56 protein-coding genes, 2 tRNA genes and 3 pseudogenes (2 of these 61 only partly in view) are annotated in these 55,595 nt (G+C 72.0%); 26 read left to right on the top strand and 35 right to left on the bottom strand.

Annotation, left to right across the window (positions count from 1 at the left end; genetic code table 11):
- The 4 genes from KBX00_RS14395 to KBX00_RS14410 all read left to right on the top strand — a co-directional run.
- A protein-coding gene (locus KBX00_RS14395) for a multifunctional oxoglutarate decarboxylase/oxoglutarate dehydrogenase thiamine pyrophosphate-binding subunit/dihydrolipoyllysine-residue succinyltransferase subunit (RefSeq protein ID WP_210827058.1) crosses the window boundary here: on the top strand, positions 1 to 298 show its 3' end. The gene continues 3,494 nt to the left of window position 1, outside the view; the window shows 298 of its 3,792 coding nt (coding positions 3,495-3,792); its start codon lies off the left edge, out of view; its stop codon occupies positions 296 to 298.
- An 89-nt stretch (positions 299 to 387) separates the two neighbouring features.
- Complete coding sequence (locus tag KBX00_RS14400) at positions 388 to 567, top strand: DUF6104 family protein (RefSeq protein WP_210827060.1); 180 nt, start codon at positions 388 to 390, stop codon at positions 565 to 567.
- 59 nt (positions 568 to 626) lie between these two features.
- Positions 627 to 2,702 carry a phosphate acetyltransferase gene (gene pta / locus KBX00_RS14405; RefSeq protein WP_210827062.1) on the top strand — a complete coding sequence of 692 codons (2,076 nt, stop codon included), beginning with the start codon at positions 627 to 629 and terminating at the stop codon, positions 2,700 to 2,702.
- Complete coding sequence (locus KBX00_RS14410; protein WP_210827064.1) at positions 2,699 to 3,820, top strand: acetate/propionate family kinase; 1,122 nt, start codon at positions 2,699 to 2,701, stop codon at positions 3,818 to 3,820. The genes pta and KBX00_RS14410 overlap by 4 nt, the downstream gene beginning before the upstream one ends.
- Before the next feature lie 30 nt (positions 3,821 to 3,850).
- Here KBX00_RS14410 and KBX00_RS14415 read toward each other — a convergent pair whose 3' ends face one another.
- Positions 3,851 to 4,018: a hypothetical protein gene (locus KBX00_RS14415; RefSeq protein ID WP_210827066.1), complete on the bottom strand. Its 168-nt coding sequence runs from the start codon at positions 4,016 to 4,018 to the stop codon at positions 3,851 to 3,853.
- Positions 4,019 to 4,189: 171 nt separating this feature from the next.
- Between KBX00_RS14415 and KBX00_RS14420 the strand changes: the two genes are divergently transcribed.
- Complete coding sequence (locus tag KBX00_RS14420) at positions 4,190 to 5,170, top strand: chlorophyllase (RefSeq protein ID WP_210827068.1); 981 nt, start codon at positions 4,190 to 4,192, stop codon at positions 5,168 to 5,170.
- An 86-nt stretch (positions 5,171 to 5,256) separates the two neighbouring features.
- Here KBX00_RS14420 and KBX00_RS14425 read toward each other — a convergent pair whose 3' ends face one another.
- From KBX00_RS14425 to KBX00_RS14435, 3 genes are all read right to left on the bottom strand, one after another.
- On the bottom strand, positions 5,257 to 6,219 hold the full coding sequence (locus KBX00_RS14425; RefSeq protein ID WP_210827070.1) for a zinc-binding dehydrogenase: 963 nt from the start codon (positions 6,217 to 6,219) through the stop codon (positions 5,257 to 5,259).
- A 65-nt stretch (positions 6,220 to 6,284) separates the two neighbouring features.
- Complete coding sequence (locus KBX00_RS14430; protein WP_210827073.1) at positions 6,285 to 7,463, bottom strand: NADP-dependent malic enzyme; 1,179 nt, start codon at positions 7,461 to 7,463, stop codon at positions 6,285 to 6,287.
- A 134-nt stretch (positions 7,464 to 7,597) separates the two neighbouring features.
- The gene (locus KBX00_RS14435) at positions 7,598 to 7,990 is read right to left on the bottom strand and encodes a S24/S26 family peptidase (RefSeq protein WP_210827075.1); all 393 of its coding nucleotides are present in this window, start codon (positions 7,988 to 7,990) and stop codon (positions 7,598 to 7,600) included.
- 25 nt (positions 7,991 to 8,015) lie between these two features.
- Between KBX00_RS14435 and sodN the strand changes: the two genes are divergently transcribed.
- Positions 8,016 to 8,420 carry a superoxide dismutase, Ni gene (gene sodN / locus KBX00_RS14440; RefSeq protein ID WP_210827077.1) on the top strand — a complete coding sequence of 135 codons (405 nt, stop codon included), beginning with the start codon at positions 8,016 to 8,018 and terminating at the stop codon, positions 8,418 to 8,420.
- A gap of 213 nt (positions 8,421 to 8,633) precedes the next feature.
- Entirely contained in the window at positions 8,634 to 9,041 is a 408-nt protein-coding gene (locus tag KBX00_RS14445; RefSeq protein ID WP_210827079.1) for an anti-sigma regulatory factor, read from the top strand.
- 17 nt (positions 9,042 to 9,058) lie between these two features.
- On the opposite strand, the gene KBX00_RS14450 is transcribed toward KBX00_RS14445, so the two are convergent.
- Positions 9,059 to 9,448, bottom strand: coding sequence for a hypothetical protein (locus KBX00_RS14450; RefSeq protein ID WP_210827081.1), 390 nt, complete (start codon positions 9,446 to 9,448; stop codon positions 9,059 to 9,061).
- Positions 9,449 to 9,490: 42 nt separating this feature from the next.
- Between KBX00_RS14450 and KBX00_RS14455 the strand changes: the two genes are divergently transcribed.
- Positions 9,491 to 10,435 carry a diacylglycerol kinase family protein gene (locus tag KBX00_RS14455; protein WP_210827083.1) on the top strand — a complete coding sequence of 315 codons (945 nt, stop codon included), beginning with the start codon at positions 9,491 to 9,493 and terminating at the stop codon, positions 10,433 to 10,435.
- 444 nt (positions 10,436 to 10,879) lie between these two features.
- Positions 10,880 to 11,137, top strand: a complete 258-nt coding sequence (locus tag KBX00_RS14460; RefSeq protein ID WP_007072794.1) for a WhiB family transcriptional regulator — start codon at positions 10,880 to 10,882, stop codon at positions 11,135 to 11,137.
- A gap of 160 nt (positions 11,138 to 11,297) precedes the next feature.
- On the opposite strand, the gene KBX00_RS14465 is transcribed toward KBX00_RS14460, so the two are convergent.
- The 4 genes from KBX00_RS14465 to KBX00_RS14480 all read right to left on the bottom strand — a co-directional run bounded on the left by KBX00_RS14465 (position 11,298) and on the right by KBX00_RS14480 (position 14,708).
- Complete coding sequence (locus tag KBX00_RS14465) at positions 11,298 to 12,008, bottom strand: sirohydrochlorin chelatase (RefSeq protein ID WP_210827340.1); 711 nt, start codon at positions 12,006 to 12,008, stop codon at positions 11,298 to 11,300.
- Between the two features lie 89 nt (positions 12,009 to 12,097).
- Complete coding sequence (locus KBX00_RS14470; protein WP_210827092.1) at positions 12,098 to 12,862, bottom strand: phosphoadenylyl-sulfate reductase; 765 nt, start codon at positions 12,860 to 12,862, stop codon at positions 12,098 to 12,100.
- Complete coding sequence (locus tag KBX00_RS14475; protein ID WP_210827097.1) at positions 12,859 to 13,020, bottom strand: hypothetical protein; 162 nt, start codon at positions 13,018 to 13,020, stop codon at positions 12,859 to 12,861. Before KBX00_RS14475 ends, KBX00_RS14470 begins: the two co-directional genes overlap by 4 nt.
- A complete protein-coding gene (locus tag KBX00_RS14480; RefSeq protein WP_210827098.1) occupies positions 13,017 to 14,708 on the bottom strand; it encodes a nitrite/sulfite reductase in 1,692 nt (563 codons plus the stop codon). The genes KBX00_RS14475 and KBX00_RS14480 overlap by 4 nt, the downstream gene beginning before the upstream one ends.
- Before the next feature lie 388 nt (positions 14,709 to 15,096).
- On the opposite strand from KBX00_RS14480, the gene KBX00_RS14485 reads away from it, so the two are divergent.
- Positions 15,097 to 16,596: a glycosyltransferase family 39 protein gene (locus tag KBX00_RS14485; protein WP_301547962.1), complete on the top strand. Its 1,500-nt coding sequence runs from the start codon at positions 15,097 to 15,099 to the stop codon at positions 16,594 to 16,596.
- 57 nt (positions 16,597 to 16,653) lie between these two features.
- Here KBX00_RS14485 and KBX00_RS14490 read toward each other — a convergent pair whose 3' ends face one another.
- The gene (locus KBX00_RS14490) at positions 16,654 to 18,204 is read right to left on the bottom strand and encodes a PAS domain-containing sensor histidine kinase (protein WP_210827101.1); all 1,551 of its coding nucleotides are present in this window, start codon (positions 18,202 to 18,204) and stop codon (positions 16,654 to 16,656) included.
- Between the two features lie 25 nt (positions 18,205 to 18,229).
- A pseudogene (locus KBX00_RS14495) lies at positions 18,230 to 18,880 on the bottom strand (SIS domain-containing protein).
- 194 nt (positions 18,881 to 19,074) lie between these two features.
- Here KBX00_RS14495 and KBX00_RS14500 point away from each other — a divergent pair.
- Positions 19,075 to 20,760, top strand: a complete 1,686-nt coding sequence (locus KBX00_RS14500; RefSeq protein WP_307868643.1) for a tetratricopeptide repeat protein — start codon at positions 19,075 to 19,077, stop codon at positions 20,758 to 20,760.
- Positions 20,761 to 20,836: 76 nt separating this feature from the next.
- On the opposite strand, the gene KBX00_RS14505 is transcribed toward KBX00_RS14500, so the two are convergent.
- The gene (locus tag KBX00_RS14505) at positions 20,837 to 22,423 is read right to left on the bottom strand and encodes an MDR family MFS transporter (RefSeq protein ID WP_210827105.1); all 1,587 of its coding nucleotides are present in this window, start codon (positions 22,421 to 22,423) and stop codon (positions 20,837 to 20,839) included.
- 114 nt (positions 22,424 to 22,537) lie between these two features.
- Here KBX00_RS14505 and KBX00_RS14510 point away from each other — a divergent pair, with 114 nt between their 5' ends.
- Positions 22,538 to 23,137 (top strand): TetR/AcrR family transcriptional regulator, encoded by a 600-nt coding sequence (locus KBX00_RS14510; RefSeq protein ID WP_210827107.1) that lies wholly within the window; start codon positions 22,538 to 22,540, stop codon positions 23,135 to 23,137.
- Between the two features lie 51 nt (positions 23,138 to 23,188).
- Here KBX00_RS14510 and KBX00_RS14515 read toward each other — a convergent pair whose 3' ends face one another.
- Together KBX00_RS14515 and KBX00_RS14520 are read right to left on the bottom strand one after the other, a co-directional pair.
- Positions 23,189 to 23,692: a GNAT family N-acetyltransferase gene (locus KBX00_RS14515; protein WP_210827109.1), complete on the bottom strand. Its 504-nt coding sequence runs from the start codon at positions 23,690 to 23,692 to the stop codon at positions 23,189 to 23,191.
- Positions 23,689 to 23,904: a biotin/lipoyl-binding carrier protein gene (locus KBX00_RS14520; protein ID WP_093405215.1), complete on the bottom strand. Its 216-nt coding sequence runs from the start codon at positions 23,902 to 23,904 to the stop codon at positions 23,689 to 23,691. The genes KBX00_RS14515 and KBX00_RS14520 overlap by 4 nt, the downstream gene beginning before the upstream one ends.
- Before the next feature lie 200 nt (positions 23,905 to 24,104).
- Between KBX00_RS14520 and KBX00_RS29825 the strand changes: the two genes are divergently transcribed.
- The gene (locus KBX00_RS29825) at positions 24,105 to 24,179 is read left to right on the top strand and encodes a 50S ribosomal protein bL37 (protein WP_370461611.1); all 75 of its coding nucleotides are present in this window, start codon (positions 24,105 to 24,107) and stop codon (positions 24,177 to 24,179) included.
- Positions 24,180 to 24,260: 81 nt separating this feature from the next.
- Here KBX00_RS29825 and rsrA read toward each other — a convergent pair whose 3' ends face one another.
- The 5 genes from rsrA to KBX00_RS14545 form a co-directional block, all read right to left on the bottom strand.
- Positions 24,261 to 24,548, bottom strand: coding sequence for a mycothiol system anti-sigma-R factor (gene rsrA, locus KBX00_RS14525; RefSeq protein WP_164447727.1), 288 nt, complete (start codon positions 24,546 to 24,548; stop codon positions 24,261 to 24,263).
- Position 24,549: 1 nt separating this feature from the next.
- Entirely contained in the window at positions 24,550 to 25,365 is an 816-nt protein-coding gene (locus tag KBX00_RS14530) for a sigma-70 family RNA polymerase sigma factor (RefSeq protein ID WP_210827111.1), read from the bottom strand.
- 248 nt (positions 25,366 to 25,613) lie between these two features.
- Positions 25,614 to 26,225, bottom strand: a complete 612-nt coding sequence (locus tag KBX00_RS14535) for an alpha/beta family hydrolase (RefSeq protein WP_210827113.1) — start codon at positions 26,223 to 26,225, stop codon at positions 25,614 to 25,616.
- A gap of 41 nt (positions 26,226 to 26,266) precedes the next feature.
- On the bottom strand, positions 26,267 to 26,659 hold the full coding sequence (locus KBX00_RS14540) for a WhiB family transcriptional regulator (RefSeq protein ID WP_204001477.1): 393 nt from the start codon (positions 26,657 to 26,659) through the stop codon (positions 26,267 to 26,269).
- Between the two features lie 197 nt (positions 26,660 to 26,856).
- Positions 26,857 to 27,567, bottom strand: coding sequence for an SOS response-associated peptidase (locus KBX00_RS14545; RefSeq protein ID WP_210827115.1), 711 nt, complete (start codon positions 27,565 to 27,567; stop codon positions 26,857 to 26,859).
- Between the two features lie 102 nt (positions 27,568 to 27,669).
- Here KBX00_RS14545 and aroA point away from each other — a divergent pair, with 102 nt between their 5' ends.
- The 4 genes from aroA (at position 27,670) to KBX00_RS14565 (ending at position 31,963) form a co-directional block, all read left to right on the top strand.
- The gene (gene aroA / locus KBX00_RS14550; RefSeq protein ID WP_210827118.1) at positions 27,670 to 28,974 is read left to right on the top strand and encodes a 3-phosphoshikimate 1-carboxyvinyltransferase; all 1,305 of its coding nucleotides are present in this window, start codon (positions 27,670 to 27,672) and stop codon (positions 28,972 to 28,974) included.
- A 165-nt stretch (positions 28,975 to 29,139) separates the two neighbouring features.
- Positions 29,140 to 30,066 carry a ribosome small subunit-dependent GTPase A gene (gene rsgA / locus KBX00_RS14555; protein WP_307868674.1) on the top strand — a complete coding sequence of 309 codons (927 nt, stop codon included), beginning with the start codon at positions 29,140 to 29,142 and terminating at the stop codon, positions 30,064 to 30,066.
- A gap of 84 nt (positions 30,067 to 30,150) precedes the next feature.
- Positions 30,151 to 30,963, top strand: coding sequence for a histidinol-phosphatase (gene hisN / locus KBX00_RS14560; protein ID WP_210827125.1), 813 nt, complete (start codon positions 30,151 to 30,153; stop codon positions 30,961 to 30,963).
- Positions 30,964 to 31,012: 49 nt separating this feature from the next.
- The gene (locus KBX00_RS14565) at positions 31,013 to 31,963 is read left to right on the top strand and encodes a hypothetical protein (protein ID WP_210827357.1); all 951 of its coding nucleotides are present in this window, start codon (positions 31,013 to 31,015) and stop codon (positions 31,961 to 31,963) included.
- Here the strand turns inward: KBX00_RS14565 and KBX00_RS14570 are convergent.
- Positions 31,918 to 33,120, bottom strand: coding sequence for a glycosyltransferase (locus tag KBX00_RS14570; protein WP_210827126.1), 1,203 nt, complete (start codon positions 33,118 to 33,120; stop codon positions 31,918 to 31,920). The two genes, KBX00_RS14565 and KBX00_RS14570, sit on opposite strands and share 46 nt — an antisense overlap.
- A 135-nt stretch (positions 33,121 to 33,255) precedes the next feature.
- On the opposite strand from KBX00_RS14570, the gene KBX00_RS14575 reads away from it, so the two are divergent.
- Entirely contained in the window at positions 33,256 to 34,236 is a 981-nt protein-coding gene (locus tag KBX00_RS14575) for an SDR family oxidoreductase (RefSeq protein WP_210827128.1), read from the top strand.
- A gap of 68 nt (positions 34,237 to 34,304) precedes the next feature.
- Positions 34,305 to 34,877: a DUF5709 domain-containing protein gene (locus tag KBX00_RS14580; RefSeq protein WP_210827129.1), complete on the top strand. Its 573-nt coding sequence runs from the start codon at positions 34,305 to 34,307 to the stop codon at positions 34,875 to 34,877.
- 18 nt (positions 34,878 to 34,895) lie between these two features.
- On the opposite strand, the gene KBX00_RS14585 is transcribed toward KBX00_RS14580, so the two are convergent.
- The gene (locus KBX00_RS14585; protein ID WP_210827368.1) at positions 34,896 to 35,540 is read right to left on the bottom strand and encodes a response regulator transcription factor; all 645 of its coding nucleotides are present in this window, start codon (positions 35,538 to 35,540) and stop codon (positions 34,896 to 34,898) included.
- Between the two features lie 14 nt (positions 35,541 to 35,554).
- The gene (gene macS / locus KBX00_RS14590) at positions 35,555 to 36,679 is read right to left on the bottom strand and encodes a MacS family sensor histidine kinase (protein ID WP_210827130.1); all 1,125 of its coding nucleotides are present in this window, start codon (positions 36,677 to 36,679) and stop codon (positions 35,555 to 35,557) included.
- A gap of 116 nt (positions 36,680 to 36,795) precedes the next feature.
- Between macS and KBX00_RS14595 the strand changes: the two genes are divergently transcribed.
- Complete coding sequence (locus KBX00_RS14595; RefSeq protein ID WP_210827140.1) at positions 36,796 to 37,269, top strand: ATP-binding protein; 474 nt, start codon at positions 36,796 to 36,798, stop codon at positions 37,267 to 37,269.
- A 12-nt stretch (positions 37,270 to 37,281) separates the two neighbouring features.
- Here KBX00_RS14595 and KBX00_RS14600 read toward each other — a convergent pair whose 3' ends face one another.
- The 6 genes from KBX00_RS14600 to KBX00_RS14625 form a co-directional block, all read right to left on the bottom strand.
- Positions 37,282 to 38,112, bottom strand: coding sequence for a phosphoribosylaminoimidazolesuccinocarboxamide synthase (locus KBX00_RS14600; RefSeq protein ID WP_210827142.1), 831 nt, complete (start codon positions 38,110 to 38,112; stop codon positions 37,282 to 37,284).
- 86 nt (positions 38,113 to 38,198) lie between these two features.
- Positions 38,199 to 38,438, bottom strand: a complete 240-nt coding sequence (locus KBX00_RS14605) for a hypothetical protein (protein WP_210827144.1) — start codon at positions 38,436 to 38,438, stop codon at positions 38,199 to 38,201.
- A 126-nt stretch (positions 38,439 to 38,564) separates the two neighbouring features.
- Positions 38,565 to 38,638, bottom strand: a tRNA-Met gene (locus KBX00_RS14610).
- Positions 38,639 to 38,882: 244 nt separating this feature from the next.
- Positions 38,883 to 38,956, bottom strand: a tRNA-Met gene (locus KBX00_RS14615).
- Between the two features lie 181 nt (positions 38,957 to 39,137).
- Positions 39,138 to 42,155, bottom strand: a complete 3,018-nt coding sequence (locus KBX00_RS14620; protein ID WP_210827146.1) for a UPF0182 family protein — start codon at positions 42,153 to 42,155, stop codon at positions 39,138 to 39,140.
- Between the two features lie 101 nt (positions 42,156 to 42,256).
- The gene (locus KBX00_RS14625) at positions 42,257 to 43,270 is read right to left on the bottom strand and encodes a PDZ domain-containing protein (RefSeq protein ID WP_210827148.1); all 1,014 of its coding nucleotides are present in this window, start codon (positions 43,268 to 43,270) and stop codon (positions 42,257 to 42,259) included.
- A gap of 115 nt (positions 43,271 to 43,385) precedes the next feature.
- Here KBX00_RS14625 and KBX00_RS14630 point away from each other — a divergent pair, with 115 nt between their 5' ends.
- A complete protein-coding gene (locus KBX00_RS14630) occupies positions 43,386 to 44,684 on the top strand; it encodes a zinc-dependent metalloprotease (protein WP_210827150.1) in 1,299 nt (432 codons plus the stop codon).
- A 42-nt stretch (positions 44,685 to 44,726) separates the two neighbouring features.
- Here the strand turns inward: KBX00_RS14630 and KBX00_RS29830 are convergent.
- The 3 genes and pseudogenes from KBX00_RS29830 to KBX00_RS14640 form a co-directional block, all read right to left on the bottom strand.
- Positions 44,727 to 45,083 (bottom strand): annotated as a pseudogene (locus KBX00_RS29830) (hypothetical protein); the annotation flags it as partial.
- Between the two features lie 104 nt (positions 45,084 to 45,187).
- Positions 45,188 to 45,407: pseudogene (locus KBX00_RS29835) on the bottom strand (hypothetical protein); the annotation flags it as partial.
- 32 nt (positions 45,408 to 45,439) lie between these two features.
- On the bottom strand, positions 45,440 to 45,961 hold the full coding sequence (locus tag KBX00_RS14640; RefSeq protein WP_210827154.1) for a M48 family metallopeptidase: 522 nt from the start codon (positions 45,959 to 45,961) through the stop codon (positions 45,440 to 45,442).
- Between the two features lie 534 nt (positions 45,962 to 46,495).
- On the opposite strand from KBX00_RS14640, the gene KBX00_RS14645 reads away from it, so the two are divergent.
- From KBX00_RS14645 to KBX00_RS14655, 3 genes are all read left to right on the top strand, one after another.
- Entirely contained in the window at positions 46,496 to 46,663 is a 168-nt protein-coding gene (locus KBX00_RS14645; RefSeq protein WP_012014940.1) for a DUF5679 domain-containing protein, read from the top strand.
- Between the two features lie 191 nt (positions 46,664 to 46,854).
- Entirely contained in the window at positions 46,855 to 47,898 is a 1,044-nt protein-coding gene (locus KBX00_RS14650) for a hypothetical protein (RefSeq protein ID WP_210827156.1), read from the top strand.
- Between the two features lie 71 nt (positions 47,899 to 47,969).
- Positions 47,970 to 49,298, top strand: a complete 1,329-nt coding sequence (locus tag KBX00_RS14655) for an AarF/ABC1/UbiB kinase family protein (protein WP_210827159.1) — start codon at positions 47,970 to 47,972, stop codon at positions 49,296 to 49,298.
- Positions 49,299 to 49,599: 301 nt separating this feature from the next.
- On the opposite strand, the gene KBX00_RS14660 is transcribed toward KBX00_RS14655, so the two are convergent.
- The 3 genes from KBX00_RS14660 to KBX00_RS14670 form a co-directional block, all read right to left on the bottom strand.
- Positions 49,600 to 49,965 (bottom strand): WhiB family transcriptional regulator, encoded by a 366-nt coding sequence (locus KBX00_RS14660; protein ID WP_210827161.1) that lies wholly within the window; start codon positions 49,963 to 49,965, stop codon positions 49,600 to 49,602.
- Positions 49,966 to 50,099: 134 nt separating this feature from the next.
- Entirely contained in the window at positions 50,100 to 50,384 is a 285-nt protein-coding gene (locus KBX00_RS14665) for a hypothetical protein (RefSeq protein WP_210827163.1), read from the bottom strand.
- 139 nt (positions 50,385 to 50,523) lie between these two features.
- Complete coding sequence (locus KBX00_RS14670) at positions 50,524 to 52,677, bottom strand: ATP-dependent DNA helicase UvrD2 (RefSeq protein ID WP_210827165.1); 2,154 nt, start codon at positions 52,675 to 52,677, stop codon at positions 50,524 to 50,526.
- 92 nt (positions 52,678 to 52,769) lie between these two features.
- Here KBX00_RS14670 and KBX00_RS14675 point away from each other — a divergent pair, with 92 nt between their 5' ends.
- Positions 52,770 to 53,012 carry a mycoredoxin gene (locus KBX00_RS14675; protein WP_164447927.1) on the top strand — a complete coding sequence of 81 codons (243 nt, stop codon included), beginning with the start codon at positions 52,770 to 52,772 and terminating at the stop codon, positions 53,010 to 53,012.
- A gap of 140 nt (positions 53,013 to 53,152) precedes the next feature.
- On the opposite strand, the gene KBX00_RS14680 is transcribed toward KBX00_RS14675, so the two are convergent.
- Complete coding sequence (locus KBX00_RS14680) at positions 53,153 to 54,523, bottom strand: MFS transporter (RefSeq protein ID WP_210827167.1); 1,371 nt, start codon at positions 54,521 to 54,523, stop codon at positions 53,153 to 53,155.
- A 217-nt stretch (positions 54,524 to 54,740) separates the two neighbouring features.
- On the opposite strand from KBX00_RS14680, the gene KBX00_RS14685 reads away from it, so the two are divergent.
- Positions 54,741 to 55,595, top strand: the 5' portion of a protein-coding gene (locus tag KBX00_RS14685; protein WP_210827169.1) for a helix-turn-helix transcriptional regulator. The gene runs 126 nt beyond the window's last position; only the first 855 of its 981 coding nucleotides appear in the window; the start codon lies at positions 54,741 to 54,743; its stop codon lies off the right edge, out of view.

Below are 55,595 nucleotides of genomic sequence, written 5' to 3' on the forward strand. Positions count from 1 at the left end.
GCGCGGCATCAGCAACACGGCGATCATCCGGCTGGAGCAGCTCTACCCGATGCCGGTGGAGGAGATCCGGGCCGCGCTCGCGCAGTTCCCGAACGCGGAGGACTTCGCCTGGGTGCAGGAGGAGCCGGCCAACCAGGGTGCCTGGTCGTTCGTCGCGCTCAACCTGCTGGAGCACCTCGACGGTGTCCGGCTGCGCCGCATCTCCCGCCCGGCCGCTGCGGCGCCGGCCGTCGGCTCGGCGAAGATGCACGAGGTCGAGCAGGCCGCGCTGATCGAGGCGGCCCTGCCCCGCCCCTGACGAGAAACTGACCCGGTCCCGTCCCGCCCCAAGGTGGGGCGGGACCGGCCGGCTTCACCGGAAACGCCGGTGAGGAAGCGAGTAGAGCCATGTACTTCACCGACCGGGGCATCGAGGAACTTGTCGAGCGGCGCGGCGAGGAGCAGGTCAGCCTGGAGTGGCTGGGCGCGCGGCTGCGTGACTTCGTCGACCTGAACCCGGAGTTCGAGACCCCGATCGAACGGTTCGCCACCTGGCTGGCCCGGCTCGACGACGAAGACGACGACTGATGAGCCGGCCCGGTCCGAGGACCCACGCGGGAACAACCCTGATCTTGTAGCGTGAGAGCGTGGCCCGGAGCGTTTACCTGACCAGTGTCGGCTCGGGCGGGGGTAAGTCGACGATCGCCCTCGGCCTCGCCGAGCTGCTGTCCCGACAGGTCGGCGGGATCGGCGTGTTCCGGCCGCTGGTCGCGCAGGATCGCCCCGACCCGATCCTCACCCTGCTCAGCGAGCGTTACCGGGTGGGGCTACCGGTGGCGGACCTGCACGGCACCACGTACGCCGAGGCCACCGCCCTGGTCGCCGACGGTCGTCGGGAGGAGTTGATCTCCCGGATCGTCGAGCGCTACCGGGAGGTGGAGCGGCGGTTCGCGGCGATGGTCGTGGTGGGCAGTGACTTCGCCACCGCCGGTGACACCGCCGGCCCGCGCGAGCTGGCCTTCAACGCCCGGCTGGCAACGGAGTTCGGCAGCGTCGTGGTCCCGGTGGTCGACGGCTACGGGCAGCAGCCGTCGGCGATCGCCGCCGCCGCCCGGGGCGCCTACCACGATCTCGCGGACCTCGGCGCGACCGTGCTCGCGGTGCTGGCCAACCGGGTTCCCGGGGCGATGGCGCTGCCCCGGCTGCCGGTCCCCGCGTACGCCATCCCGGAGGTGCCGAGCGTGTCCGCACCGACGGTGGCGGAGGTGGCGGGCGCCCTGGGTGCCACGCTGCTGGCCGGTGACGAGACCGCCCTCGCCCGCGACGTGCTCGATTACGTCGTCGGTGCGGCGCACGTGCCGACCCTGCTGGAGCACCTGACCGAGGGCGCGCTGCTGATCATGCCCGGTGACCGGGACGATCTACTGGTGGCGGCGAGCGCCGCGCACGTCGCCGGTCAGGTGTCGCTGGCCGGGTTGGTGCTCACCCTCGGGGTGCCGCCCGATCCTCGGGCGATGCGTCTGGTGGAGGCACTGAACGCCCGACTCGCGGTGCTCTCGGTGACCAGCGACAGCTATCACACGGTGGCCGCGTCGAGCCGGATCGAGGGCCGGCCCAGCACCGGTAACCCCCGGAAGGTGGAGGCCGCGCTGGGTGCCTTCGAGGCGCATGTGGACACCGTCGAGCTGGCCGGCCGACTCCGGGTCAGCCGGTCCGCCCGGGTCACCCCGTTGATGTTCGAGTACGACCTGATCGACCGGGCCCGCGCCGGACGGCGGCATCTGGTGCTGCCGGAGGGCACCGAGGAACGGATCCTGCGCGCCGCCGAGATCCTGCTGCGCCGGGGAGTGGCCGACCTGACCCTGCTCGGCCGGTCGGAGGAGGTCGCCCGGCGGGCCCGGGAGCTGGGGCTGGACATCGCCGAGGCCCGGGTGGTGGACCCGGCGAGCAGCCCGTGGCGCGACGAGTTCGCCGAGGCGTACGCGAAGCTGCGCGCGCATCGGGGCATGACCGCCGAGCTGGCACACGACATCGTCGCTCAACCGAACTACTTCGGCACCATGATGGTGTGGGCGGGCCACGCCGACGGCATGGTCTCCGGTGCCACGCACACCACGGCAGCGACCATCCGGCCGGCCTTCGAGATCGTCAAGACCATGCCGGAGGTCTCCGTCGCCTCAAGCGTGTTCTTCATGCTGCTCGCCGACCGGGTGCTGGTCTACGGCGACTGCGCGGTCAACCGCGACCCGGACGCCGCCCAGCTCGCCGACATCGCCATCTCCTCGGCGGACACCGCGGCCCGGTTCGGCATCGAACCCCGGGTGGCGATGCTGTCCTATTCGACCGGCGCCTCGGGCGCCGGCGAGGACGTGGAGAAGGTCGCGGCGGCCACCGAGTTGGTTCGGCAACGCCGACCCGAACTGGCCATCGAGGGCCCGATCCAGTACGACGCGGCCATCGACCCGGCCGTGGCCGCCACCAAGCTGCCCGGCAGCGCGGTCGCCGGCCGCGCGACGGTCTTCATCTTTCCCGACCTGAACACCGGCAACAACACCTACAAGGCGGTGCAGCGCTCGGCCGGAGCGGTGGCCGTCGGGCCGGTCATGCAGGGCCTGCGCCGGCCGGTCAACGATCTCTCCCGGGGAGCCACCGTGCCGGACATCGTCAACACGGTGGCGATCACCGCCATCCAGGCCGCCGCACTCGCCGAGGTGCCCCGGTGAGCAAGGTGCTGGTGCTCAACAGCGGGTCGTCGTCGATCAAGTACCGGCTGTACGACGGCGACCGCGTGCTGGACAAGGGCACCGTGGAACGGATCGGTGAGCCCGGCGGCGGACCGGACGACCACACCGGAGCGATCCGGCAGATCCTGGCCGGGCTGGACCTGAGCGGCCTTACCGTCGTGGGTCACCGGGTGGTGCACGGCGGCCGCCGGTTCACCGCACCGACACTCGTCGACGACGCGGTGCTGGCCGCCATCGCCGAACTGGTGCCGCTGGCACCGCTGCACAACCCGGCGAACCTAGCCGGCATCGAGGTGGCCCGCCAGGCCCTGCCGGAGGTGCCGCAGGTCGCCGTCTTCGACACCGCGTTCCACCACACGCTGCCCGACTCCGCCGCCACGTACGCGATCGACCGCGAGGTCGCCCAGCGGTACGCGATCCGGCGGTACGGTTTCCACGGCACCTCCCACGCGTACGTGTCTCGGCGCACCGCGGACCTGCTGGACCGGCCCTACGAGGAGATCAACACGATCACGCTGCACCTGGGCAACGGCGCCAGCGCGTGCGCGGTGGCCGGCGGCCGGAGCGTCGCCACCTCGATGGGCATGTCGCCGCTGGAGGGTCTGGTGATGGGCACCCGCAGTGGTGACCTCGATCCGACGATCGTGTTCCACCTGCGCCGCGAGGGCGGCCTGGGCGTCGACGAGATCGACGACCTGCTCAACCACCGCAGCGGCCTGCTCGGGCTCAGCGGGGTCAACGACATGCGCGAGCTGCTCGCCCATCGGGCGGCCGGCGACGAGGCCGCGGCGCTCGCCTTCGACGTCTACTGCCGCCGGATCACCGGCTACGTGGGTGCGTACTACGCGCTGCTCGGTCGGGTGGACGCGGTCACCTTCACCGCCGGGGTCGGCGAGCACGCGGCACCGGTACGCACGGCGGCGCTGGCCGGGCTCGACCGGCTCGGCATCACGGTCGACCCGGACCGTAACGCGGGCAGCGGCGACCGGCTCATCTCGCCGGAGGGCGCGGAGGTCGCCGTCTGCGTCATCGGCACCGACGAGGAGCGGGAGATCGCCCGTGCCGCCCGAGCCGTGGTCACAGCCGGCGGCCACTGACCCCCGCCGGGCGCGCGGCACGCCGGACGGTCAGCCGAAGGCGAGCCAGGTGGCAAGGGCGAGCAGTACCGCGGCGACCACGGCCGCTCCGATGATCAGACCGGTTCGCGACGCCGCCTCCGCCGGAGCGGCCTCCGGGTTGGCAAAGGCGCGGAACGCCTCGGTGTTGCCGCTCGGGTCGGTGTAGTTCTCAGCCATGCCGGGAACCTTAGCGAAGCCGATCCAGCCCTCCGCGCCCTGAACCACTCGCGATCTTGCACTTTCCGTCTCGACAATCATCAGCAAAACCGACATTCATCCGACCAGAAGTGCAAGATCCGTGCGACCGGACCGGTGGTGCCGGAGATCGGGCCGGGCACAATCGGAGTCATGTCACGTCGTGCTGCCGCTGCTCTGGTCGCCACTGCCCTCGTCGCCAGCGCTCTGGTCGGGTGTTCCACCGATCGTGAGCCCACCGAAGGTGCGGGTGCGCCCACACCAGAGGCAACCGCGGCTGCCACGCCGTCAGCACCGGCGATCCCCGCCGGCAGCGCCCCGGACGGCACCTTCGCACTCGGCGTACGGCAGCTCAAGCTGAACCGCGACGGCGACCGGCCGCTGCCGGTGACGCTCTGGTATCCAGCGGCCGGCCGGGCCGGGGGAAAGCCGACAAGTGGCGCCGACGCCGCCGACGGGAAGTTTCCGGTGATCATGTTCAGCCACGGCCTCGGTGGCCGTCCCGACGACTACGAGTCACTGCTGACCCGGTGGGCCTCGGCGGGCTTCGTGGTCGCCGCACCGACCTTTCCGAAGACCTCCCGTGGTGGCGGCGAGAACAACGTGCTCGACGTGCTCAACCAGCCGGCCGACGTGTCGTACGCACTGACCAGGGTGCTCGCCCTCGACGCCCGGGACGGTGACCCGCTACGCGGGCGGTTGGCCACCGACCGGGTGGCCGCCGCCGGCCACTCGGCGGGCGGGGTCACCACCATCGGGCTGTTCACCGCCGGCCGCGACGAGCGGCTGGCCGCCGGAATCGTCTTCGCCGGTACCGGCCTGGGGGTGGGCACCGCATTCGCCGGTGCCGCCGCCCCACAGCTGTTCGTGCACGGCGAGGCCGACGAGGTGGTGCAGTACGCCGCCGGCAAGGCCGTGTACGACAAGGTGCCGTGGCCGAAGGCGATGCTGAGCCTGCCCGACGGCGACCACGGCCGCGCCCTGCTGCGCGGCGAGGGTGCCGCACTGCGGGTGGTAGCCGACACCACCACCGAGTTCCTGCGCTGGACGCTCTACGGCGACGCCGAAGCCCGCAAGCGCATCCCCACCGCCGCCTCCCGCGACGACATCGCCACCCTCGACGACAACCTGTAACCCACGCAAACCACCGGGTCGAGGCCGCAAAATCAGGGATGTTGCGGCCTCAGCAGGCGCAGCAGGCTTGTTGGCCCCGGGGTGACTCAGGCGGTGTGGTCGACGACGACCTTGCCGAAGACGTCGCCGGAATGCAGGCGGGCGAAGGCGTCGCCGACGCGGCTGAACGGCACCACGCTGTCGATCACCGGACGCACCCCCCGCTCGGCGCAGAACGTCAGCAGGGTGGCCAGTTCGTCCGGCGTGCCCATCGAGGTGCCGAGGATCTCCAGTTGCATGGCGAAGACCCGGCGCAGGTTGACAGTCGGCTCGTGGCCGGCGGTCGCGCCGGAGACCACGATCCGGGCGCCCAGGGCGGCCGATTTCAACGAGTGGTCGAAGGTGGCCGCGCCGACCGTCTCGATCACCACGTCCACCCGTTCGGGCAGCCGGGCGCCCGGTTCCACGGCGGTCGCGCCCAGCTCGGTGATGCGCTCGCGTTTGGCGGCGTCGCGGCTGGTCGCGTACACCCGCTTGCCCATCGCGGCGGCCAGCGCGACGGCCGCGGTGGCCACGCCACCCCCGGCGCCCTGGACCAGGACCGCGTCGGCGTCGTCGACCCGGCCCTTGGTGGTGAGCATCCGCCAGGCCGTCAGCCAGGCCGTCGGCAGGCACGCGGCGTCGGTCGCCGCCAGCCCCGCCGGCAACGGCAGCAGGTTCGACCGGGGTACGGCCACCCGCTCGGCCAGCGTCCCGGGAAAGTGCTCGGAGAGGATGGACATTCCGCGCGGGTCGCCCGGTGTCGGCACGACGGGGTACACGACCACCTCGTTGCCGTCCGGGTCCACCCCGGCCGCGTCGCAACCGAGGATCATCGGCAGCTGCTCGGCGCGGAGCCCGACGCCGCGCAGTGACCAGAGGTCGTGGTGGTTGAGCGAGCTGGCCGTGACGCGCAGCGTCACCCAGTCGCCGCCGGGCAGGCTCGGCTCGGGTTGCTCACCGACGGTGAGCGCGGCGAGCGGGTCGGCGTCGTCGAAACGGGAGGCGAAGGCGGCACGCATGATCCGCACCGTAACAAGCTGAGCGCCCGTTAAGAAGGGCCCTGCCCGCGCGCGGGCAGGGCCCTTCACACACCTCAGGCGCGGGCCACGCCGTCGCGGCGGGCCGCCTCCGCGACCGCGTCGGCGACCGCCGGTGCCACCCGCGGGTCCAGCGGCGAGGGCACGATGGCCTCGGGCGTGAGCGACTCGGCCACCACGGCGGCGATCGCGTCGGCCGCGGCGACCTTCATGGCGTCGGTGATCCGGCTGGCTCGGGCCTCCAGCGCACCCCGGAACACGCCCGGGAAGGCCAGCACGTTGTTGATCTGATTCGGGTAGTCACTGCGGCCGGTGGCGACCACCGCGACGTGTCGGGCAGCCACCTCCGGATCCACCTCCGGGGTGGGGTTGGCCAGCGCGAACACGATGCCGCCCGGGGCCATGCCGGCGACCGCCCGTTCGGGGATCAGCCCGCCGGAGACCCCGATCAGCACGTCGGCGTCGCGCAGCGCCTCGGTGACGTCGCCGTGCCGACCGTCGGCGTTCGTCAGTTCGGCGAGTTCGGCCTTCGACCCGGTGAGGCCGGCGCGTTGCCGGGAGATGATGCCCCGGGAGTCGCAGACCACCATCCGCTCCGGGTCCACCCCACCGGCCACCAGCATTCTGGTCACCGCCACGCCGGCTGCTCCCGCGCCGCTGACCGTCACCCGCAGGTCGCCGAGTTTGCGGTTGAGCAGCGTCGCGGCGTTGCGCAACGCGGCCAGCACGACGATCGCGGTGCCGTGCTGGTCGTCGTGGAAGACGGGGATGTCCAGCGCCTCGTCAAGCCGCCGCTCCACCTCGAAGCACCGGGGTGCGCTGATGTCCTCCAGGTTGATGCCGCCGAACGACGGCGCGAGTGCGGTGACCACCGCGATGATCTCGTCCACGTCCTGGGTGGCCAGGCAGACCGGTACCGCGTCCACTCCGCCGAACTGCTTGAACAGCACGGCCTTGCCCTCCATCACCGGCAGCGCGGCGCTCGGGCCGATGTTGCCGAGACCTAGTACGGCCGAGCCGTCGGTGACGACCGCGACGGCGCGCGAGGCCCAGGTGTAGTCGTGGGCGAGGGCCGGGTCGGCGGCGATCGCCTCGCAGACCCGGGCCACACCCGGGGTGTACGCGAGAGACAGGTCGTCCCGGCTGGTCAGCGGCACGGTCGAGACGACGGCCATCTTGCCGCCGCGGTGCAGTTGGAAGACGGGATCAGCAGGGTCCACGGTGGACGAAGACATGGTGACTCCAGAAGAATCGAGCAACTGGACCGGCCGGTCGAACGCACGGTGAGGCGAGCGAGCGGCGGCGGTGCGGGGGTCACCCGGGCACTTCCGAGCATAGTCACGCCCGGGGGTCCAGTATGTGAGCAGGTTCATAACGGTCGTGGCGGCACCCGACCGGGCCGGGGCCAGTACCGGGCCACCACCCGGCCCCGCACGTCCGCCACGCCGTAGGTGCGGGAGTCGTCGGTGACCAGGCCGTTGTCTCCGGCCAGCCACCAGCCGCCGCCGACCGGGCGGATCGCCCGCTTGACCACCAGCAGGTCCGGTCGGCTACGGAACACCGCGATCACCACGTCACCGGGCCGGGTCGCCCGGCCGCCCCGGCGCACCAACACCGCGTCGCCGTGCCGCAGCGTGGGTGCCATGGAGGGTCCGGTCACCAGCACGGCCGACAGCGGCCAGCGCAGCCGGGGGGCGGGCACGGGTTTCACCTCCAGCGGCCTCGGGGACCACCGTCCAGGAGTAATGTCGTCTTGGATCATCGCAAACTTCCCATGGAGGATCCCGATGCGACTTCCACGCATCCTTGCGCCCCGCGTGAGCGCCAGCGCCCACTGCGACCTGCCCTGCGGTGTCTACGACCCCGCGCAGGCCCGCATCGAGGCCGAGTCGGTGAAAATGATCTGCGAGAAGTACCAGGCCAACACCGACCCGGAATTCCGCACCAGGGCCATCCTGATCAAGGAGCAGCGGGCCGAGCTGGTCAAGCACCACCTCTGGGTGCTGTGGACCGACTACTTCAAGCCCCCGCACTTCGAGAAGTACCCGCACCTGCACCAGCTGTTCAACGAGGCCACCAAGCTGGCCGGCGCGGCTGGCGCCAAGGGTGCCACCGAGCCGGCCAAGGCGGACGAACTGCTCCAGAAGATCGACGAGATCTCCAAGATCTTCTGGGAGACCAAGCAGGCGTGACGTCGCCCGCGTACGGCACCTGAGTCTGGTTCATCGCGTCGGCGGTCGACGTGTCCCCTCGCGGACGCGCCGGCCGCCGACACGTTGGTCCGTCGACCTTGCCCCGAACGGCTTCCGGGCGGGGTTCACCCGTGCCGCTCGAACGCCGCGCTGAGGCGTCATCAACCGTATGGCGGCCCGAGCGGGTAGAGTCCCCGACCGGGGGGATGAGTGGTGACTCAACTGACCGGCCAGCCGACGACCGATGACGACATCGTGCACCTCACCGTGCCCGCTGACGGCGGATATCTGAGCGTGCTCCGTACCGCCACCGCCGGCCTCGCGGCCCGCCTCCAGTTCGCCCTGGACGAGATCGAGGATCTGCGCATCGCGGTCGACGAGGCATGCGCCATGCTGCTCGCCATCGCCGCTGCGGATGCCGAGCTGGACTGCCGCTTCTCGGTCACCGAGGACGCACTCACCGTCGAGGTGACCGTGCCGACGGTGCCCGGTGCCCGGCTGCCGGCGGAGTCGTCGTTCGCGTGGAAGGTGCTCACCGCGCTGACCACCTCGGCGGCGGCGCGGGCGGCCGACAGCCGGGCGACCATCTCGCTGCTCACCCGGCGCGCCTCCGGTTGGTGACCGGGCGCCCGGTCAGCTCACTCGAAGCCCAGAGCGCGGGTGGTCGGCGGGCTCACCAGCAACCAGGTCACGCCGACGCCGACCGCGATCAGCGGCACGCCGAGCCAGCCGAGCCCGCCCTGGATCATGAACCAGCCGATCGGCAGCAGCATGAGCTGAAGCACGATGGCCGGCGCGCGGGCACCGGCCCGCCGGCGCAGCAGTGCGCCGCCGAGCGCCCAGAGGGCGGCTGCGGCACCGATGGCGAAAGCCGTCACCAACAGCGCCGAGGTCAGGTCGGTGGCGGCGGCGGTCAGATCCGCGAAGATCAGCCAGGCGGCGACCAGCCCGACGGCGACCGACTGGCCGCGCAGTAGCCGGACCGCCCAACGCAGCGTGACGGGGGCCGGGTCGGAGTCGATGGTCACGCGGTCACGATACCGGTGGCGGTGCGGAGTATTGTGCCGGCCATGCGGGCCGTCCTGCTGGTCAATCCGAAGGCCACCACCACCAGTGAGCGTGCGCGTGACGTCCTCGTCCGAGCGCTGCGCAGTGAGGTCGACCTCTCCGTGCGGTACACCCGCCGGCGCGGCCACGCCACCACGCTGGCCCGGGAGGCCGCCGAGGAGGGCGTCGACGCCGTGGTCACCCTCGGTGGCGACGGCACGGTCAACGAGGTGGTCAACGGCCTGATGACAGCGACCACCGCGGGTGGCGCCGAACCGACCGCCGACCGGCTACCCGCCCTGGCCACCGTGCCGGGCGGTTCGACGAACGTCTTCGCCCGGGCGCTCGGCCTCCCCCGGGAATGGCCGGAAGGCGCCAGCATGATCATGGAGGGACTGCGGCTGGGCCGGCGCCGCACGATCGGCCTTGGCCGGGCCGACGACCGCTTCTTCACGTTCTGCGCCGGCTTCGGGCTCGACGCGTCGGTGATCCACCGGGTCGAGGAGGCGCGCCGCCGAGGTCGGGTCCCCTCCCCCTCGCTCTACTTCCGGGCCTTCAGCGCGCAGTTCCTGCTGGGCAACGAGCGACGGCACCCGGCCATCCAGCTGGAGCGCCCGGGCGAGGCGACCGAGGGTGAGCTGGCCACGATCATCGTGCAGAACACCGCCCCCTGGACGTACGTCGGGGACCGTGAGGTCAACCCGAATCCGGCCGCGTCGTTCGACCTGGGGCTGGACGTGCTGGCCCTGCGCCAGCTCGGCGTCGCCAGCACGACACGCACCGTGACGCAATTCTTCTCCTCGACGCCCGATCCGCGCGGTCGCCGAGTGCTGCGACTGCACGATGTGGACGAGTTCACGCTGGTCGCGAGCCGTCCGCAGGCGTTTCAGCTCGACGGCGACTATCTTGGCGAACGGGAAAAAGTCAGATTCACAAGCGTTCCCGCCGCACTCAGAGTAATCTGTTAGGTCTCCGGTACCACCGGGGTGAGGTAGTCGGCGGCACCCCCGACGCGACGGCTGCGACACCCGGGACGGATGCCGGAAATGTCAGCAATGCGCGGCGGACTGTACTATATTGATCCTCGACTGTGATACGACGGGTAGCCGGAGAGATCTGGAACCCGGACAAATGGGTTGTGGGCTTGCTCACCGTCCGGAGTTTTTCCGAGCGTCACCCTTGACATCGCGTGAGTTCGTGAAAGTATTCACAAGCGAACTTGAGTTACCGGGACATTGCCTGGACATGCTCGGCACGTTGAGCTTTTCCAGCAGCCCCCCGGGGCCAACAGCCTGCTCACGCACTGCCGAAATGACGGACGCGAACCGTCACCGTCGGCAATGCGGATGCATATAGGAAAAGCACCAACAAGCAACATCTGCCACCCATCCAGAATGAGGAGTGTTGCCGCCATGGACTGGCGTCACCATGCTGTCTGCCGCGACGAGGACCCGGAGCTGTTCTTCCCGATCGGGACGTCCGGTCCGGCTCTCCTGCAGGTCGAGCAGGCCAAGGCCGTCTGCCGGCGCTGCTCCGTGACCGACCAGTGCCTGCAGTGGGCACTGGAATCCGGTCAGGACGCTGGCGTCTGGGGCGGGATGAGCGAGGAGGAGCGGCGCGCCGTCAAGCGTCGCGGCGGCCTCCGGGTGCTGCGCGCTCACTCCGCCTGACCACCACACACGTACGAAGCAGAACGCCCCGGCCGGCTCAGCCCGCCGGGGCGTCCTGCTGCCCGCTCATGATCCCCACAACTTCCCTGATAGTGCTGCCTCCACGGGAAATGAGGCAGCAACAACCCTGAAGTTGCACGGCCCCCGAGCGGCAGAGTCGTCAGGTGGGGGTGGTTCGGCGGAGGATCAGGTCCACCAGGTCCGGCGCGTCGGTCAACGGGGACGCCACGGCGATCGCGCCAGCCGCCCGGGCAGATGCCGTCACCGCATCATGGAAGAGCCCGGGTGCCAGGAAATAGGCGGCAACGGCCACCCGTCGCGCGCCAGCCGCCCGGAGCCGGGTCACCGCCGCGCCGGCATCCGGCGGCGCCGCCGAGGCGTACGACACCCGGGTCGGAAGGTTCAGGGCCGAGCCCAACGCGGCGGCCACCCGGCCGACGGATCCGCGTGCCGCGGCGTCCCGGGTTCCCGCAGCGGCCAGCACCACAGCGTCATACGCGCCCGACTCCGCCTCGTCCAGCCGTCGTCGCAGCCCGGCCAGCAGCGCCGGGTCCACCTCACTACGCACCGGCCCGAGCACGTCGGTGACCCGCACCTGCATCGGTGGGCCGGATCGCTGGGCCGCCGCCACCGCCGCCGGGATGTCGACCCGGCGGTGGTAGGCGGCGGTCAACAGCAGCGGCACCAGCACTGCCCGGGAATGCCCGGCCGCGGCCAGCGCCTGTAGCGCCTCGGTCGGGCCGGGCTCGGTGTGGTCGAGCCAACTCGCCAACACCGGCGCACCCGGGCGCGCGGCGGCGACCGCCCGAGCCAGCGCCCTGGTCGCGTCGGCCGCGCGCGGATCGCGGCTGCCATGGGCGACCAGCAGCAGCGGCTCGTCAACCGGCCCGGAACCACTAACCGAACCCGGCGCGCCGGCCGGCCGGGGGGCGCTTGACCCGGCCGGGCCGGTTCCTCCGGTCAGACGTGCAGCCCGCACTCGGTCTTCTCGAACATCGCCCAGCGACCAGCCCGGGGATCCTCACCGGCTCCGGTCCGCCGAGTGCACGGCCAGCAGCCGATCGAGCCGTAGCCGCGCCGGAACAGCTCGTTGACCGGCACGTTCCACCTCGCGATGTACGCCTCGACATCCGCCTGCGTCCAGGCCGCGATCGGATTGACCTTCACCTTGCCCCGCCGCGCGTCGAAGGTGACCACCGGCGTGTTGGCGCGGGTCGGCGACTCGTCGCGACGCAGGCCGGCGGCCCACGCGTCATAGTCGGTCAGCGCCCGCTCCAGCGGTTCCACCTTGCGTAGCTGGCAGCATTCGTCCGGGGACCTGTTGAACAGCCGCGGTCCGTACTGGCCGTCCTGTTGACCGACGGTCAGTCGCGGCCGGATGGAGCGGACGTTCACCGGGAGCGTGCGGGCCACCTCGTCACGAACGGCGAGGGTCTCCGGGAAGTGCAGCCCGGTGTCGAGGAAGACCACGTCCACCCCGGGTGCGACCCGGGAGACCAGGTGGGCGAGGACGGCGTCGGCCATCGAGCTGGTCACGCAGAACCGGTCCCCGAAGGTCTCCGCCGCCCACCGCGCGATCTCCGGCGCGGGCGCGCCCTCCAGCTCCCGGCCGGCCCGTTCGGCGAGTGCCCGCAACTCGTCCGGATCGCGTCGGGACGGATCGGCGGTGGCCAGGGCGGTGGTGCCGACCAGGCCCAGGCCGGCGGCGGAGACCAGGGCGCTCACCGGTTCACCGCCCGGGAGAGCAGGCCGTTGAACCGGACCGTGAAGACCCGCGCACAGGCGTGGCACTCCCATGCGCCGTGCCCGGTCTCACTCGGCCGCAGATCCTCCTCGCCGCAGTACGGGCAGTACAGCGGCACGGAACGGGTCTCACCACTCATCGCAGTTCCTCCTCGTCGACCCGAATCACCCAGTTGGCGAACGTCTCGCCCTCGGTCCGGCCGGCCAGGTAGCGCCCGGCCAGCCGCTCGACGTACCCGGGCAGTTCCTCGGCGGTCGTCTTCAGGCCGCGCAGCTTGCGCCCGAAGCCGGCGGTGCGCCCCTCGGCCATGCCGAGCCCGCCGCCGAGATGCACCTGGAAACCCTCCACCTGCTGGCCGTCCGGCCCGGTCACCAACTGCCCCTTGAGGCCGATGTCGGCGACCTGCGTGCGGGCGCAGGCGTTGGGGCAGCCGTTGATGTGGATGGAGATGTCCGCGTCGAAGTCGCGCAGTCGCTGCTCCAACCGGGCCACCAGTTCCTCGCCGCGCGCCTTGGTCTCGACGATGGCGAGCTTGCAGTACTCGATGCCGGTGCAGGCCATGGTGCCGCGCCGCCAGGCCGACGGCTGGGCCTCCAGACCGATCTCACGCAGGCCCGCGACCAGGGACTCCGTCCGCTCCGGCGGCACGTCGAGCACCAGCAGCTTCTGGTACGGGGTGAGTCGCACCCGCCCGCTGCCGTGCGCCTCGATCACGTCCGCGAGCCGGGCGAGCTGGGCGCCGGAGACCCGCCCGACCACCGGGGCGGCGCCGACGTAGTTGCGGCCGTCGCGCTGCCGGTGCACGCCGATGTGGTCGATGGGCCGCTCCGGCAGTGTCGGGGCGGGGCCGTCGAGCAGCGTCCGGCCGAGGTACTCCTTCTCCAGCACCTCCCGGAACTTGGCCACACCCCAGTCGGCGACCAGGAACTTCAGCCGGGCGCGGTGGCGCAGCCGGCGGTAGCCGTAGTCGCGGAAGATCCCGACCACCCCGGCCCAGACGTCGGGTACCTCGGACAGCGGTACCCAGACGCCGAGCCGCTGGGCCAGCATCGGGTTGGTGGACAGCCCGCCGCCGACCCAGAGGTCGAAGCCCGGGCCGTGCTCCGGGTGGTCGACACCGAGGAAGGCGATGTCGTTCGCCTCGTACGGGGTGTCCACCAGCCAGGAGATCGAGGACTTGAACTTGCGCGGCAGGTTGGAGAACTGCTTGTCGCCGACGTACCGCTTGACGATCTCGTCGATGGCGGAGGTGGGGTCGATCCGCTCGGCCTCGGCCACCCCGGCCACCGGGCTGCCCAGCACGATCCGGGGACAGTCGCCGCACGCCTCGGTGGTCTGCAAGCCGACCGACTCCAGCCGCCGCCAGATCTCCGGCATGTCCTCGACGCGGATCCAGTGGTACTGGATGTTCTGCCGGTCGGTGATGTCCGCGGTGTCCCTGGCGAACTCCCGGGAGATCTCGGCGATGGTCCGCAGCTGGGTCAGGTCGAGCTGGCCACCGTCGACGCGTACCCGCAGCATGAAGAACTCGTCTTCCAGCTCGTGCGGTTCCAGCACGGCGGTACGTCCGCCGTCGATGCCCGCCTTCCGCTGGGTGTACAGACCCCACCACCGGAACCGTCCGCGCAGGTCCTGCGGGTCGATGGAGGCGAACCCACGGTGGGCGTAGATGTTCTCGATGCGGGCCCGGACGTTCAGCGGATCGTCGTCCTTCTTGATCCGCTCGTTGGGATTGAGGGGCTCCCGGTGCCCGAGCGCCCACTGGCCCTCACCACGGGGGCGCCGGGGCGCCCGCGGCGGGCGGGCCGGAATCTCGCTGACTGCCATCGCGGCGTCCTCCGTTGTCTGCTGCGCCTCGGTGGGGCTGGCGCGCGCGACGACCGGTTCCCGGAGGGACCGTGGACAGCGATGTCTCTGCACGGCCGGCGCGCTGCGTGCCCGAGGCAGGGATGGTCGGGCGTCGTCAGTGAGCCGGACAGATGGCGCTGCGCACGCGGCCGTAATCAACGTGGCGTCGAGCCACGAAGCGGCGCACGACAGCGGCAGTCATGCACGTCATGCTGCCACACCTCGGGCGGGGCGGCCAATGGTCCCGTGCGCGATCCCACATCACGGGCGGTCGCTGCCGGCTCCCCCGAGCGTCACCGTGTGGCAGGCTCGCGATGTGGGCGATTTGTCCGATAGGTCGATCCCGGTGGCCGGGATCGGCGTCCGGCTGAGCGGCGGGCGGCTGCGCTCGGTGCCGGTCTGGCTGGTGCCGGCGACGGTCACCCTGCTGGCGACGCTCGCCGGCCTGGACGCCGCCCAGCCGTGGCGCGACGAGCTGGCGACCTGGAGCGCGGCAACCCGGGGACTGAGCGGTCTGTTCCGCCTGGCCGGCACCATCGACGCCGCCACCGGCCCCTACTACCTGCTGATGCACGCCTGGTTGGCGGTGGCCGGCGACTCGGTGGCCGCACTGCGCCTGCCCTCCGCCCTGGCCATGGCCGCGACCGCCGGTCTGACCGCGGTACTCGGACACCGGCTGTGGGACACCCGCGTCGGCACCCTCGCCGGCCTGCTGTTCGCGGTGCTTCCCGGCACCTCACGGTACGGGCAGGAGGCGCGGCCGTACGCCCTGGCCGGTACGCTCGCCGTGCTGAGCACGCTGCTGCTGGTCGACGCGCTGCGCCGGCCCAGCCGGCGGCGCTGGATCGGTTACGCGGCGGCGACCACCGCCCTCGGGCTGACCCACCTGGTGGCCCTCACCCTGCTCGCCGCGCACGCGGCCGCCGTGCTGACCGTGACGCAGACCGTCCGGACCGACCCCGCGACCGGCGCCGGCGTCACCCGCCAGGGTCGCGGCGGGACACGGATCTCGCCGACGTCGGGCCGGTCGGCCGGGTACTGGTTGGCCGCTCTGGTGCCGGTGGCCACGGCGGTGGTGCCGCTGGCCGTGATCGCCCGGGGCCAGCGGGCCCGGCAGCTCGACTGGGTGGACGCCGCCCGACCCGGCGACCTGGCCGCGCTGGCCGGCGGGGTGGCGCAGAGCAGTGTGGTCGGCGGCGTGCTGCTCGGACTCGCCGCGCTCGGCGCGGCCCGGGCGGGCCGCCGGGGGCTGCTGCCGGTGAGCTGTGTCCTGGCGCCGGTGCTGCTGCTCTTTCTCGCCGGGCTGGTCGTCCCCCTCTGGGTGCCCCGCTATCTGGTCTTCGTGGTGCCCTTCGGCTGCCTGCTGGCCGGCGCGGCGCTCGCCAGCGCCCGGCTGCCCGCCGCGCTCGCGGTGGTGGCCCTGACCGGCCTGCTCGGCCTGCCCGACCAGGCCGCGCTGCGCCGCACCCACGAGTGGCCACGCAGCGCGACTGTGGACTACCGGACGGTGGCCGAGATCGTCGGAAGCGATCGGCAGCCCGGTGACGCGGTGGTCTACTCGCCCCGCGACAGCTGGCTCTTTCTCGACCTCGGCCTGCGCTATCACCTCGGCGGTCGGACCCCGCAGGACGCGCTGCTGGTCGAGGGTCAGGAGCGTCGGGGTGACCTGTGGGCCGCCGAGTGCGACCGGCCGGCGGAGTGCCTGGCCGAGGTCGACCGAGTCTGGCTGGTGCTGGCCGGACGACGATCCGACCCCCTCGCCGCCGTGCCCGGCACCAAGGGGGACGCGCTCCGCGACCACTTCGCGGTGGCCCGGGTGTGGCCACGCCCCGGCATCACGCTCGCCCTGCTGACCCGGCGCGGCTGACCCCTCCGGGTCCACCTCCCCCGAAAGCGGCGGTCGCGGTCGGGCGGAAGGCGTCGGTCAACCGCCGCTGCGGCCCTCGGGGGCGCTGCGCGCCGCCAGCGGAAGGGCCAGGAACGCCTCGGTGCCACCGTCGGCGCCGGGGCGCAGCTCGATGGTGCCGCGCAGTTCCCCGGTGACCAGCGCCCGGACGATCTGCAGCCCGAGTTTGGCACCACCCTCGTCGTCGAAGCCCGCCGGCAGACCACGACCGTTGTCCGTGACGGTGACGTTCAGCATCCGGCGGAGCCGGTGCGCCGTGACCACCACCTCGGGCTTCGGCAGGCCAGGGGGCACCGGCGCGTCGTCATCGGCCGGCGGAAAGCCGTGTTCGACGGCGTTGAGCAGCAGCTCGTTGAGCACCATCACCAACGAGGTGGCGATCTCGGCCGGCAGCACGCCGAACGTGCCGGCACGACGCATCGCGACGGTCACCTCGGTCGCCGCCACCTCGGTCGCCGCGTTGGCCACCCGATCGACGATCCCGTCGAACTCCACCGCCTCGTCGCTGGACATGGCGAGCGTCTCGTGCACCAGCGCGATCGACGCCACCCGGCGTACCGACTCCTCAAGGGCCACCCGCGCCTCCGGCATGGCCACCCGACGGGCCTGGAGGCGCAACAGCGCCGCCACCGTCTGCAGGTTGTTCTTCACCCGGTGGTGGATCTCCCGGATGGTGGCGTCCTTGGTGATCAGCGCCCGGTCGCGCCGGCGTACCTCGGTGATGTCACGGACCAGCACCAACGCGCCGATCGGCACCCCGGCGGGCATCAGCGGCAGGGCCCGGGTGAGCATGGTCGCCCCGCGCGCGTCGATCTCCCGCCGCGGCGGCGCCTCGCCGCGCAGCGCGGCGAGGATGCCGTTGGCGGCGTCGGTGCCCTCCAGGGGATCGCCGGCCAACCGCCGGTGCAGCACCGCGAGATCCTCACCGACCAGGAGTGAGGCGTGCCCCAGGCGCCGGTACGCCGACTGCGCGTTGGGACTGGCGTAGGTGACCTTGCCGCCCGCGTCCAGCCGCACCAGCCCGTCACCGACCCGCGGCGCCGAGGTGGTCTCGCCCGGGTGCCGGGGCGGCGGGAAGGTGCCGTCCGCGATCATCTGCGCCAGGTCGTCGGCGGTGGTGAGGTAGTTCAGCTCCAACTGGCTGGGCGTACGCGCGGTGGACAGGTTGGTGTCCCGCCCCACCACGGCGATCACCTCGCCGGACTCCCCGTCGGCCGTGCGCAGCCGGACCGGGATCGCCTCGTGCCGGGCGGGCACGTCGCCGTACCAGACCGGGTCGCCCTCCCGCCAGATGCGCCCCTGCCCGTAGGCGACCTCCAGGTGCGCCACCTCCGGACCACCGACGATCCGTCCCACCTGGTCGTCCTGGTACGCGGTGGGCGCGGTGGTCGGGCGCACCTGGGCCACGCAGAGGAAGCTGCCCTCACCGTCCACCGGCACCCAGAGCAGCAGGTCGGCGAAGGAGAGGTCGGACAGCAACTGCCAGTCACCGGCGATGCGGTGCAGGTGGTCGATGTCGACCCGGCGCAGGCGGGTGTGCTCCTCGGCGAGATCGCGCAGCGTTGACACGCCGACCAGCGTGCCACGTCGACCGTCACATCGTCGCGGTGACCTTCTGCAACCCGCGCGGCGCGTCCGGGTCCTCGCCCCGGGTCAGCGCGAGCGCCAGCGCCAGCCGTTGCAACGGCAGGATGTCCAGCAGCGGGGCGTACCGCTCGTCTACCTCGGGCACCGCGAGGCGGGTCGCTCCCTCGATCGCGGCGGAGCCGACCACCACCACGTCGGCGCGGCGCTCGCCGAGCCGGGGCAGCACCTCGCCCATGGACCGTCCGCCCGGCCGCGATGTCGATGGAGAGTTCCGCGGTCGTCGCCAACTGGGAGTCCGGTGCGTTGGTGACGGCCAGGGTGAGGGCACCGGAGTCGCGGGCGGCCCGGAGCACCTCCGTCAGGTCGGGGGATCCGCCGCTCTGACTGACCCCGACGACCAGGGCGTCGGAGAGGTCCGGCCGGCGCCGAAGAGGGTGACCGCGCTCGGCGAGGCCAGGCCGGCCGGTAGGCCGAGGCGGATCGCGCTGAGATAGGCGCCGTACAGCGCGGCGTGGTCCGAGGTGCCCCGTGCGGTGAACACCATGTGCCGGGGTCGGCGCTCGGCGATGGCCGCGGCCACCCGGGCGATGGGGTTGGCGTGCTCGGTGGAGAGCAATCGCTCGTAACCGGCCGGCTGCTCGTCGATGTCGGCGGCCATGCCGCTGCCTGGGCGCGTCACGGAAACTCCTCCCCTGCGCGATATCCGCGCGATTCCTGCTCCGTCTTGCACCTTTGGCTCAGTCTGAGCAATCAAATGAGCAGGAGTGCGCAATGGATCACCAAGACTGGGGTTCGTCACCTACGCTGACCCGACCTCACCGCGCAGCCGGGACCGACGAGCGAGAGGACCACGTGGCCGAGGGAACGGACGACCGGGCGCTGCCGGCGACGGAGGAACTGATCCTGGCCCGGCGGGCCCTGGAATCCGGCGAGCTGACCCACGCCGCCGACCACGTCGCGGCGGCGCTGGCCCGAGCACCGACGCTGCCCGAGGTGCACGAGACCCTCGCCCGGTTGGCCGCCGCCAGCGGCGACGGCGGGATCGACCTGTTCCCGTTGCAGCACCACACGTTCGTCGGTGCCGTGGTCGCCCGGGCACACCTGCTCGCCGCGGCCGGTCGACCGGCCGAGGGCCTTGATCTGCTGGTCGCGGCCACCGCTCACGCGCCGGGGGCGGACTGGGCGGGCGTGCCCTGGGTGACCTCGCCCGAGTTGGCCGAGCGTCTCGGCCCCGAGCAGGCCGCCCGGGTGCTGATGCAGGTCTGTGCGGCCGTGCCCGATCCGGTTCCGCCACCGAACCGGACCGCCCTGTCGCCGTACCTGACGCTCGCCCGCAACGCGATCACCATCCACCCGGAGCACGCGCTGCTGCTGGGCACGGCGTCCGCGCTGGCCCGGCGGGTGGCGGAGGTTCCGCTCGCGGTCCGCTGGGCCAGCCGGGGCGTACAGGCGACGCCGTCGAAGATGGGCGAGGTGTGGCTCGGGTACGCGCTGCGCAGCGCCGGACGGACCCGGGAGGCGCTCGCCGCGTTGCGCCGCGCCGTCGAACACGACCCGGACGACCTGGCGGTGTACGCCGACATCGCCGGCACCCTGGCCGACCACGGCCGGCTGGCGGAGGCGCTCAGGTGGATCGAGCGCGCCCTGGCCCGCAACCCGTCCTTCGACTGCGCGGTGCACACGGCGCACCGGCTGCGATTCCAGCGCGATGGTGCGGTGCAACATCTGGTGGCGCTGGCGGACTTCATCCGCGACCACCCGGACGACTCACACGAACACGGCGACCTGGCTGAATGCTGCCGCGGACGTCCCTGGCTGGGTCAGGTGACGCCGGCACCGCCGACCACCGGGACCGCCGCGACGCTCGGGCACCCCGGCACCGGGCCCGCCGACGGGTCGGAGCCGACGGTCGCGGCGCGTCCCACGTCGCCGCCGTCCGCGGAGGCCGCCCGCCGCCTGCGCCAGCTCGCCCACCCCGCCTGGCCGCACCCACCGGCGGCCTACGACGCGGCGGTCGGCCTCGCCACGCTCGACCTGTCCGACCTGCTCGGTCTGCTGGCCCATCCGCCCGAGACCCCGCAGACCGCGCTGGGGCGGGTGCTCGCCGGCCAGGACCCGGCGCTGTGGTTGCGCTGCGTGCAGGTCTGGACCTGTCTCGGGCTGCTGCACCACCGCACCGATGAGCCGTGGCCCGATTCCACCCGGCGACGGGTGCTCGTCGAGCTGGCGCGCGAGGTGCCGGAGGCCGCCGAGGCGGCCCTGTTCGCCCTGGTTACCGCGGCCTGGGTCGATCCGTCGGTCCGTACCGACGTGGCCGCACTGGTCACCGAGCGGCTGACGGCGGTGGCCACGGCGACCCGGCACCATCCGGTGCCCAACGCGGCCTCGCTGGCCCACCTGGCGCTTGCCACGCCGGATCTCGATCCCGAGACCATCGCCACCGCGCGGACGCTGGCCGGGGTGACCGTCCGCGATCGCCGGGGCGCCAGGTGGGCCCTGCGCACCCTGCTGCGCCGTCTGCTGCGTCGTTCGGCGTGACGAGTCGCCAGCGCCGGGACACCCGTCCTCGCCAGCACCCGCCCGCCGGACGCGCCCTGGCGGTCCCTGGTCGCCGTCAGACAGCCGGCGCCCGGGCCAGCTCGGTCTCGGCCTGTTCCTCCCGGCTGGCGTCCGGTTCCGGCTCGTTGCTCGTGCGCAGCGGAATCTCCCGGATGAACCAGGCCAGCACCGGGACCACGACGGCGAAGAGCACCGCCCAGAGGAACACGTGCGAGATCGCGTCGGCGAGCCCACCGAGCACCAGCTCGCGGGCCTGCGCCGGCAGTTCCCGCAGCTGCTCGATGTTCATCGCCGCGCCGGCCTCGCCGCCACCGCTGAACGCGCCACCGGCGGCCGAGCCGGCCAGCCGGTTGGCGAAGATGGCGCCGAACAGGGAGATGCCGAACGACCCGCCGATGGAGCGGAAGAAGGTGGCCGCGCCGCTGGCCGCGCCGAGGTCCTTCTGGGCGACGCTGTTCTGCGCGATCAGCATGGAGGTCTGCATGAGGAAGCCCATGCCGGCACCGAGCACGAGCATGTAGAGCGACGACTGGAATCTGCTGGTGTCCACCTCCAGCAGGCTCAACAGGGCGAGCCCGGCAGTCATCACCACGCCACCGACGATCGGGAAGATCCGGTACCGCCCGGTACGGGTGATCGCCCGGCCGACGACCAGCGAGACCAGCAGCATGCCGAACATCAACGGCAGCAGCAGCAGGCCGGAGTTGGTGGCCGAGGCACCCTGCACGGTCTGCTGGTAGAGGGGCAGGAAGTTCATCGCGCCGAACATCGCGAAGCCGAGCAGGAAGCCGATCACCGAGATGAGGGCGAAGTTCCGGTTGGCGAAGAGCCGCAGCGGCAGGATCGGTTCCGGAACCCGCCGCTCGACGAACCCGAACACCACGAGCGCCGCGACGGCCAGTACGGCGAGGCCGAGGATCTGCGGGCTGACCCAGGCGTACTCGTTGCCGCCCCAGGTGGTGATCAGCACGATCCCGGTGATGCCGACCGACAGCAGAGCGGCACCGACCCAGTCGATGCGGTGCTCGGTGCGGTACTTGGGCAGGTGCATGGTGGCGATCAGCAGCACCAGCGCCACCCCGCCCAGGGGCAGGTTGACGTAGAAGGCCCAGCGCCAGGAGAGGTGATCGGTGATGAAGCCGCCGACCAGCGGGCCGGCGACCATCGCGATCGCCATGATCCCGGCGATCATGCCCTGGTAGCGGCCGCGCTCGCGGGGCGGCACCAGGTCGCCGATGATCGCCATGACGCCGACCATCAGACCACCGGCGCCCAGACCCTGCACCGCCCGGAAGGCGATCAACTGGACCATGCCGTCGTCGGCCCCGCCGAGGAAGCCCGACCCGGCCATGCCGCACAGCGCGGAGCCGACCAGGAAGATCACCACGGCGGTGAGGAAGACCGCCTTACGGCCGTAGAGGTCGCCGAGCTTGCCCCAGATCGGGGTGGACACGGTGGTCCCCAGCACGTACGCGGTCACCACCCAGGTGAAGTGGTTGAGCCCGCCGAACTCGCCCACGATGCGCGGCAACGCGGTGCTGACGATCATGTTGTCGAGCATCGCCAGCATCATGGCGATCATCAGACCGAAGAGCACGACCCGGACATTGGGTCGCACGGCGGTCTGGTTCTGCTGGGCCATCGGTAAGCTCTCCCCCCGAGATGCGGCACACTTACTTGCCGCCCGGCTAGTTACCTTACTAGCCGCACGGTAAGTTGGACAGGTGACGACGGTCAACCGGATTGGCAGGTAGGGGTGAGTCAGAGCACAGGCGGCACCCGAGAGCGGATCAAGGCCGTGGCGCTGGAGCTCTTCACCGAGCAGGGCTACGAGGCGACGTCCCTGCGCGAGGTGGCCGAGCGGCTCGGGGTGACCAAGGCCGCGCTCTACTACCACTTCAAGAGCAAGGACGAGATCGTCACCAGCGTGGTGGAGGACCGGCTGGAGCGGATGGACGCGCTGATCGCCTGGGCCGACAGCCAGCCGGCCACGCCGGCCACCCGTAGGGCGGTCATCGAGCGGTACGCCGACGCCACGTTCAACGGCGAGCAGCCCTCGGTGATGCGGTTCTTCGAGCAGAACCAGACGGCGCTGAAGAGCCTCTCCGCCGGCCGGGAACTGCGCGATCGGATGTTCCGGTTGTCCACCGCCCTCTGCCACGGCGACGACTCGCCCGGCGCCCAGCTCCGTGCCGTGCTGGCCCTGTTCGCCGTGCACAGCAGCTGGTTCGCCGTACGCACACCGAACATCACCGACACCGAACGCAAGCGAGTCGCCCTGGAGGTCGCCAACGAACTCCTAACCGCCATCGCCGCACCCCACCCACCCCATGTTGATCATGAGGTTAGCGGCTAAGTTGATCTATGAACCTGCCGCTAGCCTCATGATCAACACGGGTTGAGGGGTTCAGGGGAGGGGGAGGCGGAGGGCTAGGAGGTTCACGCCGGGGAAGGGGGTCCAGTCCCGGTCGGGCTGGCGGACGAAGCCGCGCCGGCGGTAGAGGTGATGGGCCGGCTCGGCGTGGCCCTCGCGTACGCAGATGGTCAGCGCGGTGCAGCCCAGCTCGATGGCGCGTACGACGCATGCCTCGACGAGCGCCGCGCCGGCTCCCCGCCCCTGCGCGGTCGGGTCCACCGCCAGCATCCGGAACTCCGCCTCCCCCGGCCCGCACATCTCGGCGTACCGGGTGGAGGGCAGCACGAAGGTGACCGAGCCGAGCAGCTGACCATCTGCCGGGTCGACGGCCACCAGCACCTCACCGTGCTCCGCCCGGGCGGAGACGTCGGCCAGCACGTCGGCGTAGCCGGTCTCGCCCTTGAGCTGGCCGTCGGCCTCGTACGCCGCGACGGTGAGTCGGGCAACCCCGGCGAAGTCGGCCGGCTCGGCCGGACGGATCAGCGGGCCGCTCAACCGATCACCGCGATCAGGTCACCGTCCTGCACCACGTCGCCCTCGTTCACCGCAAGCTGCTGCACCACGCCGTCGGACTCGGCGATCACCGGAATCTCCATCTTCATCGACTCCAGGATCACCAGGGTGTCCCCCTCGGACACGGTGTCCCCGGCCGACGCGACGACCTTCCAGACGTTCGCCACCATCTCGGCGCGGATCTCCTCGGCCATCTCTGCGGCCCCTTCCTCGCGGCTCCTGCGACGTATCCAATCATGAGCGGGCGGCCAATGGGCGCGGAGCAGCCCCGGCAGCGGTCCACTCGTACCGCCGGCACTAGCATCAACGGGTCAGACCCGACGTCGGCCAGGGCGACAGGCTCCGGTGACAAGGGTCGGCCGCAGCCCGATCCGGCCATCACGAGGAGGTCAGCATGGCGAAGAAGGCCCGCAAGAAGAAGGCCCGCAAGAAGAGCGCCGCGAACCACGGCAAGCGCCCCAACTCCTGAGCCGGCGGGCGGCTGCCCGCCGCGATCGGACGCCGGACGCACCGGTGCCCGGGTCGGATTCGACCCGGGCACCGGTGGGTGTCAGTCGGCCAGTTCGCGCGACTCGCTGGTCTCGAAGACGACGAGTTCACTGATCCGCACGCGCAGCCGTTCGCGCAGCTCGTCCGGCGCGGACTCGTTGCCGCAGCAGCGCGCCACCAGCGCCTTGACCTCCTGCTCGATGCCGTACTCGCGCAGGCAGTGGCCGCACTCGTCGAGGTGGTGCCGGATCAACGTCCGCCGCTCCTGCGCGCATTCCAGGTCGAGGTAGAGGTAGACCTCGGCGAGCACCTCACGGCAGTCCGTCTCGTGCGGGTCTCCACAGCTCACGTCACACCTCCCGGCCGGTGGCGGCGGTCGAACTCCGGGCCGGTTGGGCCGCGGAGAAACCCCGCTCCGCGGCGTACCCCTCAAGCAGCTTGCGCAGATTACGGCGTCCGCGGTGCAACCGCGACATCACCGTGCCGATCGGCGTACCCATGATGTCGGCGACCTCCTTGTAGGAGAAGCCCTCGACATCGGTCAGGTAGACCGCCAGCCGGAACTCCTCCGGCAACTGCTGGAGGGCCCCCTTGACATCGCTGTCCGGCAGCCGGTCGAGCGCCTCGGTCTCGGCGGACCGCAGCCCGCTGGAGGTGTGCGACTCCGCCTCGGCCAGCTGCCAGTCGGTGATCTCGTCGGTGGGCGCCTGCACCGGCTGGCGCTGCCGCTTGCGGTACGAGTTGATGTAGGTGTTGGTCAGGATCCGGTAGAGCCAGGCCTTCAGGTTCGTGCCCTGCTCGAACTGGTGGAAGGCGGCGTACGCCTTCAGGTAGGTCTCCTGGACCAGGTCCTCGGCATCCGCCGGGTTACGGGTCATCCGCAGCCCGGCAGCGTAGAGCTGATCGACGAATGGCATCGCGTCCCGCTCGAAGCGGGCCCTGCGCTCGTCCGTCTTTTCCGTGGTCAACCGCACATCCCCTCGGGTCGGATGCTTCCCCGCCGAGGATACGCGCACCGGCCTTCCGGAAGATTCGGTTCCGACGGGTGTGCCCGTCGGAACCTCGACCGGCGGCACCGCCGCCGGCCAGTTCGGGCCGGCCAGCAGCTGCCTGAGCTGCCGTGCCTCCCGCTCGTCGTGTTCCCGGTTCCGGATCTCGGTCGGCACCGGTCACCCCCTCGCACAGTGGTTGTCCGAGGTGTTCAACGCGCGCCGCGGGCCGACACATTCCGGCTCGGGGCCGGGCGTTCCTGGTCCCCGCCCCGGCGGTGCGACCGCGGCTGGGACCAGGAAGGGCCTGGGAGCCCGGTGTCGCCGCCCGGACCGGGCACTGGGACACCACCGGGTGCAACGACGCGGCGCGGCCGGCGGACACGGCAGCGGGAACGTGGTGGCCCGGCGGCAGACCGGTGCCCTCAGGCCCCGGCCCAGCCGTGCTCACGCAGCCAGTCCACCGTAAGAGCGGCCGTACCGGCCGGGTCGACCCGCAGGTCGTGCCGCTCTCCCGGCCGGAGCACCACCCGCACCCCCGGCCCCGGCTCCGGCACACCGAACGGATCCCTGTCCCCGTTCACCACCAGGGTCGGCAAACCGGTCACCAGCTCACCGGCCCGGCTCCGCTCCGGTCGACCCGGCGGGTGCAGCGGAAAAGCGAGTGCCACCACCCCGGCGGCGCCGGTCGCCGACGCCGTCCGACAGGCCACCCGCGCACCGCTGGAGCGGCCACCCACCACCAGCGGTACGCCCGGCTGCCGCTGCCGCAGCACCGTCAGCACGGCTGACCACGCCTCGTCGAGGTGCCCGGCCGGGGCCGGTGCGCGTCGGCCGGCGACCCGGTACGGCTGGGTCACCCGCACCACCGCCAGCCCGGCGGTCACCGCGGCGTCGCGCAGGGCGATCAGATCCGGGGCGTCGACGCCGCCGCCGGCCCCGTGCCCCAGCACCAACAGGGCACGGGGCGGACCGGACGGCTGATCGGTGTCGACCCGAGCGGGTCCGCGCGGAGTGTCGAGGACGTCATGCGGCACCGTCCCATTGAACCCGTTTCGACCGGGACCACGCCCGTCGGTCAGCTCAGCGGCACCAGGGTGAGCAGCCGGTCGCGCACCGGCGGGCCGGGCTCACCGGCGGCCTCGGGATCGGGTTGCACCTCGCTACGCCAGGCGACGAGCATCGCCCGCCGCTCCCGTGGCGTGGTGCCACCCCAGACGCCGTGGCAGTCGCCCACCTCAAGCGCCCACGCCAGACAGGAGCCCTGCACGTCGCAGCTGCGGCACAGGGCCACCGCCGCGTCGGCCGGCTCGTTCGGCGCCGGAAAGAACGTCTCCGGGTCGACGCTCTGACAGGTGCCTCTGGTACGCCAGGCTTCGTCCTGTCGCCGCTCACGCAATGCCCGCAACAGTCGCGGATCACGTCGCGCGGCGGCTACCTCGTGCGGACGGGGCATACGCGCCCGTGTCATCCACCCACCTCCCCCGTGGGACCAGCAACATCGATGGACATCGTTCACCCGACGCGAACGACACCCACCACCGGCGCTGTGTTGTATCGCATTTGCACACACGGAGACAAGACTTCGCCGGGAAGTTGGCAGAACGTCCGAGTCACCTATCACCCGCAACCGCAGCAAATCACTCCCGACAATGTGGCGGCGCGCGATCAGAAGAGCGTCGACTCCACGGGCTCGCCCGGACGGGTCAGCGGCACCCGGGCGGTGAGCCCGGGGCCGTCGTTGCGCACATCGCCCACGGCCCGCCCCACCGGACGCACCTCCAACCGGGCCAGCCAGTCCATCGGCGGCGGTACGAGCAGTTCGGCGGGATCGGCACCGCCGTCCAGCCAGGTCGCCCAGCGATCGGGCGGCAGCAGCAGCGGCATCCGGTCGTGCACCTCGGCCAGTTCGCCGAGGGCCGCGGTGGTCAGCACGCTGAAGGTCAGCAGCGACGTGTCCGGACCGTCCCAGACCGACCAGATGCCGGCGAAGGCGAGCACCGCGCCGTCGCGCGGGGTCATGTAGTACGGCTGCTTCGCGCCGTCGGTCAGCCGCACCCACTCGTACCAGCCGTCGGCGGGCACGAGACACCGGCGGCGGGCGAAGGACGGCGCGTACGCCCGGCTGGTGGCGACGGTCTCGGCACGCGCGTTGATCATGCGGGCCGCACCGGCGGGCGATCGGGACCACGGTGGCACCAGACCCCAGCGGCCCCGCGAGAGCGCCCGGTGCCCCGCGGCACCGATCCGGACCAGTGGCACCGGATCGGTCGGCGCGACGTTGTGATCGGCGACCAGCCCGTCCGCGGTCTCGTCGACCGCCTCGAACAGGCCACTCAGGTCACCGGCGCTGCGAGTCGTGGCGTACCTACCGCACATGCCGCTCACGCTAGCGCGGCGCTCCGCCGGGCGGCTGTCCCGTTCCCCGGGAGGGGCGGTGACCGTAGCGCCACCGGGGCGCCGGCACGGCAGAATGTAACCGTGGGGAATGTGACCGCGACCCGGCCGCTGCAGCCGTGGACCGCACCGACGGCAAGTGACCCGGTGTCGGCGGCGCTGCGCCTGCCCGGCTCCAAGTCGATGACCAACCGGGCCCTGGTGCTCAGCGCGCTGGCCGCCGGGCCCTCGACCCTGTCCCGGCCGCTGCGGGCCCGGGACACCGAGCTGATGGCCGCCGCGCTGCGGGCGATGGGCGCCCACGTCTCGATCGCCGACGACGACCGCTGGCTGGTCCGACCGCACCGGCTGCGCGGCCCGGCCCACGTCGACGTGGGGCTCGCTGGCACGATCATGCGCTTCGTGCCACCGGTGGCGGGCCTGGCCGACGGGCAGGTCACCCTCGACGGTGACCCGCACGCCCGCACCCGCCCGCTCGGCCCGCTGATCGAGGCGCTGCGCTCGCTCGGCGTACGCGTCGACACCCCCGCCTCGGGCAGCCTGCCGCTCGTGGTGCTGGGCGCCGGCCGGGTGACCGGCGGCGAGGTCGTGATCGACGCCTCGGCCTCCAGCCAGCTGGTCTCCGGGCTGCTGCTCGCCGCCCCACGCTTCGACCGTGGGCTGGTGGTCCGGCACGTCGGCCCGCCGGTGCCCTCCGCACCACATCTGCGGATGACCGTGCAGATGCTGCGCGCCGCCGGTGCCGCGGTCGACGACAGCACCCCCGACGTCTGGGCGGTGGAGCCCGGGCCGTTGACCGGGCGTAGCTGGGTGATCGAGCCGGACCTCTCCGGCGCGGTGCCGTTCTTCGCCGCCGCCATGGTCACCGGCGGCGAGGTGACGCTGCGCGGCTGGCCGGCGCGCGGCAGCGCCCAACCGGTCGAGCGGCTGCGCTCACTGTTGCAGCAGATGGGGGCCACGGTCACCCTCACCACCGAGGGGCTCGCGGTGCGCGGCACCGGCCCGGTGAAGGGGTTGCGCGCGAATCTGTCCGACGTCAGCGAGCTGACCCCGGCGTTCACCGCGCTGGCCATGCTCGCCGACTCGCCGTCGGTCTTCACCGGGGTCAGCCACATCCGAGGCCACGAGACGGACCGGCTGGCCGCCCTGGCGCGGGAGTTCACCGCGCTCGGCGCCGACATCACCGAGTCGGCCGACGGGCTGGAGATCCGACCCCGCCCGCTGCGCGGCGGGGTGTTCCGCACCTACCACGATCACCGGATGGCGCACGCGGCGGCGGTGACCGGTCTGGTCGTGCCGGGCGTCGAGCTGGACGACGTTTCGTGCACCTCGAAGACCATGCCCGAGTTCCCGGCACTATGGTCGGCACTGGTGACCGGCAAGAGCTGAGCGGAAGAAGGGGCGGCCCTGGCGACCAGGCGGCGGGAGTACGACGAGGACGACGTCCGGGTCCGGCCCGGCAGGTCCTCCCGCCCGCGTACCCGGACCCGGCCAACGCACGCCGACGCCAAGGACGGTTTCGTCATCGCGGTGGACCGCGGGCGCTACACCTGCGTGCGGCCCGGTGCCGGGCCGGACGACCCCACCGTCACCGCGATGCGCGCCCGCGAACTGGGCCGGAAGTCGGTGGTGGTCGGCGACCGGGTCGGGCTGGTCGGTGACACCTCCGGTTCGTCCGGGGCGCTGGCCCGCATCGTCCGGATCGAACCACGCCGGTCCGTGCTGCGGCGCACCGCCGAGGACGACGCCAGCACCGCCGAGGGGCGGCTGGAACGGGTGGTGGTCGCCAACGCCGACCAGCTCGTGATCGTCAGCGCGCTCGCCGACCCGCCGCCGCGTACCGGGTTCATCGACCGCTGCCTGGTCGCCGCGTACGACGCGGACATCGAGCCACTGCTCTGCCTGACCAAGGCCGACCTGGCCGGGCCGGAGACGGTGCTCGACTACTACACCGAGCTGGAACTGCCGTACCTGCTCATCCGCCCGGACTCCCCGCTGGACGCGCTGCGCAGCCTGCTGACCGGCCGGGTCTCGGTGCTCGTCGGTCACTCCGGGGTGGGCAAATCGACGCTCGTCAACCGCCTGGTGCCGCAGGCCGAACGGGCGGTCGGCACGGTGAGCGCGATCGGCCGGGGGCGGCACACCTCGACAAGCGCGGTGGCGTTGCGGCTGCCCGCACCACCCGACCCGGAACAGGATCCGGGCTGGATCGTGGACACTCCGGGGGTACGCAGTTTCGGGCTGGCCCACGTCTCGGCCGAGAGCCTGCTGCACGGCTTTCCGGACCTGGTCGAGGCCACCGCCGACTGCCCGGCGAACTGCCCGCACACTGCCGACGAGGCCGACTGCGCACTCGACGGCTGGGTGGCGGCCGGGCGGGCCGACCCGCGCCGGCTGGCCTCGTACCGCCGGTTGCTGGCCTCCCGGGCCGGGGAGACCGACACATGGACCGAGCCCGACCCGCGCGGGCACCCGGAGTGACCCGGCGCGGCGCGGTCGTGCCGTCGACGTGCCGTCGCCGGCCCCCGGCGTCGTCGCGGTGCCGGCGTCGCTACCGTGTCCGGCATGACCGGGTACGCCGATGACCTGACCCTCGCCCACCGGCTCGCCGACGCCGCCGACGCCCTGTCGACAGCCCGGTTCCGGGCCCTGGACCTGCGGGTCGAGTCGAAGCCGGACCTGACTCCGGTCTCCGACGCGGACACCGCCGTGGAACGCGAGATCCGCGCCCTGCTCGCCGAGCACCGGCCCGGCGACGGGTTGCTCGGCGAGGAGTACGGCGCGACGCCGACCGCCGGAGCCCGCCAGTGGGTGGTCGACCCCATCGACGGCACCAAGAACTTCGTCCGGGGCGTGCCGATCTGGGCCACGCTGATCGCCCTGCTGGAGGACGGCCGCCCGGTCGCCGGGCTGGTCTCCGCGCCGGCCCTGGGGCGCCGCTGGTGGGCAGCACGGGGCACCGGGGCGTACGCGGGCCCGGACGCCTCCCGGGGTGTGCCCATCCGGGTTTCCGGGGTGACCCGGCTGGCCGACGCCAGCCTCTGCTACTCCTCCCTGGAAGGTTGGGAGAAGGCCGGGCGGCTCGACGCCGTGCTGCAACTGATGCGGGACACCTGGCGCAGCCGGGCCTACGGCGACTTCTACGGTTACATGCTGTTGGCCGAGGGTGCGCTGGACGTGATGATCGAGCCCGAGCTGTCCCTCTGGGACGTGGCCGCACTGGTACCCATCGTGACCGAAGCGGGCGGCACGATCACCGATCTGGCCGGCCAGCCGGCCCCGGCAGGCGGCGAGAACAGCACCCTGGCCAGCAACGGCGCACTGCATCCCGACATCCTCGACCGCCTCGGCAGCCCGCCGCGCATTGACGCCCGGTAACCTCTATCCTCGCCAGGTGGCTACCTCCGGTTGGTGTTTCCTGGCGGCGATGATCGTCGCGTACGGCGTCGCCAACCTGTTGCAGTCGGTCGCCGCCGCCCGCACCACGGTGCACCACACCTTCGATCCCGGGCTGCTGCTGCGGCTGGCCGGGCACCGCACCTATCTGGTCGGGCTGGCCTGCCAGGTGGCCGGGTTCGTGCTGGCCTTCCTGTCCCGGCGGGATCTGCCGCTGTTCCTCGTGCAGGCGAGCGTGGCCGCCGGGCTCGGCGTCACCGCCCTGCTCGGCGTGGTGCTGCTGAAGTGGCGGCTGCCGGTGGCCGAGGTCGTGCTGCTGGTGCTGCTCTTCGCCGGCATCACCGCGCTGGTCCTCTCCGCCCAGCCGGCACCGTCGAAGGCGCTCGGCACCGGGGGCATGGTCGCCCTGCTGCTGGCCCTGGCGGTGATCGCGATGCTGGGGTTCTTCGCGGTCCGGTTGCACGGCGCGCCGGGATCGGTGGCGCTCGGGTCACTTGCCGGGCTGGCCTTCTCCGCCGCCGCGGTGGCGGCCCGGCCGCTGGCCTCCGCGCCGAGTTGGGACGCCTTTCTCAGCGACCCGCTGCTCTACCTGCTCGTCGGCCACTCCGTGGTCGGTCAGTTGCTGCTCGGGCTGGCGATGCAGCGGGGTTCCACCACGGCGGCGGTGGCCGCCATGGACGCGGCCGGCGCGGTGCCCGCGGCCATCGTCGGGCTGCTGCTGCTCAACGACAAGATCTGGCCGGGCCGGGAGTGGCTCGCCGGGATCGGTTTCCTGGTCACCCTCGCCGCCGTCGTCGGGCTCACCCGGTACGCGGAGCCGCAGCACCACCACGCCGTCACCCGGGCGGTGGTGGGTGTTCCGCCGCCGCTCGTGGCGCAACCAGTGGCTGCGGCCTGCGAGGTCGCCGCGGCCGGCGGCCCGGGTGAACCGCTGGCTCAGGCCGCCTCGACCGGCCTGCGCCGGCCCACCACCCGCTCGTAGAGCCGTTCCAGGGCGCTGGCCGTGCGTTCCCAGGTGTAGCTGCACCGCACCCGGTCGACCGCGGCGTGTCCGTACGCGAAGCGGCTCGCGTTGTCGGCGAGCACCCGACGTAGGGTCATCCCGAGGGTGCGTACGTCGCCCGGCGGCACCAGCTTGCCGGTCACCTCGTCGACCACGGCGTCGGCGATGCCGCCCATGGCGTAGCCCACCACCGGGACACCGCAGGCCATGGCCTCCAGCGACACCCGCCCCGCCGAGGAGTAGTGCGGGGTGCAGGCCACCACGTCGGCCGAGCGGTACCAGGTGGCCATCTGCTCGTGCGGCACCGCGCCGACCAGGTGCACCTGCTCGCCGACGCCGACCCGATCGGCCAGTTCCCGCAGCCGACGGGCCTCGGCGTGGTTGGCCAGCCGGTCCGTCGGCGGCCCGCCGGCGATCACCAACTCCGCGTCGCCGACCAGGCGCATCGCCCTGATCAGATCCTCCTGGCCGTGACCTCGCCCGAGCCCGCCCACCGAGAGGATCCGGGAGCGCTGCTCCCGCGGGGCGGCCTCACCGTCGGGATGGAAGCGCTCGGTGTCGACCCCGGTCGGGACCATCGCGACCGAGGTGCGTTGCAGGCCCATCCGGGTCAACTCGTCGACCTCGTCGTTGCACTGGGCGACCGCGATGTCCACCGCCCGGGTCAGCGCCCGCTCCAGCGGGATACGGGTGCCCGGCCCGTCGTACTGGGCACCGAGGTGGCGCAGTTGTTCCATGCCGATCGAGTGGAACGTCTGCACCATCGGGATGTCGGTCTCCCGCACGGCGTGCGCGGCCGCCAGGCCACCGATCCAGTAGTGACCGTGCACCACCTCGGGTGTCCAGTCGCCGGACCACCGGTCGGCCAGCCACTCACCGTACGCGGGCACGTACGGCACCAGGTCGGCCGTGGGAATCGGCGCGACCGGGCCTACCGGTGCCCGCTCCACCCGGTAGCCGTCCACGACGTCGGTCTCCGTGACCTCGGGATCGTCCCGGCGGGTGTACACCCGCACGTCGTGACCCCGCCCGGCCAGTTCGGCCGCGACCCGTGCGATGTGCTGGTAGGTGCCGACGACGGTTCCGTCGCCGAACGGCGGCGCAGCGGCGTGGGCACAGACAAGGCCGACGCGCATGGGTCACCTCCATGCGGATGGGGCGTTGGTCTCCGGTCAGAGCGTCCCATTAACCGGCCTCCCAAGAGCCGAAACCTCGCAGATCGGGGGCACGCCCGGTGGCATGACCCGGACTCGGCGGGGTACCGATGAGGAATGCCCCTCGCCCGGAACCTGGCCGACGCCACCATCGTGATCACCGGCGCGTCCAGCGGCATCGGTGCCGCGACCGCGTACGCCCTGGCACGTCACGGCAGCACCGTGGTGCTGGCCGCGCGCACCGAGCCGGCCCTGCGCGAGGTGGCCGGGCACTGTCGTGAGCTGGGCGGTCGCACCCTGGTGGTGCCCACCGACGTGACGGACGCGGACGCGACGCGCCGGCTGGCCGGGACCGCGGTGGCGGAGTTCGGCCGGCTCGACGCCTGGATCAACAACGCCGCGGTCGGCACCATCGGACTGTTCGACGAGATCCCGGTGGCCGAGTTCCGCCGGGTGCTGGAGGTCAACCTGCTCGGTACGGCGAACGGCATCCGGGCGGCGCTGCCGCACCTCAGCGCGGCCGGTGGCGGCGTCGTGGTCAACAACGCCTCGGTGCTGGCCGAGGTGGCGATGCCGTACCAGTCCCCGTACAACGCCGCCAAACACGCCGTGCGGGGACTGTCCGACACGGTTCGCCAGGAACTGCGGGCCACCGGCCGGGGATCGGTCTCGATCTGCACCGTGCTGCCGGCCACCATCGACACCCCGTTCTTCCGGCACGCCGCCAACCACAGCGGCCGGCAGGTGCTGCCGCCGCCACCGGTCTATCCGCCGGAGGTGGTCGCGGAGACGATCGTCCGGTTGCTCAGGCGACCCCGCCGGGAGGCGTACGCCGGTGGTGCGGCTCGCCTGATCGGCATGCAGTGGCGGCTGGCGCCGGCACTGGCCGAACGGGTCCTCGGCTGGTACGGCCGGTACACCCAGTTCGGGCCGGCGCCGACCGCCGACACCACCGGTAACGTCTTCCGTCCCGACGCCACGGCCACCACCGACGGCGGCTGGCACGGCCGGCGGCGCCACCTGGTCCGGATCTCCGCCGCGTTCGGGCTGGCCGCCGCCGGCACGGCCGCCGCACTGGCCCGCCGGCTGGCCCGCTGAGCACGGGACGTGCCGACCTCGCCCGGCCGGACCGGTTACGGCGGGAGGGCAGCGGGTAGTGGTCAGTCATGCGCGACGACGAGTACCCGACCCCCGTGTCCGACCCCGAGGCCGACGGCCTGCCCGACACCGCCGACGACGACTCGACGGCCGGGGACGACGTGCTGACCGGCCGGGAAGCGGACGGCCCGGCACCGGCTCAGCTGCCCGGTGACCGGACGCCGGTGGCGGTCGACGAGTTCGGCACCACCGCCGAGGAGCAGCTCGACGGCGAGTCGTTGGACTACAAGCTGAGCCGGGAAAAGTTCGAGCTGCCGGTCGACGATCCGCTGGCCGGGCCGGTCGATCCGGACATCGCGGCCGAGGCGGACAGCCGGGAGCAGGCGGCGCAGGCACAGCTCGACGCCGACGTGATCGATCCCGGCCCCACCTCCGACCCGAAGTCCCCGGTCTCCCTCTACGACCACGACCGGCTGGGCACCACCGCGGACGCCACCGTGGGCCGGCTGGTCGAACCGGACGAGGGGGCGCACACCGACCAGGAGACCGATTCGGTCGCGTACGACGCGGGCGCCGCCGGCGGCGGAGCCAGCGCCGAGGAACTGGCCGTGCACGAGACCCGGCCACCACACTCGGTCTGATCGGCCAGCCGCCGGCGCTCAGTCGTCCAGGCCGCGTTCGATCGCGTACCTGGTCAGCTCGACCCGGTTGTGCAGCTGAAGTTTGCCGAGCGTGTTCTGCACGTGGTTCTGCACCGTACGGTGCGACAGCCCGAGCCGCTCGGCGATCTGCCGGTACGACATCCCCTTGGCCACCAGACGCAGCACCTCGGTCTCCCGGTCGGTGAGCCGGGGTGCCACGTCCCTGGTGCCGGCCGGCGCGTGGTCGCCGCCGGCGGCCAGCCGGCGGTACTCGCCGAGGACCAGCCCGGCCAGGCCGGGCGTGAAGACGGGCTCGCCCGCCGCGGTGCGCCGCACCGCCTCCAGAAACTCCGCCAGCCCGGCGGATTTCAGCAGGTAGCCGGTGGCACCGGCCGTCACGGCGTCCAGCACGCCCTGCTGCTCGCCGCTGGCCGAGAGCATGAGCACCCGCACCCCCGGGTGCGCCGCCCGCAGTCCGTGGATCACCTCCACGCCGGAGATGTCCGGCAGTTGCAGATCGAGCACCACCACGTCCGGACGGGCCGCGGCGACCACCCGGATCGCCTGACGGCCCTCGCCGCAGCTGGCCACCACCTCGTGACCCGCCTCGACCAGGTCACGCGCCACCCCTTCCCGCCACATCGGGTGGTCGTCGACGACCATCACGCGAACCCCGTTCACGGCTGCCTCCTCGGCACGGTGAGTTCCACCTCGGTGCCGGTACCGGGCGTCGAGCTGATCCGGGCGGTACCACCCAGGTCGGTCAACCGTCCCCGGATGGCCTGGGCGACACCCAGCCGCCCCTGGGCCGCCGCCTCGGCGAGGCGGTCCGGCGGGAAACCCGGCCCCTCGTCCCGGATCGACACGGTGACCGCCGACTCCTCGTCCTCGACCAGCACCCAGGCCCGTCCGCCGCCGTGCCGGGCCACGTTGTCCAGCGCCGCGGCGACGGCCGCCGCCAGTTCGCGGGCCTCCGCCGGAGGCAGCGGCACCGGGCCTGCCGGCGCGGACAGCGAGACGGTGGCCGAGGTGAGCCGGCCGAGCAGGATGCGCAGGTCCATCGGCGCGTCGGCGGCACCGGCCGGGACCGCTCCGGCACCGGAGATCAGCGACCGCAGCGCCACCTCCTGCTCGCCGGCCAGCCGGGCCAGCTCGCCCGCCTCCCCGTCGAGGTGGGCACCACGCCGCTGAACCAGGGCGAGCACCTGGAGCACCGAGTCGTGGATGTCACGGGCCAGCCGTTCCCGCTCCCGGGTGGCGGCCTCCAACTCGACCGCCCGGTGCAGCCGTTCCCCGGCGGTCACCGTCAGCCGGGCGACGTGCCCGACCACCACGCCGGCCAGCAGCATCAGGATCGCGCCGTTGAACGCACTCGGGGTGACCATGCCCCGGGTGATCAGGTCGGTCGCGCCGAGCACCAGTGCCGCGACCGCGCCGCGCCGCCGCCCGCCGGCGACGGCCCAGGCCAGCACCGGCCCGCTCAACCAGGCCACCGGGAGGGTTGGCAGTCCCGCGTCGAGCGCGGGCCGGCCCATCACCCACGGGGTGGCCAGCAGGATCGCCACGACCACGCCCAGATCGGTCAGGAGCAGTGGCCAGCCGCGCCGGGCCGGGACCGCGTACCCGATGGCGGTCGCGGCGGTCCAGACCGCCATGACCAGCACCAACGCTCCGGCGGCGAGGGGATGGGCGTAGCGGTCCACGTCGCGGATCAACACCACGCAGACGTACGCCAGGGAGGCCACCCGGAAGACCGCGACGGCCCGCCAGAGCGGCACCGCGAAACCTCCGGCAGCAGGCACGTGCGTCACGATGCCACAGGCCGCCCCGGCCCCCTGCGGCCGATGCACCTCGAACAACCCTGACGTACGGTGGTAAAAGCCGCGTAAAACTCTGCGATCTCTGTCGGGACGGGGCCATGACGAACGCAGGATCTCCCCCACCGCGTACGGTGGTGCCCATCGAACACGCCCTCCTGATCGCCGACGCCTTCGACCAGGCCCAGGTGACCGAGCTCCGACACTCGGTCGCCGCCTGCGCGGGCGCCGCCGGGCTGCGCGACGAGCGATTGGACGACTACGTGCTCGCCGTCAACGAGCTGATCACCAACGCGGTACGGCACGGCGGCGGTCGGGGCTGGCTGCGGCTGTGGCAAGAACCCGGCCTGGTGTTGTGCGAGGTCGCCGACCACGGTCCGGGCATCAGCACGCAGGACCTCGGCAACCGCAGCCGACCCGCGCCCGAGACGGCCGGCGGCTGGGGTCTCTGGCTGGCCCGCGAGCTGACCGACGCGATGGACGTCGAGACCGGGTCGGCCGGCACCACGGTACGCATCACCAGCGCGACCGTCCCCGCCGAGCAGCACGTCGGCCGCCACCGCAGCGGCGAGTAGCAGCCGCTCGCACTACCAGCGGTTGCCGGTCAGCTTCTCGTAGACGTCCACGTAACGGGCCCGGGTGGCGTCCACCACGTCGGCCGGCACCTCCGGTGCCGGATCACGCTTGTCCCACCCGCTGCGCGCCGCCCAGTCCCGCACGTACTGCTTGTCGTAGGAGAACTGGGCACGTCCGGGCTGGTAGGACTCGGCCGGCCAGAACCGGGACGAGTCCGGGGTGAGCAGCTCGTCGCCGAGGACCAGGGTGCCGTCCGGTGCCCAGCCAAGCTCGATCTTGGTGTCGGCGACCAGGATGCCACGGTCGGCCGCCAGCTCGGCGCCCCGGCAGTACACGTCGATGGTCACCTGCCGCAGTCGGTCGGCGGTCGGGACGCCGACCTTGTCGGCCACCTCGGCGAAGGTCATCGGCTCGTCGTGCTCACCCACCGGCGCCTTGGTGGACGGTGTGAAGATCGGCTCGGGCAGGATCGATGCCTCCACCAGCCCGCGTGGCAGGTCGACACCGGAGACCTTCCCGGTGCTCTCGTACTCCTTCAGACCGCCGCCGGTCAGAAAGCCGCGGGCGACGCACTCGACCGGGACCATCTCCAGCCGGCGGCACCGGATCGCCCGGCCGGCGAACTCCGGCGGCACGTCGGTGGCGGAGATCACGTGGTTGGGCACCAGATCGGCCAGTTGCTCGAACCACCACAGCGACAACGCGGTGAGCAGCTTGCCCTTGTCCGGAATCGGGGTCGGCAGGACCACGTCGTAGACGGAGATGCGGTCGGAGGCCACCAGGATCAGGTCATCGCCCTCGGCGTAGACGTCCCTCACCTTGCCCGAGTGCAGAAGTTCCACGCGGACAAGTAGACCACGCGCCGGGCGTACCGCCGCTGGCGGTCCACGGCGCGACCACCAGCGCGCGAACGGCCTCGGTACGCCGGTCAGCGCCGGCGGCGGGTCATCCGGATCACCAGTAGCACGATCACGGCCACCACCGCCAGGCAGCAGAGCAGGCTCAGGAAGCCGAAGACGCCGAAACCGCGCCCGCGCCGTCGAGCCGCCTCCACCACCAGTTCGCCGGTGCCCGTCGACGCCCACGCCGCGACCGGAACGAAGACCGTCAGCACGACCGTGCCGAGGAGCGTGCCGAGCCGCCCCCACCACTTACCGAAGGAAGACATGCGCTCATCCTTGCCGAGACGTGCAACCCCGGACGTCCGAACGACGCGCGTGTCGACATCGGGGGACAGCGCCGGACAACAACGACAGCGACCCCCGGACGGGTCCGGGGGTCGCTGTCGTTGCAGTAGCGGGGACAGGATTTGAACCTGCGACCTCTGGGTTATGAGCCCAGCGAGCTACCGAGCTGCTCCACCCCGCGTCGGTAGAACTAGCCTACCCCATCGGTGATCGCCCTCATCGCCGGCCCCTCCCGTAACGCCCCGGCCGATTGTCGCCAGGCATCCGCCGGGCCTGCCGGCCGATCCCGTGCCGGCAGGTCGGTGCCGAGCGGACAACCCTGGAAACACGCGGACGGCCCTGGGCACGGCCCGAACGGGCAGAGGATCCACCAGCGGGCAGACGAAAGAGGCCCCGGAAGACTCTCCGGGGCCTCTTTCGTGCAGTAGCGGGGACAGGATTTGAACCTGCGACCTCTGGGTTATGAGCCCAGCGAGCTACCGAGCTGCTCCACCCCGCGTCGGTAGATCCACCGTAGCGCACCATCCCCGCTGCCCGCAAAACGACCCCCGGAACGCCCCCTGCGATCTCGCCACCGCGCCGATCTCCGGTCGGCGTTCAGCGGGTCGCCACGTCGACACGATGAAGCCCGCGGCACTGGCGAGAAACGCCGGGGCCGCGGGCTGCACCAGGTCAGTCGGTCAGCCGGTGGGTGACGGGCTACCGGAGGGTGCCGGTGGGCTCGGCGTGCCGTTTACGCCCGCCGCCTGCTGAGCCTGCTGGAACGCGGTGAGTGCCTCGTCCAGCGCCGCCAGCGCGCGACCGTACCGCTCGAAGTCGCCGGACGCCTGCGCGGCCCGCACCTCGGTGATCGCGGCCCGTACCCGCTCGGCGGCGGCACCGAGTTCGCCGGCGAGCGGCGGAGCGTCGCCCGGCGACGGCGTGGCCGACGGCGTCGGCGTCGGCTCCTCGCCCTCGGGCGGTGGCTCCTCACCCCCGGTCGGCGGCGGGTTACCGGCCGCCGCCTGCTTGCCCTGCTCGACGAGCTGCTTGATGCCGTCGGCGACGTTGTCGGCCAGGACGACGTAGGAACCCCCGTCGCCGTACGACATCAGCACCTTCTGCAGCAGCGGATACGCGTCCTGTTGGTTGCTCTTGACGTAGACCGGCTCGACGTAGAGCATCCCGTTGCCGAAGGGCAGCGACAGCAGGTTGCCGTACTGCACCTGGGCCTGGTTCGAGGAGAGCAGGTTCAGTTGCTGCCGGATGGTGGCGTTGGTGTTCGTCATCCGCTGGTGCACCTGCACCGGCCCGGAGATCGCCGTCTGGTCCGGCAGCTCCAGCACCTGCAACGTGGGCCGGCCATCCTGGTACGACCCGGAGATCAGCGCGGCCAGGTTCTGCCGACCGTTGGGGGTGACCGCGCTGGTCAGCTGAAAGCGCGGCGCCTCCTGGCCGGGAAACTGCGTGAAGAGGTAGTACGGCGGCTGCTTCTGCCCGCTGTCCGGCGCGTCCGGCACGTTCGGCACCTGCCAGAAGTCCTGGCCGGAGTAGAAGTCGCCGGGGTTGGTGACGTGGAACCGGGTCAGCAGGTTGCGCTGCACCTTGAACAGGTCGGCCGGGTACCGGAAGTGGGCGGCCAGCGTCGGTGGGATCTCGGCGCGCGGTTTGACGAGGTCACCGCCGAACGCCTTGTTCCACGCCTTGAGCACCGGGTCGTTCTCGTCGAACTCGTAGAGCACGACGGTGCCGTCGTACGCGTCGACGGTCGCCTTCACCGAGTTACGGATGTAGTTGACGTTCTCCCGGGCCAGCTGGATGGTGCCCCGGCCGGTCAGCTCGTCGGTGGTCTCCTGCTGGAGGTTGACCCGCTCGGCGTACGGGTAGGTCGCGGCGGTGGTGTAACCGTCGACGATCCACTGCACCCGGCCGTCGACCAGGGCCGGGTAGGGGTCACCGTCCAGGGTGAGGAACGGGGCGACCTTCTCCACCCGGTCCCGGGGGTTACGCACGTAGAGCAGCTTGGAGTTGTCGTTGACCGCCTCGGAGAGCAGGAAGTTCGCCTCCTGCTCCTTGATCGAGTAGAGCAGGCGACGGGTGAACGAGCCGATCTCGACGCCACCGGAACCGGTGTACGTGTAGTACGACTCCGGCCCCTCACCGTCGCCGCTCTCGCCGGCCGGGCGGTCGAACTCGGCGGGGTTGGCGTCCGCGCTCGGCTTGCCGACGATGGCGTAGTCACCAGTGGCCATCCGCTCGCCGTAGTAGATCCGGGGCTGGTTCGCCGGGATCAGGTCGGTCGGCGACGCACAGGACTCCTGCGACCGCTCGCCGAGCGAACCGGAGACGAAGAACGGCTGGCCACCGCAGACCACCCGGTTCGCGGGTGCGGCCACCACCCCGTAGCCGTGGGTGTAGACGGTGTGCCGGTTGATCCAGTTGCTCTGCTGAGCGGTCAGCTCGCCGTAATTGATCTCACGTACGCCGACCACGTAGTCCTGGGTGTCGCCGTTGAGCGTGTACCGGTCGATGTCGAGCTTGGGACCGAAGTCGTAGAAGCCACGGACCTGCTGGAGCTGGGTGTAGGTCTCGCTGACCAGCTGCGGGTCCAGCAGCCGGACATTCGGCACCACCGACGTGTCGGTGGCCAGGCTCTCCGGCGGGTTCAGGTTGTTCGCCGAGTACGCCGAACTCTGGGTGATGTCCAGCCCGAACGACGCGCGGGTGGCGTCGATGCTGCGCTGGATGTACGGCGCTTCCTTGTCCCGGGCGCTGGGCTTGACCTCGAAGGTCTGCACCGCCCACGGGTAGATGCCGCCGATCGCCACCGCGGAGACGCCGAGCAGGGCCAACGAGATGCCCGGCCAGACCAGGTTCCGCATCCAGGCGTTGGAGAAGACGATGATTGCGATCGCCACCACCACGGAGATGTAGGCGAGGATCTCCTTCGCCGGCAGCAGCGCGTTGATGTCGGCGTAGCCGGCGCCGTAGACGTTCACGCCGTCGTTGTACTCCAACAGCATCGCCCGCCGGTCCAGCACGTACGCGACGGCCTTGAGCAGGACGAAGACCGCGACCAGCGTGCTCAGATGGGCCCGGGCGGCGTTGCTCATCCGGTCGCCGACGCCCTGCAGGCGCACCCCACCGAACAGGTAGTGCACGGCCAGTGCGCCGATCAGCGCCAGGACCACCGCGGTGAAGCCGAGCCCCAGCAGAAACCGCCAGAAGGGCAGTTGGAAGACGTAGAAGCCGACGTCGACGCCGAACTCGGGGTCGTCCACACCGAAGTTGCCGCCGTGCAGGAAGAGCAGCCACTGGTTCCAGCGGCTCTGTGCCGACAGGCCGGCGAAGAGGCCGACGACGGCGGCGGCCGCCGTGATCCACAGGCCCAGGCGGGGGCCGAGCAGCATCCGGTACCGCTCCAGGGTGGCCTGTTCCGGTGAGTGGGGCCGCATCCGTGGGCGTAGCCGTTGGGCGAGCCAGAGGTTGCCGCCGACGATCGCCGCCATCGCCAGGCCCGCGGCCAGGAAGAGCAGCAGCCGGGTGACCAGCACCCCCCGGAACACCTCGGTGTAGTCGACCTCGGAGAACCAGAGCCAGTCCGTCCAGGCCTGAACTCCCCAGCCGAGCAGGGTGAACAGCAGGAACACCCCGATCAGGACCCCGATCGTGACGCGTCCGCGTCGGCTCATCCTCGGCAGGGGGCTGCTGCTACGCATGACCACTGTTGGCTCCGCACGCTCGTTATGATCGGCTCCGACCAGGCACCCAGAGTACGGGGTGTTCCTGAAAGCGTGAGCGCAAGGTCATGCCGCGCGGCTCAGCAGTACGTCGGCTCGCCCCCGGAACGCAGCGTCTCCAGCGCATCCAACGCCTCGTCGAGCGAGCCCACCTTCACCAACGGCAGGTCCGGCTGCCGGTTACGGACCGCCTCGGCGCAGTTGGCCGCCGGTACCAGGAACGTGGTCGCGCCGGCCTGCTTCGCGCCGACCAGTTTCTGCGGTATCCCACCGATCGGGCCGACCTGCCCGGCGTCGTCGATGGTGCCGGTGCCGGCGATGATCAGACCGCCGGTCAGGTCGTCCGGGGTCAGCTTGTCGATGATGCCCAGGGCGAACATCAGACCCGCGCTCGGGCCTCCGATGTCCTTCAGGTCGAAGGAGAGGGTGAACGGGTGCGGCTGCTGCTGCTCGATCTCGATGCCGATTCGGGGCCGACCGTCCTGCTCCTGGCTGGTGACGGTGTCGGTCCGGGCGGCGCCGTCCCGGGTGTACCCGATCCGCAGCGCCGTGCCCGCCGGCCTGGCCCGGATCAGTTCGGTCAACCGGGAGGCGAACGGCACCGGCTCACCGTCGACCGAGGTGACCACGTCACCGGGGCGAAGCACCCCGACCGACGGCCCGTCGGCGGCGACCGTCTTGACCACGACCTGCACCTCGTACCCGAGCTCCCGCAGCGCGGCGGTCTCCGCGCTGGTCTGCGAGACCTGGAAGTCCTCGGCGTTGCGCTGCTCCACCTCCTCCTGGGTCTCCCCCGGCGGGTAGACCAGCTCACGCGGCACCACGGCCTGTTCGTCGGAGAGCCAGCCCTGGATGGCCGAACGGAGCTTGACGCCAGGCTGCACCCCCACCGTGGTCAGCCGCAGCTGGCCGGCGGAGGTGGAGGTCTCCCGGCCGGTGACCTGGATGACCTCCTTGCCGTCCGCCTGGCCCAGCGTGTCGACGGTCGGACCGGGACCGAGCACCACGTACGGCACGGGCGCGCCGAGCACCCCGATGCTGAGCAGTGCGGTCAGCAGGGCACCGAGCAGGACGGTCAGGCCGCGACGTCTCATGCGGCAGAGCGTACCGATCCCGGTCGCGGCGCCCGGCCGGGACGACTGACGACTTCGCCCTCAGCGCAACCGCGGTGGCGGCGGCCCGGGGCCGAGCGCGCGTACCGTAGACGTCGTGCCTGATATTCCGTTCGGTTTCGCGCTACCGGGTGGGCAGCCGCCCGACCCCAACGACCCTGCGCAGATGCAGCAGTTCATGTCGCAGTTGCAGCACCTGCTCTCCGCGTCGGGCAGCGGGCCGGTCAACTGGGACCTGGCCCGTCAGGTGGCGGCCAGTCAGCTCGCCGCGGCGGGCGACCCGGCGGTCTCTCCCTACGAGCGCCACGCGGTGGAGGAGGCGCTGCGCATCGCCGACCTCTGGCTGGAGCCGGCCTCCGCGCTGCCCTCGGGCATCCGTAACACGGTGTCCTGGAACCGCAACGAGTGGATCTTCAAGACGCTCGACGTCTGGCGCAAGCTGTGCGACCCGGTGGCCAGCCGGATGGTCGGCGCGATGGGCGACCTGGTCCCGCCCGAGGCCCGGGCCCAGCTCGGCCCGATGCAGTCGATGGTCGCCACCCTCGGTGGGGCGCTCTTCGGCGGCCAGCTCGGTCAGGCCCTCGGGTCACTCGCCGCGGAGGTGCTCTCCGCCGGCGACATCGGTCTGCCGCTCGGACCGGCTGGCACGGCCGCGCTCATCCCCGCCAACATCAAGGCGTACGGCGAGGGTCTGGAGTTGCCCGAGGACGAGGTCCGTCTCTACGTGGCCCTGCGGGAGGCGGCGCACCAGCGGCTTTTCGAGCATGTCCCGTGGCTGCGGGGGCACGTCCTCAACGCCGTCGAGACGTACGCCGCCGGCATCCGGGTGAATCGGGAGGCGATCGAGGAGGCGATGGGGCGGGTCGACCCGACCGACCCGGAGTCGATGCAGGCGATCGCCCTGGAGGGAATCTTCACACCGGAGGACAGCCCGACCCAGAAGGCGTCGTTGGCCCGGCTGGAGACCGCCCTCGCCCTGGTGGAGGGTTGGGTCTGCCACGTGGTCGACGGCGCGGCAGCCGGCCGGCTGCCGAACGTCGTGGCGCTGGGCGAGGCGTTCCGCCGCCGCCGGGCGGCCGGCGGGCCGGCCGAGCAGACCTTCGCCGCCCTGGTCGGGTTGGAACTGCGACCCCGCCGGTTGCGCGAGGCCGCGGCGCTCTGGGCAGCGCTCACCGAGCACCGGGGAATCTCCGGCCGGGACGCGCTGTGGGGGCACCCCGACCTGCTTCCCTCCGACGACGACTTCGCCGACCCGGTGGCCTTCGCCATGGCCGACGTGGATCTGATGACCGAGTTGGACAACTTCGACTTCTCCGCCCCGGGTGGCCCGGAGGAGAAGGCCCCGGGTGAGACGGAGCGCCCCGACGACGCCGAAGGTGGCGAGGGCCGCAGCTGACCGGTTCGACCGGCCGGGCGCGGTCACGCCGGGACGATGGTGTCAGCCGCTGCGCCCGGCACCGGACAGCAGCGACCGGGTGCGCTCCCAGCCGCTCAGTGCCGGATCGAGCCGGGCCAGATCCGCCGGACCGCGCAGCCGGTGCCAGGAGGGGGTCACCGCCAGGTCGCCCGGGCGGGGTGCCGCTGCCCGAACGGCCGCCGGCACCGTGGCGTCCAGGTCCAGCGGCGGCAGCCAGGACGGTACTGGTAGCCGGGCCGCCACCCCGAGCAACCCGGGCAGACCGCCCTCGGCCGGGGCGAGGGCGACCGGCCGGCTGGTCAGCGGTCGAAGCAGCTTACCGACGGTGAGTCCGGGCAGGTCCGGCGCGTCTCCGGCGACGACCGCCACCTGCTCGTATCGGTCGGTCGTCGCGGTGCCGCCCGCCGGGCCGGCGCCGGACGACGGGTCCGTGCCGGCGGCACCGTCGGCACCGGCCAGGGCGGCGAACACCGCGTTCGGGCTCGGCTCGGGCACCTCGTACACGGTCGTGCCGGGCCAGGTCACCGCGTCGGCCAGCCAGCGGTCGGCTCGCGTGACCGCTACCGCGGTGTCCACCTCGTTGAGCATGGCGAGCAGATCCACCACGTCCTCGGCGAGCGCGCTGCGCCAATCCACCGGGTCGACACCGGGTGGCACCCAGGCGATCGGCGCGAGCAGCGCCACCACCACACGTCGGGCCATTCACCGACCCTACCGCCGAGGTGTCTCGACACTCAGGGGGTACCGCCGACGGCCGCCACACCCTCCAGGTAGCCGCGCGCCCGTTCGGTCTTCGGGTACCTGCCGACCAGCGCCCAGAACTGTGCGTTGTGACTTGACACGATGAGGTGGACCAGTTCGTGCAGCAGCACGTAATCGATCACCCAGTCCGGCATGTCCTGGAGGCGGTGGGACAACCGGATCGAGCGGTCCGCCGGGGTGCAGGAGCCCCACCGCCCGTTCTGGTTGCTCACCCACCGGACGCTGGCCGGCAGCGCCTGGTTGCCGTACTCGGTGAGATAGAGCTTGATCAACCGGCCGGCGCGGGCCAGCAGTTCGGCGTCGGAGCGGACCAGGCGCCCCTCACGGGCGGCCAGCCGGGCGAGCATCCGATTGACCCACTCGCTCTCCTCGGCCCGGGAGAACTGGTCGGGAATGAGGACCACGACCCGCTCCCCGTCGCGGTAGGCGGACACCGTGCGTCGCCGGCGCTGGCTGCGCCGTACCTCGACGACCGGCTTCCGCGGCCCAGCCATCAGTGGACCGCGCAGCCTCGGTTTGCTGTCACGTTGGCAAGCTAATGCGTTGTGACCAGGGGTCCGCAAGAGTCAACCCCCCGACACGCGTCCGGAAAATGGGGATTGGTCGCCAGGAGTCCCGAAAAAATTCTTGCCGAAGCCGGGGGCGGCCGTCACGGTCACCCTTCGTGGTGGCCGGCGAGGTGTCACACCCGGGTCGACCAACACGGTAAGTGATCATTGCCGGCGAGCTCAAATCGGGGCCTGCACCCCGCTTCGGCGGCACCACCAGCGCAATTGCGGGGTACCGGTCGGCGTGTCCCCGGCAAACTGACTGATCTGACCCAATTCGGCGTGCACACTCTCGACGTCGCCTTGCTCACAGTGGCAAAGCGCAGCTGACATGGAACCGCCCACACCTGGGTAGGGTCCGCCAACCGGTGGTCACGTAGGTGGTCACCGGACAGGACCGGCGCCGGGCGCCCTGAGCGACCGCCACCGGAGACCCACCGGGTCGTTATCGACCGGTGGACGACACGAGGAGGGCACACCGTGGCCGACCAGGCCCAGACCTACAACGGTTACTGCGTCAAGTGCAAGGAGAAGCGGGATTTCGAGGGCCGCGTCGAGGTCTCGAAGACCGGCATGAACATGGCCAAGGGCAAGTGTCCGGTATGTGGCACAACAGTGAACCGCATCCTGGGCAAGGCGAAGGTCTGACGAACACGCATCGGGACGGGGGTGGCCTGCGGTCACCCCCGTCCTCGTACGCGGTGACTGTCGGCCCACCGACAGCACTACTCGCGGGTTGTGGATAACTCGCCGAATCCTGTGGACAGCCCAGGATCTGGGTTCGACCACCTGTGGACAACGATCGACGGAAAGCGCGGACGCGGTCACTATTCGTGCCCATGACGCGAGCCGCCGAACATCCGCCGTCGCCCCGTCCCTGTCTGCTACCGGGACTCACCCGTCTCTGGCGCGACCGGTACACCCTTCAGCTCGGCCTCGGCCGAGAGCGGGCGGTCCTGGTCGAGATGGCCGACCCCCGGGCGGTCCGGCTGCTCGACCTGCTCGACGGCACCCGCAGCGAACGGCAGGTGCTGACCGGAACGGACGTCCGGCCGGAACATGCCCGCGCCCTGCTCGACGCCCTGCGCACCGCCGGTCTGGTGGTCCCGGCGCACACCCTCGTGCCCCGCGATCTCACCGGACCACGACGGACCCGGCTCGCCGCCGAGGCCGGCGCGCTGGCGGTGGCGACCCGGCTGCCGGGCAGCCCCGCCCAGGTGCTCCGACGCCGCCTGGCCGCCCGAGTGACGATCACCGGCGGCGGTGCGCTCGGCCCCGCCATCGCGGTCGCCTTGGCCCAGGCGGGCGTCGGTCATGTCCATCCCGACCTGCCCGGAACGGTCCGTCCGCTCGATCTCGTCGGCACCGGTATCGCCGCCACGGAGATCGGTCGTCCGCTCGACGCCGCGACCCGGGCAGCGGTCCAGCGGGCCGCCCCGGGCACCGGCACCGGCCCGCTCCGGCGACCCCGTCCCGACCTGGTCGTGCAACTCGGCTCCGACCGGCCGGCCGCGCTGCTGGCCGCGGGGCACGCCCAGCGGCGACAACCACACCTGCTGGTGGACATCCAGGAGGGCGTTCCGGCGGTCGGCCCACTTGTCCGTCCGCCGGTCGGTCCCTGCCTGCGTTGTCTCGACCTGCACCGGGCCGACCGGGACCCCGGCTGGCCAGCGGTCGCGGCCCAACTCGCCAGCACCCCGCCCGCCGCGGCCTGTGCCGTGAGTCTCCTGCTGACCGCGACCGGTTACGCCGTCGGGGAGGTGCTGAGCCAGCTCGACGGCGGCACCCCCGAGACCCTCGGCGGGTCGGTCGAGGTGGTGGCCCCCGGCACCCTCCGGCGGCGCTACTGGCCGCCGCACCCCCGCTGCCGGTGCGGGGGGTGAGCCAGCGCACCGGTAGCGCGGGTGCGGCGGCACGGCAGCAGCGGGCCGGTCAAGTCGGTAACAATGACCAGGTGACCGACATCCCGCGCCGGGCCGTGTCCCGTACCGCCAAGCTCGCCGCTCTGCCGCTCGGCTTCGCCGGCCGCACCGTCCTCGGCATGGGAAAGCGCGTCACCGGGCTCGCCTCCGACGTGATCTCCGCCGAGATCCAGCAACGCACGGCCGAGCAGTTGTTCAGCGTTCTCGGCCAGCTCAAGGGCGGAGCGATGAAGTTCGGGCAGGCGCTGTCGGTGTTCGAGGCCGCCCTTCCGGAGGAGATCGCCGCGCCCTACCGGCAGGCGCTGACCAAACTTCAGGAGGCCGCGCCGCCGCTGCCTGCCGCCAGCGTGCACAAGGTGCTGGCCGAGCAGTTGGGGCCGGCATGGCGGGACCGGTTCGTGAGCTTCGACGATTCCCCGGCCGCCGCGGCGAGCATCGGGCAGGTGCACCGGGCAGTGTGGCGACTGCCGGACGGCACCGGCCGGAACGTCGCCGTGAAGATCCAATACCCCGGCGCCGGCGATGCCCTCCTCGCCGACCTCAAGCAGCTCTCCCGGCTGGGGGGTATGTTCCGGGCCATCCAGCCCGGGCTGGACATCAAACCCCTGCTGGCCGAGCTGCGGGAGAGGATCACCGAGGAGCTGGACTACGAGTTGGAGGCGGAGTCACAGCGAGCCTTCGCCGCCGGGTACGCCGACGATCCGGAGATCTACGTGCCGGAGGTCTTCCACGCCTCGCCTCGGGTCCTGGTCACCGAGTGGATAACGGGCACCCCGTTGGCCGACATCATCCGCTCCGGCACCGAGGAGCAGCGCGACGAAGCGGGTCGGCTGATGGCGACGCTCCACCTCTCCGCGCCGGCGCGGGCCGGGTTGCTGCACGCCGACCCGCATCCGGGAAACTTCCGGCTGCTGCCCGACGGCCGGCTCGGCGTGATCGACTTCGGGGCGGTGGCCCGGATGCCGGAAGGTACGCCGGAACCGATCGGCCGCATCGCCGGGCTGGCCCTGCGCGGCGACGCCGGCGAGGTGGAGGCCGGGCTGCGGGCCGAGGGCTTCGTCAGTGGCACGGAGCCGATCGACGCGCACGCGCTGCTGGAGTTCCTCCGTCCGATGCTGGCGCCGATCGCCGCCGACGAGTTCCGGTTCACCCGGGCCTGGCTGCGTGCCGAGGCCACCCGGCTGGCCAGCCCGCGCTCCCCGGCGTACCAATTCAGTCGACAGCTAAACCTGCCGCCGTCCTACCTGCTCATCCACCGGGTGACGCTCGGGTCCATCGGGGTGCTGTGTCAGCTGGAGGCCAAGGCGCCCTACCGGGGCATCCTGGAGCGTTGGTTGCCGGGATTCGCTCCGGTCGGCTGACCCGGACGTGACGACGGCGGGCGGGGACCACATCGGTCCCCGCCCGCCGTATGCGTGTTCGTCCTACAGAACGCCCAGCTCGCGGGCCGACCGGGCACGGCCGGTCATGGCGATGGTACGGGCGGATCGGGTTGCCTCAGTGCTCGTGGTGGTGCGACCGGCCTGAGGCCGGGGCATTCGAGCCCTCGACAACGCTTCGGGGAGTAGGTACATCTCGGCTCCGTTCGGGAGGTGCAGCATGGTGGTCAGCTTTCTGTCGGCCGGTGCGACACCGGCGGGGTTGGTCCGAATCGGGAACATGTCAGGCAGCCAGCCGGACAGCGCTGCGCGACGCGGCGAGGCCACTGGCCGCCAGTCGCGCCTCGGCCTCGACCCGCAGCTCGGCGTCACGGGCGAGGTCCTCCTTGCGCGGGCGGCCGCGGGGCCGCTTACGCGGAACGACCGCGCCACGCTCGAAGATCTCGCCGCCCCAGACGCCCCACGGCTCGGCCCGCTCGACCGCACCGGCCAGGCACTCGACGCGCAGCGGGCAGTCCCCGCAGAGCGACTTGGCCAGTTCCAGCTCGGTGGGCGAGTCGGAGAACCACAGGTCGGGGTCGAACTTCCGGCAGGGCAGGTTCGCCTCCACCTCGACGCTCAGGTCGAGCGGGGCAAGCGCCAGACTCATCGCCCGGTCACCTCTCTCTCACTGCGATCTCGTGGATCGCTGTCTTCCGACGTACTTCGGCGGTGCAAAAAAACTGAGGCCGCGGATCCCGGTGTGCGGGTTCCGCGGCCTCGAGGTGAGCCGGTGGTCTGTGGTCAGACCGGTCTACCTCGAGGTGGAACACCGCGGACGTCCATCCGCTTGTTGACGCCATCGACGCCCTTGCCCGTGAAGCCACTGCTCCCCTGGAGCCCGTGCGTGACCGGTGCGAGGATCAGCTCGGCCTGAATCTCGGCCCGGTGCACCTGCGGAGCCCACGGTCGCGCAGCGACGGTGGTGGCCCGGACGTCCGCCACCGGAGCGGCGGTCGTCGGGGCAGCCGACAGCGGAGCGACGGCAACGGGCAGCGCCGTCGGACGCTGGTAGATGTAGCTCTCCATCGGTGCCACCTCCTTGACGTTCACTCGTGGTCGACCCGGACACATCCCCCGTGAGCAGCCCGAACAGGGCCCCCTTCCGAGGTGTGCCCTGAGGCTATGCCTGCCGGTGGGGCGAGGGCAAACGAATTAACGGCCAGATTCAGAAAGTTTTCTGCGGGCAGATTTCGTCGACCGCCGCGCCCCCCACCAACGCCAGCACCGCCTCCCCGTACAGGCCCACCTTGCGCGGTCCGATCCCGGCGATCGCGACCAGTTCCTCGGCCCGCCCCGGCCGCCGCTCGGCCAGGGCCACGAGCGTCGCGTCGGTGAAGACCACGTACGCGGGCACCTTCTGCGTGCCGGCCACCCGGGACCGCCACTCACGCAGCCGTTCGTGCAGTTCGTCGTCGATGTCGGAGGGACAGGTGGCGCATCGGCCCAACTTGCGGTCCGGTCCGGCGAGCAGGGTGGTGCCACAGATCCGGCAGGACACGATCCGGGTGGCGGCCCGCCGCTGCGGGGTCCGCACCGCCTGTCCACCGGCGACCCGCTCGGTCGGCGAGGTGGGCGACAGTTGGGGCAGGAAACGGCATGGTCGCCGGGGCCGGCCCCCCGGCGAGCGCGCCGCGGCGTACGACAGCCAGAGCCAGTGCCGGGCCCGGGTGATACCGACGTAGAGCAGTCGGCGTTCCTCCTCGACCTGCTCGGTGGTGCGCGCGTACGTGGTGGGCAGGGTGCCCTCGGCCAGGCCGACCAGGAAGACGGCGTCCCACTCCAGCCCCTTGGCGGCGTGCAGGGAGGCCAGCGTCACCCCGTCCACGGTCGGCACGTGCTGCTGGGCCGCCCGCCGGGCCAGTTCCTCGGTGAAGTCGGTGAGGGTGACCGGACGCTCCACCCGGGCGGCCACTCCGAGCGGCAGGATCTCCGGCGTGGCCGCGTACTCCTCGGCGAGTTGCACCAGCGCGGCCAGCGCCTCCCACCGCTCGCGGGCGGCGCCGCCCGGCGGCGGGGCGTCGGGTGCCCAGCCGACGCCGGCCAGTGCCTCGACCACCGCCGCCCGCAGCGGGGTCTCCCCCGGCAGCGACCGGGTCGCCGCGCGCAGCGCGACCATCGCCTGGCGCACCTCGGCGCGTTCGAAGAACCGCTCCGCCCCCTGGACCTGGTACGGCACGCCAGCCTCGGCCAGCGCCTTCTCGTACGCCTCGGACTGCGCGTTCGTGCGGAACAGCACGGCGACCTCGCGGGCCGGGGTGCCGGCGTCGATCAACGCCCGGCAACGGGCGGCGACCGCGGCGGCCTCGGCCGGCTCGTCGGTGAAGATCCGCCGCTCCGGCTCCGGACCGGCCGGGCGCTGCCCGACCAGTTCCAGGCGCAGCCGGGCCTCGGTGCCTCGCGCCTGCGAGATGACCGCGTTGGCGAGCCCGACCACCTGCGGCGTCGACCGGTAGTCGCGGACCAGCCGGACCACGGTGGCGGTGCGGTGCCGACGCGGGAAGTCGACCAGGTACGCCGAGGTCGCCCCGGTGAACGAGTAGATGGTCTGGGAGGCGTCGCCGACCACGGTCAGGTCGTCCCGTCCGCCGAGCCAGGCGTCCAGCAGCCGCTGCTGCAGCGGGTTGACGTCCTGGTACTCGTCGACGACCAGGTGCCGGTACTGGTTGCGGACCTGCTCGGCGACGTCCGGATGCTCCTCGATCCCCCAGACCGCGGCGCGCAGCACATCCTCGAAGTCGATCACTCCGCCGGTCCGCTTGAGCCGCTCGTACGCGGCGAACACCTCCGCCACCTTCGCCGGTTCGTACGACGTCTCCCGCAGCGCCTTGGCGGCGGCCACCACGTAATCGCCCGGCTCGACGAGGGAGGACTTGGCCCACTCGATCTCACCGGCGAGATCACGGGCGGCCGTCCGGTCGGCCCGTAGCCCGGCTCGCGCCGCGGCGAGGGTGACCAACCGGACCTTGCTGTCCAGCAACTCGGGCATGGCCCGGCCGTCGAGCAGCCGGGGCGCGAAGTAGCGCACCTGGCGCAGCGCCGCCGCGTGGAAGGTACGTGCCTGCACGCCGGCCACGCCGGCCACGGCGAGCCGCTGGCGCAGTTCCGCGGCGGCCCGGGCGGTGAAGGTGACCGCGAGCACATGTCGGGCCGAGATCTCACCGGTCAGTGCCCGGTACGCGATCCGGGACGTGACTGCCCGGGTCTTGCCGGTACCGGCGCCGGCGAGCACACAGACCGGGCCGGCCGGGGCGGTCACCGCCGCGCGTTGCTCCGGATCGAGCCCGGCGAGCACGCGAACGGATGCGGAGTTAACCACCACAGCGGGGAATTGTCGCAGCTTCCCCGAACGTTGCAGCGGATAGCCTGTGCTTGATCGGCAAGCCACCGGGCGCGACGTTGGAGGATCTGACCATGCTGACGATGTATTCCACTCCCTGGTGCGGCTACTGCCACCGGCTGAAGTCGCAGCTCGACCGGGAGGGGATCGCCTACCAGGTGGTCGACATCGAGCAGGACCCGGCGGCCGCGACATTCGTGATGCAGGTCAACGGTGGCAACCAGACGGTGCCCACGCTCCGTTTCGCCGACGGCAGCGCGCTGACCAACCCGTCGATCAACCAGGTCAAGCAGCACCTGGCGAGCATCGCCGCCTGACCACGCCCGCGCGCCGAGCGCGCGTCTTCCGCGCCGATCATGAAGTTGTTGTCCCGGCAGGCGACTACCCGCGACAACAACTTCATGATCGACCGTGTCCGTGTCCACCGCGTCCCGACCCGTCGGCGGCGGGTCGGGGGTCAGCGGTCGGGGATTCGGGCGAGGGTACTGGCATCGACCGCCGCGCCCTCGGTTGCTCGGCGTTGGGCGGGGATCAGGGGCCGTCCCTGGGGTCCGGGCGGAGGGCTGAGGTGGCGACCGCGCCAGAGGTAGTTGCCGGCGAGCAGGGTCGCCAGCCCGACCGACGCGAAGACCAGCCGGTAGTCGAGCAGGGCGACGACCAGCGCACCCATGCCGATCGAGAACGCCTGCGGGAACCTGACCGCCGCCTCGGCGGCGGCGGCCACCCGCCCGAGCAGTTCCGGCGGGGTCCGCCGTTGGATCAGGGTGTGCAGCCCGACCAGGGCCAGCGGCAGCGACAGACCCGCCAGCAGCACCGCGGCGAGAGCGAGCCACAGATTCGGGTACGCCAGCAGCAGCGCCGCCGGTCCGAACAGCGCCACACCGACGGCCAGGGCACCCAACTCACCGACCCGTCGCAGGACGGTGGCGGAGAGCAGTCCACCTACCAGGCCACCGATGCCCTGCACGGTGAAGAGCACGCCGACGAACGCCGGCTCCCGACCGAGCCCCCGGTCCACGTACGCGAAGATCAGCGACTCGGTGAAACCCATCACCAGCGAGCCGAAACCGTATCCGAGCAGCGCACGCCGCAACGCCGGCTCGCCCACCAGGTGCCGGAGCCCGGCGAGAAGCTCCGAGGCCCAGCGCGTTCGATGCCCGACGCCGTCCGCCGGCAGGACGGCCGGCGTGCCCGACCCGGCCGACGTGCCCGGCGCAGGTGACGGGCCTGGCCCGGGGTGCGGCGCGGGCGACGTGCCCGGCCGGGTGGTCGCCCGGGGCGCGCCGACCACCACGGCGGCGACGAGGAACCCGGCCATTCCGACCACGGCCAACGGCCAACCACCGAGTGCCACGTAGAGGCCGGCGCCGGCGAGCGGGCCGATCAAGCGCAGCCCCTGCCGGGCCGTCTGCAACGCCCCGTTCGCCTCGCCGAGCAGGTCCGGTGGCACCAGTTCCCGTACCAGGCGGCTGAGCACTGCCCCGACGGTCAGGTTCGACAACCCGTACGACGCGGCGACCGCGTAGATGAGCCACAGATCGCCCGTGTCGCGGACCGCGAGCAGCGGGGTGAGCAGCAGCGCCGTCGCGAGGTTCGTGACCACGAAGCAGGGGCGCCGTGGATATCTGTCGACGAACCACCCGACCAGCGGTGCCAGCATGCGTGGCGCGAGGATGACGAAGATCGTGGCACCGGCGAGGCCGTCCGATCCGGTCAGGTCCTTCACCCAGACGGCGAGCGCCAGCAGCAGGATCGACTCCGCGGTCATGCTGGCCAACAGTCCGCCGAAGAGCAGACGGAAGTCCGGGCGACTCAGGACGCTGCGCATTGATCCTCCGTGGCGCGACTCGGGTGTGGCGGGCGGGTTTCGGCGGAGCCGGCGGCGCTGATCGCGCCGACCGGAGTCGCTGTCGGGTCTGCGTATTTCCGATGACACGCCCGCCGCGGTACCTCCGCCGCCGGTCGCGACGTCCATACTGACCGTGGGGGGCGAATTTCATACAGTTACCGTCGCGTCCGCGGCGGTCGACGGAAAAGAGGACACTGTGCCTCCTGCCGTACCCAGCCCGATCCTGCGCCGCCGCCGGCTCGGCGGCGAACTGCGCCGCCTGCGCGAGGCCGCCGGGCTCACCGGCGACCAGGTCATCGAACGCATCGGCTGGGCTTCCGCGTCCAAACTGTCCCGGCTGGAGAACGGTCGTAGCCGACCCGATCCGGGTGACGTCCGGGATCTGCTCGACCTTTACCACGTCGACGACACCCTCCGACTGGAGCTGCTCGGCATCACCCACGAGGCCGGCGACATGCGCGGTTGGCTGAAGCGGTACCCGGCGATGACCCAGCAGCAGCGCGGCTTCGCCGAGTTGGAGGCGGGTTGCGCCGAGATCTCCGAGTACAACCCGGTGCTGGTGCCGGGGCTGTTGCAGACCACCGGGTACGCCCGGATGCGAATATCCTCGGCCTGGCAGGTCGACCAGGCCGCCGGTGCGCCGGAAGCCGAGGACGAGATCGAGACCGAGATCAGGGCCCGGTTGGCGCGACAGTCGGCCCTCACCCGGGAGACCGACCCGCCCCGCTACACCGCAGTGCTCGAGGAATCCGCGCTCGGCCGCCGGGCCGGGCCGCCCGAGGTGCTCCGGGAGCAGCTGACGCAGCTCTGTGAGCTGGCCATGCTGCCGAACGTCACGCTGCACGTGCTGCCCCGGGACACCCCGATCGGCCAGTGGTACCTCCCGCCGACCGCGTTCTCGGTCTATCGGTTCGCCGATCCCCTCGATCCGGAGACGCTCGCCATCGAAGGTGGCTTCACCGACGTCATGTCGACCGAGGCAATTACCCTAAATCGCTATAAAGTGGTGTTCGAGTGGCTATGCACGGCGGCACTCTCCGCAACGGACACC

This window comes from Micromonospora sp. C95, assembly GCF_018070465.1.
Taxonomy (GTDB): domain Bacteria; phylum Actinomycetota; class Actinomycetes; order Mycobacteriales; family Micromonosporaceae; genus Micromonospora.

Bases quoted from the DNA above. Each gene is read 5' to 3' on its own strand.
- KBX00_RS14400 (WP_210827060.1), top strand. From the start codon at position 388: ATGTACTTCACCGACCGGGGCATCGAGGAACTTGTCGAGCGGCGCGGC.
- KBX00_RS14415 (WP_210827066.1), bottom strand. From the start codon at position 4,018: ATGGCTGAGAACTACACCGACCCGAGCGGCAACACCGAGGCGTTCCGC.
- KBX00_RS14420 (WP_210827068.1), top strand. From the start codon at position 4,190: ATGTCACGTCGTGCTGCCGCTGCTCTGGTCGCCACTGCCCTCGTCGCC.
- KBX00_RS14430 (WP_210827073.1), bottom strand. From the start codon at position 7,463: ATGTCTTCGTCCACCGTGGACCCTGCTGATCCCGTCTTCCAACTGCAC.
- KBX00_RS14435 (WP_210827075.1), bottom strand. From the start codon at position 7,990: ATGATCCAAGACGACATTACTCCTGGACGGTGGTCCCCGAGGCCGCTG.
- sodN (WP_210827077.1), top strand. From the start codon at position 8,016: ATGCGACTTCCACGCATCCTTGCGCCCCGCGTGAGCGCCAGCGCCCAC.
- KBX00_RS14455 (WP_210827083.1), top strand. From the start codon at position 9,491: ATGCGGGCCGTCCTGCTGGTCAATCCGAAGGCCACCACCACCAGTGAG.
- KBX00_RS14460 (WP_007072794.1), top strand. From the start codon at position 10,880: ATGGACTGGCGTCACCATGCTGTCTGCCGCGACGAGGACCCGGAGCTG.
- KBX00_RS14475 (WP_210827097.1), bottom strand. From the start codon at position 13,020: ATGAGTGGTGAGACCCGTTCCGTGCCGCTGTACTGCCCGTACTGCGGC.
- KBX00_RS14480 (WP_210827098.1), bottom strand. From the start codon at position 14,708: ATGGCAGTCAGCGAGATTCCGGCCCGCCCGCCGCGGGCGCCCCGGCGC.
- KBX00_RS14505 (WP_210827105.1), bottom strand. From the start codon at position 22,423: ATGGCCCAGCAGAACCAGACCGCCGTGCGACCCAATGTCCGGGTCGTG.
- KBX00_RS14520 (WP_093405215.1), bottom strand. From the start codon at position 23,904: ATGGCCGAGGAGATCCGCGCCGAGATGGTGGCGAACGTCTGGAAGGTC.
- KBX00_RS14540 (WP_204001477.1), bottom strand. From the start codon at position 26,659: ATGACACGGGCGCGTATGCCCCGTCCGCACGAGGTAGCCGCCGCGCGA.
- KBX00_RS14545 (WP_210827115.1), bottom strand. From the start codon at position 27,567: ATGTGCGGTAGGTACGCCACGACTCGCAGCGCCGGTGACCTGAGTGGC.
- hisN (WP_210827125.1), top strand. From the start codon at position 30,151: ATGACCGGGTACGCCGATGACCTGACCCTCGCCCACCGGCTCGCCGAC.
- KBX00_RS14565 (WP_210827357.1), top strand. From the start codon at position 31,013: ATGATCGTCGCGTACGGCGTCGCCAACCTGTTGCAGTCGGTCGCCGCC.
- KBX00_RS14570 (WP_210827126.1), bottom strand. From the start codon at position 33,120: ATGCGCGTCGGCCTTGTCTGTGCCCACGCCGCTGCGCCGCCGTTCGGC.
- KBX00_RS14575 (WP_210827128.1), top strand. From the start codon at position 33,256: ATGCCCCTCGCCCGGAACCTGGCCGACGCCACCATCGTGATCACCGGC.
- KBX00_RS14580 (WP_210827129.1), top strand. From the start codon at position 34,305: ATGCGCGACGACGAGTACCCGACCCCCGTGTCCGACCCCGAGGCCGAC.
- KBX00_RS14585 (WP_210827368.1), bottom strand. From the start codon at position 35,540: ATGGTCGTCGACGACCACCCGATGTGGCGGGAAGGGGTGGCGCGTGAC.
- KBX00_RS14595 (WP_210827140.1), top strand. From the start codon at position 36,796: ATGACGAACGCAGGATCTCCCCCACCGCGTACGGTGGTGCCCATCGAA.
- KBX00_RS14605 (WP_210827144.1), bottom strand. From the start codon at position 38,438: ATGTCTTCCTTCGGTAAGTGGTGGGGGCGGCTCGGCACGCTCCTCGGC.
- KBX00_RS14620 (WP_210827146.1), bottom strand. From the start codon at position 42,155: ATGCGTAGCAGCAGCCCCCTGCCGAGGATGAGCCGACGCGGACGCGTC.
- KBX00_RS14625 (WP_210827148.1), bottom strand. From the start codon at position 43,270: ATGAGACGTCGCGGCCTGACCGTCCTGCTCGGTGCCCTGCTGACCGCA.
- KBX00_RS14640 (WP_210827154.1), bottom strand. From the start codon at position 45,961: ATGGCTGGGCCGCGGAAGCCGGTCGTCGAGGTACGGCGCAGCCAGCGC.
- KBX00_RS14650 (WP_210827156.1), top strand. From the start codon at position 46,855: ATGACGCGAGCCGCCGAACATCCGCCGTCGCCCCGTCCCTGTCTGCTA.
- KBX00_RS14660 (WP_210827161.1), bottom strand. From the start codon at position 49,965: ATGAGTCTGGCGCTTGCCCCGCTCGACCTGAGCGTCGAGGTGGAGGCG.
- KBX00_RS14665 (WP_210827163.1), bottom strand. From the start codon at position 50,384: ATGGAGAGCTACATCTACCAGCGTCCGACGGCGCTGCCCGTTGCCGTC.
- KBX00_RS14675 (WP_164447927.1), top strand. From the start codon at position 52,770: ATGCTGACGATGTATTCCACTCCCTGGTGCGGCTACTGCCACCGGCTG.
- KBX00_RS14680 (WP_210827167.1), bottom strand. From the start codon at position 54,523: ATGCGCAGCGTCCTGAGTCGCCCGGACTTCCGTCTGCTCTTCGGCGGA.